55 protein-coding genes, 3 tRNA genes and 1 riboswitch (2 of these 59 running past the window's edge) are annotated in these 55338 nt (G+C 72.2%); of the genes, 35 read left to right on the forward strand and 23 right to left on the reverse strand.

Features of this window, described 5'->3' with window-relative positions; genetic code table 11:
• From ACF089_RS08450 to ACF089_RS08480, 7 genes are all read left to right on the forward strand, one after another.
• On the forward strand, positions 1–718 hold the 3' portion of the coding sequence (locus ACF089_RS08450; protein ID WP_392023630.1) for an ABC transporter substrate-binding protein. Its footprint begins 263 nt before the window's first position; the window shows 718 of its 981 coding nt (coding positions 264–981); its start codon lies off the left edge, out of view; the stop codon is at positions 716–718.
• Complete coding sequence (locus tag ACF089_RS08455) at positions 715–1794, forward strand: FecCD family ABC transporter permease (RefSeq protein ID WP_392023632.1); 1080 nt, start codon at positions 715–717, stop codon at positions 1792–1794. The genes ACF089_RS08450 and ACF089_RS08455 overlap by 4 nt, the downstream gene beginning before the upstream one ends.
• Positions 1791–2564: an ABC transporter ATP-binding protein gene (locus tag ACF089_RS08460; protein WP_392023635.1), complete on the forward strand. Its 774-nt coding sequence runs from the start codon at positions 1791–1793 to the stop codon at positions 2562–2564. Before ACF089_RS08455 ends, ACF089_RS08460 begins: the two co-directional genes overlap by 4 nt.
• A 69-nt stretch (positions 2565–2633) precedes the next feature.
• Positions 2634–2738 carry a putative leader peptide gene (locus ACF089_RS08465; protein ID WP_392023638.1) on the forward strand — a complete coding sequence of 35 codons (105 nt, stop codon included), beginning with the start codon at positions 2634–2636 and terminating at the stop codon, positions 2736–2738.
• A gap of 102 nt (positions 2739–2840) precedes the next feature.
• A complete protein-coding gene (locus tag ACF089_RS08470) occupies positions 2841–3119 on the forward strand; it encodes a MoaD/ThiS family protein (RefSeq protein ID WP_392023640.1) in 279 nt (92 codons plus the stop codon).
• Positions 3119–4069: a PLP-dependent cysteine synthase family protein gene (locus tag ACF089_RS08475; protein WP_392023643.1), complete on the forward strand. Its 951-nt coding sequence runs from the start codon at positions 3119–3121 to the stop codon at positions 4067–4069. Before ACF089_RS08470 ends, ACF089_RS08475 begins: the two co-directional genes overlap by 1 nt.
• Positions 4070–4474: 405 nt before the next feature.
• Positions 4475–5227: an MBL fold metallo-hydrolase gene (locus ACF089_RS08480; RefSeq protein ID WP_392023644.1), complete on the forward strand. Its 753-nt coding sequence runs from the start codon at positions 4475–4477 to the stop codon at positions 5225–5227.
• A gap of 95 nt (positions 5228–5322) precedes the next feature.
• Here ACF089_RS08480 and ACF089_RS08485 read toward each other — a convergent pair whose 3' ends face one another.
• Together ACF089_RS08485 and ACF089_RS08490 are read right to left on the reverse strand one after the other, a co-directional pair.
• Positions 5323–6588 (reverse strand): PTS transporter subunit EIIC, encoded by a 1266-nt coding sequence (locus tag ACF089_RS08485; protein WP_392023646.1) that lies wholly within the window; start codon positions 6586–6588, stop codon positions 5323–5325.
• Between the two features lie 354 nt (positions 6589–6942).
• A complete protein-coding gene (locus ACF089_RS08490; protein WP_392023649.1) occupies positions 6943–8238 on the reverse strand; it encodes a PTS transporter subunit EIIC in 1296 nt (431 codons plus the stop codon).
• A 222-nt stretch (positions 8239–8460) separates the two neighbouring features.
• Between ACF089_RS08490 and ACF089_RS08495 the strand changes: the two genes are divergently transcribed.
• The 4 genes from ACF089_RS08495 (at position 8461) to rdgB (ending at position 10778) form a co-directional block, all read left to right on the forward strand.
• A complete protein-coding gene (locus ACF089_RS08495; protein ID WP_392023652.1) occupies positions 8461–8754 on the forward strand; it encodes a glucose PTS transporter subunit EIIB in 294 nt (97 codons plus the stop codon).
• Positions 8755–8876: 122 nt separating this feature from the next.
• Positions 8877–9620, forward strand: a complete 744-nt coding sequence (gene rph / locus ACF089_RS08500; protein WP_392023656.1) for a ribonuclease PH — start codon at positions 8877–8879, stop codon at positions 9618–9620.
• Between the two features lie 114 nt (positions 9621–9734).
• Positions 9735–10118: a hypothetical protein gene (locus ACF089_RS08505; protein WP_392023659.1), complete on the forward strand. Its 384-nt coding sequence runs from the start codon at positions 9735–9737 to the stop codon at positions 10116–10118.
• Between the two features lie 57 nt (positions 10119–10175).
• A complete protein-coding gene (gene rdgB / locus ACF089_RS08510; protein ID WP_392023661.1) occupies positions 10176–10778 on the forward strand; it encodes an RdgB/HAM1 family non-canonical purine NTP pyrophosphatase in 603 nt (200 codons plus the stop codon).
• A gap of 55 nt (positions 10779–10833) precedes the next feature.
• Here rdgB and ACF089_RS08515 read toward each other — a convergent pair.
• The 4 genes from ACF089_RS08515 to bcp all read right to left on the reverse strand — a co-directional run bounded on the left by ACF089_RS08515 (position 10834) and on the right by bcp (position 12918).
• Positions 10834–10917, reverse strand: a tRNA-Leu gene (locus ACF089_RS08515).
• A 55-nt stretch (positions 10918–10972) separates the two neighbouring features.
• A complete protein-coding gene (locus ACF089_RS08520) occupies positions 10973–11620 on the reverse strand; it encodes an HNH endonuclease signature motif containing protein (RefSeq protein ID WP_392023664.1) in 648 nt (215 codons plus the stop codon).
• Positions 11617–12300, reverse strand: coding sequence for an HNH endonuclease signature motif containing protein (locus ACF089_RS08525; RefSeq protein ID WP_392023666.1), 684 nt, complete (start codon positions 12298–12300; stop codon positions 11617–11619). Before ACF089_RS08525 ends, ACF089_RS08520 begins: the two co-directional genes overlap by 4 nt.
• A gap of 150 nt (positions 12301–12450) precedes the next feature.
• On the reverse strand, positions 12451–12918 hold the full coding sequence (gene bcp, locus ACF089_RS08530; RefSeq protein ID WP_392023669.1) for a thioredoxin-dependent thiol peroxidase: 468 nt from the start codon (positions 12916–12918) through the stop codon (positions 12451–12453).
• Between the two features lie 156 nt (positions 12919–13074).
• Between bcp and ACF089_RS08535 the strand changes: the two genes are divergently transcribed.
• The 3 genes from ACF089_RS08535 (at position 13075) to ACF089_RS08545 (ending at position 14503) form a co-directional block, all read left to right on the forward strand.
• Positions 13075–13395, forward strand: a complete 321-nt coding sequence (locus tag ACF089_RS08535) for a DUF3618 domain-containing protein (protein WP_392023672.1) — start codon at positions 13075–13077, stop codon at positions 13393–13395.
• 181 nt (positions 13396–13576) lie between these two features.
• On the forward strand, positions 13577–13933 hold the full coding sequence (locus ACF089_RS08540; protein ID WP_392023675.1) for a GroES family chaperonin: 357 nt from the start codon (positions 13577–13579) through the stop codon (positions 13931–13933).
• Between the two features lie 141 nt (positions 13934–14074).
• A riboswitch (guanidine-III (ykkC-III) riboswitch) is annotated at positions 14075–14150 on the forward strand.
• A 32-nt stretch (positions 14151–14182) separates the two neighbouring features.
• Positions 14183–14503, forward strand: coding sequence for a DMT family transporter (locus tag ACF089_RS08545; RefSeq protein WP_392023677.1), 321 nt, complete (start codon positions 14183–14185; stop codon positions 14501–14503).
• Positions 14504–14577: 74 nt separating this feature from the next.
• Here ACF089_RS08545 and ACF089_RS08550 read toward each other — a convergent pair whose 3' ends face one another.
• Positions 14578–16968 carry a transglycosylase domain-containing protein gene (locus ACF089_RS08550; RefSeq protein ID WP_392023680.1) on the reverse strand — a complete coding sequence of 797 codons (2391 nt, stop codon included), beginning with the start codon at positions 16966–16968 and terminating at the stop codon, positions 14578–14580.
• Between the two features lie 150 nt (positions 16969–17118).
• Here ACF089_RS08550 and ACF089_RS08555 point away from each other — a divergent pair, with 150 nt between their 5' ends.
• The 5 genes from ACF089_RS08555 (at position 17119) to ACF089_RS08575 (ending at position 22467) form a co-directional block, all read left to right on the forward strand.
• The gene (locus tag ACF089_RS08555; protein ID WP_392023682.1) at positions 17119–17919 is read left to right on the forward strand and encodes an ABC transporter permease; all 801 of its coding nucleotides are present in this window, start codon (positions 17119–17121) and stop codon (positions 17917–17919) included.
• A gap of 172 nt (positions 17920–18091) precedes the next feature.
• Positions 18092–18904: an ABC transporter permease gene (locus ACF089_RS08560; RefSeq protein WP_392024734.1), complete on the forward strand. Its 813-nt coding sequence runs from the start codon at positions 18092–18094 to the stop codon at positions 18902–18904.
• A gap of 8 nt (positions 18905–18912) precedes the next feature.
• A complete protein-coding gene (locus tag ACF089_RS08565; protein ID WP_392024736.1) occupies positions 18913–20034 on the forward strand; it encodes an ATP-binding cassette domain-containing protein in 1122 nt (373 codons plus the stop codon).
• An 85-nt stretch (positions 20035–20119) separates the two neighbouring features.
• Positions 20120–20791: a DUF1707 domain-containing protein gene (locus ACF089_RS08570; RefSeq protein ID WP_392023684.1), complete on the forward strand. Its 672-nt coding sequence runs from the start codon at positions 20120–20122 to the stop codon at positions 20789–20791.
• Between the two features lie 323 nt (positions 20792–21114).
• On the forward strand, positions 21115–22467 hold the full coding sequence (locus ACF089_RS08575) for a DUF445 domain-containing protein (RefSeq protein ID WP_392023687.1): 1353 nt from the start codon (positions 21115–21117) through the stop codon (positions 22465–22467).
• A 221-nt stretch (positions 22468–22688) separates the two neighbouring features.
• Here the strand turns inward: ACF089_RS08575 and ACF089_RS08580 are convergent, their stop codons facing one another.
• The gene (locus tag ACF089_RS08580) at positions 22689–23750 is read right to left on the reverse strand and encodes a CHRD domain-containing protein (protein ID WP_392023690.1); all 1062 of its coding nucleotides are present in this window, start codon (positions 23748–23750) and stop codon (positions 22689–22691) included.
• A 170-nt stretch (positions 23751–23920) separates the two neighbouring features.
• Here ACF089_RS08580 and ACF089_RS08585 point away from each other — a divergent pair, with 170 nt between their 5' ends.
• The 3 genes from ACF089_RS08585 (at position 23921) to ACF089_RS08595 (ending at position 26885) form a co-directional block, all read left to right on the forward strand.
• Positions 23921–24412, forward strand: coding sequence for a hypothetical protein (locus tag ACF089_RS08585; protein WP_392023692.1), 492 nt, complete (start codon positions 23921–23923; stop codon positions 24410–24412).
• Between the two features lie 86 nt (positions 24413–24498).
• Positions 24499–25278 carry an SDR family NAD(P)-dependent oxidoreductase gene (locus ACF089_RS08590; protein ID WP_392023694.1) on the forward strand — a complete coding sequence of 260 codons (780 nt, stop codon included), beginning with the start codon at positions 24499–24501 and terminating at the stop codon, positions 25276–25278.
• Positions 25279–25742: 464 nt separating this feature from the next.
• Entirely contained in the window at positions 25743–26885 is a 1143-nt protein-coding gene (locus tag ACF089_RS08595) for an MrcB family domain-containing protein (RefSeq protein ID WP_392023697.1), read from the forward strand.
• An 88-nt stretch (positions 26886–26973) separates the two neighbouring features.
• Here ACF089_RS08595 and ACF089_RS08600 read toward each other — a convergent pair whose 3' ends face one another.
• Positions 26974–27990 (reverse strand): SEC-C domain-containing protein, encoded by a 1017-nt coding sequence (locus ACF089_RS08600; protein ID WP_392023700.1) that lies wholly within the window; start codon positions 27988–27990, stop codon positions 26974–26976.
• 284 nt (positions 27991–28274) lie between these two features.
• On the opposite strand from ACF089_RS08600, the gene ACF089_RS08605 reads away from it, so the two are divergent.
• Both ACF089_RS08605 and ACF089_RS08610 read left to right on the forward strand, forming a co-directional pair.
• On the forward strand, positions 28275–28595 hold the full coding sequence (locus tag ACF089_RS08605) for a DUF6412 domain-containing protein (protein ID WP_392023702.1): 321 nt from the start codon (positions 28275–28277) through the stop codon (positions 28593–28595).
• Between the two features lie 89 nt (positions 28596–28684).
• Positions 28685–29422: a YidC/Oxa1 family membrane protein insertase gene (locus ACF089_RS08610; RefSeq protein ID WP_392023705.1), complete on the forward strand. Its 738-nt coding sequence runs from the start codon at positions 28685–28687 to the stop codon at positions 29420–29422.
• A gap of 151 nt (positions 29423–29573) precedes the next feature.
• Here the strand turns inward: ACF089_RS08610 and ACF089_RS08615 are convergent, their stop codons facing one another.
• Positions 29574–30662 carry a Gfo/Idh/MocA family oxidoreductase gene (locus tag ACF089_RS08615; RefSeq protein ID WP_392023708.1) on the reverse strand — a complete coding sequence of 363 codons (1089 nt, stop codon included), beginning with the start codon at positions 30660–30662 and terminating at the stop codon, positions 29574–29576.
• 47 nt (positions 30663–30709) lie between these two features.
• On the opposite strand from ACF089_RS08615, the gene ACF089_RS08620 reads away from it, so the two are divergent.
• Positions 30710–31966 (forward strand): ROK family protein, encoded by a 1257-nt coding sequence (locus ACF089_RS08620; protein ID WP_392023711.1) that lies wholly within the window; start codon positions 30710–30712, stop codon positions 31964–31966.
• A 379-nt stretch (positions 31967–32345) separates the two neighbouring features.
• Here the strand turns inward: ACF089_RS08620 and ACF089_RS08625 are convergent, their stop codons facing one another.
• A complete protein-coding gene (locus tag ACF089_RS08625) occupies positions 32346–32921 on the reverse strand; it encodes a GNAT family N-acetyltransferase (RefSeq protein ID WP_392023713.1) in 576 nt (191 codons plus the stop codon).
• The gene (tsaD, locus tag ACF089_RS08630; protein WP_392023715.1) at positions 32921–33991 is read right to left on the reverse strand and encodes a tRNA (adenosine(37)-N6)-threonylcarbamoyltransferase complex transferase subunit TsaD; all 1071 of its coding nucleotides are present in this window, start codon (positions 33989–33991) and stop codon (positions 32921–32923) included. The genes ACF089_RS08625 and tsaD overlap by 1 nt, the downstream gene beginning before the upstream one ends.
• Positions 33992–34246: 255 nt before the next feature.
• Here tsaD and ACF089_RS08635 point away from each other — a divergent pair, with 255 nt between their 5' ends.
• The 6 genes from ACF089_RS08635 to ACF089_RS08660 all read left to right on the forward strand — a co-directional run bounded on the left by ACF089_RS08635 (position 34247) and on the right by ACF089_RS08660 (position 39217).
• Complete coding sequence (locus ACF089_RS08635) at positions 34247–35179, forward strand: hypothetical protein (protein ID WP_392023718.1); 933 nt, start codon at positions 34247–34249, stop codon at positions 35177–35179.
• A gap of 105 nt (positions 35180–35284) precedes the next feature.
• On the forward strand, positions 35285–36064 hold the full coding sequence (locus ACF089_RS08640) for an HAD-IIA family hydrolase (RefSeq protein ID WP_392023720.1): 780 nt from the start codon (positions 35285–35287) through the stop codon (positions 36062–36064).
• A gap of 177 nt (positions 36065–36241) precedes the next feature.
• The gene (locus ACF089_RS08645; protein ID WP_392023722.1) at positions 36242–36970 is read left to right on the forward strand and encodes a hypothetical protein; all 729 of its coding nucleotides are present in this window, start codon (positions 36242–36244) and stop codon (positions 36968–36970) included.
• A 1-nt stretch (position 36971) separates the two neighbouring features.
• Positions 36972–37637 carry a class F sortase gene (locus ACF089_RS08650; protein ID WP_392023724.1) on the forward strand — a complete coding sequence of 222 codons (666 nt, stop codon included), beginning with the start codon at positions 36972–36974 and terminating at the stop codon, positions 37635–37637.
• A gap of 179 nt (positions 37638–37816) precedes the next feature.
• A complete protein-coding gene (locus tag ACF089_RS08655) occupies positions 37817–38011 on the forward strand; it encodes a hypothetical protein (protein WP_392023726.1) in 195 nt (64 codons plus the stop codon).
• A gap of 204 nt (positions 38012–38215) precedes the next feature.
• Positions 38216–39217, forward strand: a complete 1002-nt coding sequence (locus ACF089_RS08660; protein WP_392023728.1) for a glycoside hydrolase family 6 protein — start codon at positions 38216–38218, stop codon at positions 39215–39217.
• 60 nt (positions 39218–39277) lie between these two features.
• Here ACF089_RS08660 and ACF089_RS08665 read toward each other — a convergent pair whose 3' ends face one another.
• The 3 genes from ACF089_RS08665 to ACF089_RS08675 form a co-directional block, all read right to left on the reverse strand.
• A complete protein-coding gene (locus tag ACF089_RS08665) occupies positions 39278–41230 on the reverse strand; it encodes a galactose oxidase-like domain-containing protein (RefSeq protein ID WP_392023730.1) in 1953 nt (650 codons plus the stop codon).
• Positions 41227–43158, reverse strand: coding sequence for a glycosyltransferase family 2 protein (locus tag ACF089_RS08670; RefSeq protein ID WP_392023732.1), 1932 nt, complete (start codon positions 43156–43158; stop codon positions 41227–41229). The genes ACF089_RS08665 and ACF089_RS08670 overlap by 4 nt, the downstream gene beginning before the upstream one ends.
• A gap of 462 nt (positions 43159–43620) precedes the next feature.
• Positions 43621–43694: transfer RNA gene (locus ACF089_RS08675), tRNA-Lys, on the reverse strand.
• Between the two features lie 188 nt (positions 43695–43882).
• Between ACF089_RS08675 and ACF089_RS08680 the strand changes: the two genes are divergently transcribed.
• The 3 genes from ACF089_RS08680 to ACF089_RS08690 all read left to right on the forward strand — a co-directional run bounded on the left by ACF089_RS08680 (position 43883) and on the right by ACF089_RS08690 (position 47665).
• A complete protein-coding gene (locus tag ACF089_RS08680) occupies positions 43883–45601 on the forward strand; it encodes a peptidoglycan-binding protein (RefSeq protein WP_392023735.1) in 1719 nt (572 codons plus the stop codon).
• Positions 45598–46755 (forward strand): SPFH domain-containing protein, encoded by a 1158-nt coding sequence (locus ACF089_RS08685; protein ID WP_392023738.1) that lies wholly within the window; start codon positions 45598–45600, stop codon positions 46753–46755. Before ACF089_RS08680 ends, ACF089_RS08685 begins: the two co-directional genes overlap by 4 nt.
• Before the next feature lie 349 nt (positions 46756–47104).
• The gene (locus ACF089_RS08690) at positions 47105–47665 is read left to right on the forward strand and encodes a MerR family transcriptional regulator (protein ID WP_392023741.1); all 561 of its coding nucleotides are present in this window, start codon (positions 47105–47107) and stop codon (positions 47663–47665) included.
• A 65-nt stretch (positions 47666–47730) separates the two neighbouring features.
• Here ACF089_RS08690 and ACF089_RS08695 read toward each other — a convergent pair whose 3' ends face one another.
• Entirely contained in the window at positions 47731–48936 is a 1206-nt protein-coding gene (locus ACF089_RS08695) for an MFS transporter (protein ID WP_392023744.1), read from the reverse strand.
• A gap of 400 nt (positions 48937–49336) precedes the next feature.
• Here ACF089_RS08695 and ACF089_RS08700 point away from each other — a divergent pair, with 400 nt between their 5' ends.
• On the forward strand, positions 49337–49924 hold the full coding sequence (locus ACF089_RS08700) for a lytic polysaccharide monooxygenase (RefSeq protein ID WP_392023746.1): 588 nt from the start codon (positions 49337–49339) through the stop codon (positions 49922–49924).
• 583 nt (positions 49925–50507) lie between these two features.
• Here ACF089_RS08700 and ACF089_RS08705 read toward each other — a convergent pair.
• The 7 genes from ACF089_RS08705 to ACF089_RS08735 all read right to left on the reverse strand — a co-directional run.
• Positions 50508–50581 (reverse strand) — tRNA-Lys (locus ACF089_RS08705).
• Positions 50582–50686: 105 nt separating this feature from the next.
• Complete coding sequence (locus ACF089_RS08710) at positions 50687–51445, reverse strand: IclR family transcriptional regulator (protein WP_392023750.1); 759 nt, start codon at positions 51443–51445, stop codon at positions 50687–50689.
• A gap of 155 nt (positions 51446–51600) precedes the next feature.
• The gene (gene ehuA / locus ACF089_RS08715; protein WP_392023752.1) at positions 51601–52398 is read right to left on the reverse strand and encodes an ectoine/hydroxyectoine ABC transporter ATP-binding protein EhuA; all 798 of its coding nucleotides are present in this window, start codon (positions 52396–52398) and stop codon (positions 51601–51603) included.
• Positions 52388–53038, reverse strand: a complete 651-nt coding sequence (ehuD, locus tag ACF089_RS08720; RefSeq protein WP_392023754.1) for an ectoine/hydroxyectoine ABC transporter permease subunit EhuD — start codon at positions 53036–53038, stop codon at positions 52388–52390. Before ehuD ends, ehuA begins: the two co-directional genes overlap by 11 nt.
• Positions 53038–53820, reverse strand: coding sequence for an ectoine/hydroxyectoine ABC transporter permease subunit EhuC (ehuC, locus tag ACF089_RS08725; RefSeq protein WP_392023756.1), 783 nt, complete (start codon positions 53818–53820; stop codon positions 53038–53040). Before ehuC ends, ehuD begins: the two co-directional genes overlap by 1 nt.
• A complete protein-coding gene (gene ehuB / locus ACF089_RS08730) occupies positions 53817–54740 on the reverse strand; it encodes an ectoine/hydroxyectoine ABC transporter substrate-binding protein EhuB (RefSeq protein ID WP_392023758.1) in 924 nt (307 codons plus the stop codon). Before ehuB ends, ehuC begins: the two co-directional genes overlap by 4 nt.
• 220 nt (positions 54741–54960) lie before the next feature.
• Positions 54961–55338, reverse strand: partial view of an amidase gene (locus tag ACF089_RS08735; RefSeq protein ID WP_392023759.1) — the end only. The gene runs 1035 nt beyond the window's last position; 378 of the gene's 1413 nt are visible here — the last part of the coding sequence; its start codon lies off the right edge, out of view; its stop codon occupies positions 54961–54963.

Here is a 55338-nt window from a genome sequence, read left to right on the forward strand (position 1 = left end):
CGACGACGAGGTCCTGCCGCGCTACAAGAAGACCTACGACGCCGTCCCCGTCCTCGCCGAGGAGTACCCCTCCAAGGAGAAGCTGCTCGCCGCCGACCCCGACTTCGTCTACGGCGGCTACGCCAGCGCCTTCGACCCCAAGGACGGGCGCACCCGGGACGAGCTGAAGAAGTCCGGCATCGACTCCCGGCTCAACATCGAATACTGCGCCGAGGGCCGCACCACCCTGGACGACGTCTACCGAGAGGTCGACGAGATCGGCCGCACCTTCGGCGTCGGCGACCGCGCCGAGAAGTGGGTCACGAAGGCCCGCGCCACCGTCGCCGCCGCCGAGAACGGACTGAAGGGCCGCGAGCCCCGGCCCGTCTTCGTCTACGACAGCGGCGACAAGACCGCCCAGACCGCGGGCGGCGCCGGCATCGGCAACGAGCTGATCACCCGCGCCGGCGGCCGCAACGTCTTCGCCGACGTCGACAAGGCCTTCGGCGACGCCACCTGGGAGCAGGTGGTGGCCCGCGCCCCCGAGATCGTCGTCATCCTCGACTACGGCTCCACCACCGTCGAACAGAAGAAGAAGCGCCTGCTCGACGACCCGGCCCTGCGCGACGTCCCCGCCGTCAAGAACAAGAAATTCGCGGTGCTGCCGCTCTCCGACGCGGTGCTCGGGGTGCGCGCTCCCGACGCCATCGCCAAGCTGGCGTCGCAGTTCGACCGGTGAAGCTCCTCCAGGCGCCGGCGAAGGCCCCCGCCGCGGCCGGGCCCGCACCGCGGCCGGGGCTCCGCTCCCGGCTGCGGTACGGGGCCGTCCTCACCGCGCTGACCGCCGCACTGGCCGCCGCCGTCATCGCGGGCCTCGGCCTCGGCTCCGTACGGATCCCGCCCGGACAGGTGATCGAGGCCCTCCTCCCCGGCGCGGAACCCAGCCCCTTCCGCACCATCGTCGTCGACGTACGGCTGCCCCGGGTCCTCCTCGGCGTCCTCGTCGGCTCCGGGCTCGCCGTCGTCGGCACGGTCCTCCAGGCCCTGGTGCGCAACCGGCTCGCCGACCCCTTCCTCCTCGGGATCTCCTCCGGCGCCTCCACCGGCGCGGTCGTCGTCCTCACCCTCGGCATCGGCGCCACCACCGCCGTCGCCATGCCCGTCGGCGCGTTCGCCGGAGCGCTCGGCGCGATGATCCTCGTCTACGGACTGGCCCGCCGCGGCGGCTCCATGACCGGCACCCGGCTGGTGCTCGCGGGGGTGACCGTCTCGTACATCCTCACCGCCCTCACCACCCTCGTCCTCGTCGCCTCCGCCCGGCCCGAGCACTTCCGCGAGGCGCTCTACTGGTCCCTCGGCGGCCTGGGCAGCGCCCGCTGGGACGTCCTCTGGGTGCCCGGCGCCGTCCTCGCCGTCTCCCTGCCGCTGCTGTTCGCCCTCGCCCGCCCGCTCGACCTGCTGCTCGTGGGCGAGGAGGGGGCCACCGTCCTCGGCCTGGACGTCTCCCGCTTCCGCGCCGCCGCCTTCGTCCTCGTCTCCCTGGTCACCGCCGTCCTCGTCTCCGCCAGCGGAGCCGTCGGCTTCATCGGCCTGATGGTGCCGCACGCCGCCCGGCTGCTGGTCGGCGCGACCCACCGGGCCCTGCTGCCGGTCGCCGCGCTCGGCGGCGCGGTCGCCCTCGTCGTCGCCGACCTCGCGGCCCGCACCGTCGCCTCCCCCCAGGACATCCCCGTCGGCGTCCTCACCGCCCTCATCGGCGGCCCCCTCTTCCTCTGGCTGATGCGCTCCCGCACCGCACAAGGAGCCGCCCTGTGAGCGCGTCCCTCACCCTGACCGGCATCACCTACGAGACCGCCGGCCGCACCCTGCTGCACGGCGTCGACCTCGACGCCCGCCCCGGCGAGACCGTCGGCCTCGTCGGACCGAACGGCAGCGGCAAGACCACCCTCCTGCGCTGCGTCTACGGCACCCTGCGCCCCGCCGCCGGACGCGTCCTGCTCGACGGCGACGATCTGACCGCCCTCGGCCCCAAGGCCCGCGCCCGGCGGGTCGCCAGCGTCCCCCAGGACAGCCCCGGCGAATTCGAACTCACCGTCCGCGAGATCGTCGCCATGGGCCGCGCCCCGCACAAACGCTTCTGGGAACAGGACAGCGCGAGCGACGCCGACGCCGTCGACGACGCCCTCGACCGGCTGAGCATCACCTGCCTCGCCGACCGGGCCTTCCCCTCCCTCTCCGGCGGGGAGCGCCAGCGGGCGCTCGTCGCCCGGGCCCTGGTCCAGCGGCCCGCGCTGCTGGTCCTGGACGAGCCCACCAACCATCTCGACATCCGCTACCAGCTGGAGATCCTCGGCCTCATCCGCGCCCTGGGCACCACCAGCGTGCTGGCCCTGCACGACCTCAACCTCGCCGCGTACTACTGCGACCGCATCCATGTGCTGAAGGCCGGACGCGTGGTCGCCTCCGGCACGCCCCACGAGGTGCTGACCTCCGAACTGCTCGCCGAGGTCTACGAGGTCGCGGCCGAGATAGCGGTCCATCCGGTGACCGGAGCCCCTGCCATCACCTACCTCCCTCCCGCATAGTGAACGGAATTCGTCCGGCATACGAGACCGTATTCCAGAACCCGGACCGGGAATCGATACGATGACCGCATGGTTCTCCACGACATGAGCGATACGACGCGAGGCGGCTCCGTGCTGCTCGTAGCGCGGCTCCATGTCGACCTGTGCCGCCTTGCCAGCGCGATGTGTCCCTGAGCACCGAAAGCCCCACCGCTTTCCCGGCTGCCGAGCCTCTCGACCGCGGCCCGCCGCGCACCCGCTCCTCGCCCTTCCGTCCTGACGACTGGAGTCCACGCCATGGCCATCGACGTCCGCATCCCGACCATCCTCCGGACCTACACCGACGGCGCGAAGGCCGTCCCCGGAAGCGGCGACACCATCGCCGATCTCCTCACCGACCTGGAGACCCGCCACCAGGGCATCCGGGAGCGCATCGTCGACGGCGACCAGCTCCGCCGCTTCGTCAACGTCTACCTGAACGACGAGGACGTCCGCTTCCTGGACGGCATCTCCACGAAGCTCTCCGACGGCGACACCGTCACCATCCTCCCGGCGGTCGCCGGCGGCATGTACTGATGCGTTACGACTCCCCGCTCGCCGCGGTCGGCAACACCCCCCTGGTCCGCCTCCCGAGGCTGTCCCCCTCGGACGAGGTCCGCGTCTGGGCCAAGCTGGAGGACCGCAACCCGACCGGCTCGATCAAGGACCGCCCGGCCCTCCACATGGTCGAACAGGCGGAGAAGGACGGCCGGCTGACGCCCGGCTGCACGATCCTGGAGCCGACCTCCGGCAACACCGGCATCTCGCTGGCCATGGCGGCCAAGCTCAAGGGCTACCGCATGGTCTGCGTCATGCCGGAGAACACCAGCGAGGAGCGCAGGCAGCTGCTGGCGATGTGGGGCGCGGAGATCATCCCCTCCCCGGCGGCGGGCGGCTCGAACACCGCGGTCCGCGTCGCGAAGGAGCTGGCCGCGGAGAACCCGTCGTGGGTCATGCTCTACCAGTACGGCAACCCGGACAACGCGGGCGCGCACTACGCCACCACCGGCCCGGAGATCCTCGACGACCTCCCGTCCATCACCCACTTCGTGGCCGGCCTCGGCACCACCGGCACCCTCATGGGCGTGGGCCGCTACCTCCGCGAACACGTCCCCGGAGTCCGCATCGTGGCCGCCGAGCCGCGCTACGACGACCTGGTGTACGGCCTGCGGAACCTGGACGAGGGCTTCGTGCCGGAGCTGTACGACGCCTCCGTGCTGACCACCCGCTTCTCGGTGGGGTCGGCGGACGCGGTCGCGCGCACGCGGGAGCTGCTCCAGCAGGAGGGGATCTTCGCGGGGGTGTCGACGGGGGCGGCGCTGCACGCGGCGATAGGGGTGGGGAAGAAGGCGGTGGCCGCCGGGGAGACGGCGGACATCGTCTTCGTCGTGGCCGACGGGGGCTGGAAGTACCTCTCCACCGGGGTGTACACCGCGCCCACCACCGAGGCCGCGATCGACCTCCTCCAGGGCCAGCTCTGGGCCTGACCCTTCCCTCCGCCCCGGGGGCCCCGGGCCCCCGCGCGCCTCAATCGCCGGCGGGGCTGAGCCTGCCCGACCCTGTGGCGCGAGTTCCAGCCCGTCCGGCGTTTGAGGACGGCCCCGGTTCCGTGGGTGCGGGCCGTTGTCGGGGGCCGGCCCCCGAGCCCCCGCGCCTGAATCGCCGGCGGGGCTTGGTGGACGCCTCCGGGCCGCCCGCAGGGCACACCCGCAGGGGCACGGCCCGGGGGGTTCTCTTTTGTGTGGCGGCCGAATCGGTGACAGCGCAGGTGAGTTCGCCCACAACGCCCCACCCCGGAGGAGCGGCACCTCGTTTTGCGCTTTACGCTCAACGGACCGCACGACCCAGACCCACCCCCAGCCCTCCTCCCCGTCAACGGAGGTCCAAGCTCAATGAAGCTCACCGTCGTCGGCTGCTCGGGGTCGTTCCCGTCCGCGGAATCGGCCTGTTCGAGCTACCTCGTAGAGGCCGACGGCTTCCGGCTGCTCCTCGACATGGGCAATGGCGCCCTGGGCGAGCTGCAGCGCCACATCGGTCTCTACGACCTCGATGCCATCTTCCTCAGCCATCTCCACGCCGACCACTGCATCGACATGTGCGGGTACTTCGTGGCCCGCTACTACCGCCATGAGGGCGGCCGCTGCGACGCCCTCCCGGTCTACGGGCCCGAGGGCACCGAGCAGCGCCTCATCACCGCGTACGCGGACACCCCGTCCCCCTCCGCCATGAGCGAGGTCTTCGACTTCCACACCCTGAAGCCGGGGAGTTTCGACATCGGCCCGTTCTCCGTGCGCACGGAGCGGGTCGCCCACCCCGTCGAGTCGTACGGCATCCGGGTCGAGCACGGCGGCCGGTCGCTGGCGTACTCGGGCGACACGGGCGTGTGCGAGGCGCTCCACGAGCTGGCGAATGGGGTGGATCTCTTTCTCTGCGAGGCGTCCTTCACGTACGGGAAGGAGAGCGTCCCGGATCTTCACCTCAATGGCCGAGAGGCGGGCGCCCACGCGGAGCGCGCGGGGGCGGGCCGGCTGGTGCTGACCCATGTGCCGCCGTGGACCGACGGACAGCGCAATCTGGCGGACGCCCGCGAGGTCTACGGCGGCCCCGCCGAGATCGCGGCCCCGGGGGTGACGTACACGGTGTAGCGCGCGCCCGCGCCTCGCCCGCGTACCCGCCGGGACAGCGCGACGGCCCCGGTTCCGAGAGGGAACCGGGGCCGTCGCGCTGAGCGGCGTACGCCTTACTTGGCCTCGGCCTTCAGCAGCTCGGCGAGTTCCTCGTCGGACTCGCGCCCGGGGGTCGGCAGATTGAACTTGGTGATCGCGAACCGGAAGACCACGTAGTACACGGCCGCGAAGCACACTCCGACCAGCGCCAGCCCCCACGGGTTGGACGCGATCCCGAGGTTCAGCAGGAAGTCCACCGCTCCGGCCGAGAAGCCGAAGCCGTCCTTCATGCCGAGGGCCCAGGTCAGCGCCAGCGACACCCCGGTGAGCACCGCGTGGATCGCGTACAGCACCGGCGCGATGAACATGAAGGTGAACTCGATGGGCTCGGTGACTCCGGTGACGAAGGAGGTCAGCGCCAGCGAGAGCATCATTCCGCCGACGACCTTGCGGCGCTCGGGGCGGGCGCAGTGGACGATCGCGAGACAGGCGGCGGGCAGCGCGAACATCATGATCGGGAAGAAGCCGGTCATGAACTGCCCGGCGGTCGGGTCGCCCGCGAGGAATCGGGCGATGTCGCCGCTCTTGCCCTCGTAGGAGCCGGCCTGGAGCCAGGGGAACGAGTTCAGCAGGTGGTGCATGCCGACGGGGATCAGCGCGCGGTTGGCGACGCCGAAGATGCCCGCGCCGACCGCGCCGGAGCCGACGAGCCATTCGCCGAAGTTGTGGAGTCCGGTGCCGAGGACCGGCCAGATGAAGCCGAAGGCGATGCCGATGACGAGGCCCGCGAAGGCGGAGAGGATGGGGACGAGCCGTCGTCCGCCGAAGAATCCGGCCCAGTCGGGCAGCTTGGTGCGGTAGAAGCGCTGGTAGAGCAGGGCGACGACGATGCCCATCACGACTCCGCCGAGGACTTTCGCGTCCACGGGGGCTTCCTGCATCACTATCTTGCCGTCGACGACTTCGGCGACCTTCGGCAGATTCTTGTCGGTGAAGGTGCCGAGGACGCTCTTGAAGACGAGGTATCCGGTGACGGCGGCGAGCGCGGTGGAGCCGTCCGACTTCTTCGCGAAGCCGATCGCGATGCCGACGGCGAAGAGCAGCGGCATATTGTCGAGAAGCGCGTTGCCGCCCGCGTGCATATAACCGGCGATCTTGGTGATGAAGGCCGGGAAGGACTCGCGTCCGAGCATGTCGTCGTTGCCGAGGCGGACCAGGAGCGCGGCGGCGGGCAGCACGGCCACCGGCAGCATCAGGCTGCGGCCGATGCGCTGCATGACGGCCATCACGCCCGCGCCCTTCTTCTTCTGCGCCGCGGGGGCGGCGCCGGCGGTGGTCATCACATTCCTCCAGGGGGACAAGGCGCCGCCTGGGGGCTGATGCGGGGGAAGGCGGCGTCTCAGGGGGGACCGCGGCACGCGCCGCGTGGTCTACACCACTGAGTGGTGTAGACCTTTGTAGCACGTGAAAGATAGATAAGGAACCTTCGTAATGGGACTGATTCCGCAACAATCCTGCGAATGTATCGGCAGGTGATCACGGGACCCCCGGCGCCCCCGCGTACGGCGATGAGCCGCCCTCCGTCGCCCCGCCTTCCCCCGCGATCTCCCCGTACACGCGGAAAGGGGTTCGCCCGGCCCGCACCGCGGCCTGGACGAACCCCTTGAATTCCCCGGAAACCCCTGGATCAGGGGTTATTTGACGTTGTCCTGCTCCAGCTCCTTCTCGATCTCCTCGGGCTCCCGCCCGGGCACCGGAAGATTGAACTTGGTGATCGCGAACCGGAAGATCGCGTAATAGACCACCGCGAAACAGAGCCCGATCGGAATGATCAGCCAGGGTTTCGTCGCCAGGCTCCAGTTGATCACGTAGTCGATCAGCCCGGCCGAGAAGCTGAACCCGTCCTTGACGCCGAGCGCCCAGCTCACCGCCATCGACACACCCGTGAGCACCGCGTGGATCGCGTAGAGCGCCGGGGCGACGAAGAGGAAGGAGTACTCGATCGGCTCGGTGATGCCCGTCACGAACGAGGTCAGACCGACCGACAGCATCAGCCCGCCGATCTCCTTCCGGCGGTGCGGATGGGCGCAGTGGGTGATCGCCAGACAGGCCGCGGGCAGCGCGAACATCATGATCGGGAAGAAGCCCGTGGTGAACTGTCCCGCGTTCGGGTCCCCGGCCAGGAACATCGTGATGTCACCGTGGACCACCGTGCCGTCCGGCTTGGTGTAGCTGCCGAGCTGGAACCAGATCGGCACATTGAGGAACTGGTGCAGCCCGATCACCAGCAGCGCCCGGTTGGTGACCCCGAAGATGCCCGATCCCCACGCGCCGAGGCTGACCAGCCAGTCGCTGAAGCTCTCCAGCGCGGAGCCGATCGGCGGCCAGATCCACAGACACAGGGCGGCGAAGGCGATCGCCACGAACGCCATGATGATCGGCACCAGCCGCCGGCCGTTGAAGAAGCCCAGCCAGTCGACCAGCTTGGTGCGGTGGTAGCGCTGCCAGAAGTACGCCGCCAGCAGACCCATCACGATGCCGCCGAAGACCCCGGGATTCTGATACGTGAAGGGCGTGACCGACCCGTCCGCGCCCTGGCAGCCGGTGACCACCACCTCGCCGCCGACCTCGCAGTCCTTGGGGAACTGCAGCAGGACGTTGTAGTAGACGAGGAAGCCGACGACCGCCGCCAGCGCGGTCGACCCGTCGGACTTCTTCGCCATGCCGATCGCCACGCCGACGCAGAACAGCAGCGGCAGTCCGATGTTGGCGTCGAGCAGCGCGCCGCCCGCCCCCGCCATGACCTTGGCCACGTCGTTCCAGCCCAGACCGTCCGCGCCGAAGACGTCGGGCTGGCCCAGCCGGTTCAGGATCCCCGCCGCGGGCAGCACGGCGATGGGGAGCTGGAGGCTCCGCCCCATCTTCTGGAGCCCCTGGAACAATTTGCTCCACACGGACGGCTGTGGTGCGGTGGCACTCGCTGAGGTCATCGGCGTCCTCCCGGAACAGGCCAGGTTTGGCAGGTGTTCTGGACTGGTGTAGACCAGTTGCGGTACGGCTCCTGGCCCGGCCGAGATCTCGGCCGGGCCGGGACCGGCGCCGTGCCGTGGCGGCGGCAGGGAACGCCGGTGATCGTCATCATTCGGTAGTTCACGGATACCCGCCCGTGAAGATGGGCCAACCGTGCGTTACCGTGACAAAGCGGACCGCTGGTGGGCCGACGCAGCTCCGAGCGCCCGACACGGGCGCCGCTTGAAACGCAGGGAGAGAACATGGCCAGCAAGGCAGAGAAGATCGTCGCCGGCCTCGGCGGAGTCGACAACATCGAGGAGATCGAGGGCTGCATCACCCGCCTCCGCACCGAAGTCGCCGACCCCGACCTCGTCGACGAGGCCGCCCTCAAGGCCGCCGGCGCCCACGGCGTCGTCAAGATGGGCACCGCGATCCAGGTCGTCATCGGCACCGACGCCGACCCGATCGCCGCCGAGATCGAAGACATGATGTGACCCGCCCCACCGGCTGACTCACCCCGCGCACCGCCCCCGCCGGGCCGGCCGCGGCAGCCGCCCGCCAGGGCCCCGCTCCCGATGGAGAGGGGCCCTTGTGCGCAGCCGATAGGCTCGCACCCATGTCTCGAATCGACGGCCGCACCCCCGAACAGCTCCGTCCCGTCACCATCCAGCGCGGATGGAGCAAGCACGCCGAGGGCTCCGTCCTCATCTCCTTCGGCGACACCAAAGTCTTCTGCACCGCCTCCGTCACCGAAGGCGTGCCGCGCTGGCGCAAGGGCAGCGGCGAAGGCTGGGTCACCGCCGAATACTCGATGCTCCCCCGCGCCACCAACACCCGCGGCGACCGCGAATCCGTCCGCGGCAAGATCGGCGGCCGCACCCACGAGATCAGCCGCCTCATCGGCCGCTCGCTGCGCGCCGTCATCGACTACAAGGCCCTCGGCGAGAACACCATCGTCCTGGACTGCGATGTGCTCCAGGCCGACGGCGGCACCCGCACCGCCGCCATCACCGGCGCCTATGTCGCCCTCGCCGACGCCGTCGCCTGGGCCCAGGAGCGCAAGCTGGTACGGGCCGGACGCCGGCCGCTCACCGACACCGTCGCCGCCGTCTCCGTCGGCATCGTGGACGGCGTGCCCCTCCTCGACCTCTGCTACGAGGAGGACGTCCGCGCCGACACCGACATGAACGTCGTCTGCACCGGCGACGGCCGCTTCGTCGAGGTCCAGGGCACCGCCGAGGCCGAGCCCTTCGACCGCGCGGAGCTGAACGCCCTGCTCGACCTCGCGGCCGGCGGCTGCGTCGACCTCGCCGCGATCCAGCGCGACGCCCTGGCGCGCACCGAGGCCGCAACCGAATAGCCGACGTCAAGGTCGGGTAAAGAAGCAACCAAAAACGCCCCCAGGGGCGTCGTTAGGGTCACGGACGCGCGGACGAAACCGCGCGTCCGGCCACATCCGGGAGGGACAAGTTCCATGGCCTCGCGCCGCCGTATCGCTCTTTCGCTCGCCACCGCCGCTCTGATCCTGCCGATCACCGTCGGATGCAGCGCCATCGACAAGGCCCTCGACTGCGTCGACACCGCCAAGGCCGTGACCACCAGCGTCGACCAGCTCACCCAGGCCGTCGGCAGCGCCGCCGAGGACCCCACCAAGGCGCGTGAGGCCCTCGACTCCATCGACAAGGAACTGACCGAGCTGGGCGACAAGACGGACAACGCGGATGTGAAGAAGGCCTCCGACGACCTCAACACCGCCGTCGACAACGTCCGCAAGTCCATCGAGGGCGGCGACACCACCCCCGACATCTCCCCGGTCACCGACGCCGCGGCCGAGATGGGCAAGGTCTGCAGCCCCTGACCCTGCCCGAGGCGGCCCCCGGACGAAACCCGGTCCGGGGGCCCCGATAATCGGGGCATGACCCGTATCGTCCTCGCCACCCGCAACGCCGGGAAGATCACCGAACTCAGGGCCATCCTCGCCGACGCGGAGCTTCCGTACGAGCTCGTCGGCACGGACGCCTATCCCGAGATCCCCGACGTCAAGGAAACCGGCGTCACCTTCGCCGAGAACGCCCTGCTCAAGGCGCACGCCCTGGCCCGGGCCACCGGACTGCCCGCCGTCGCCGACGACTCCGGCCTCTGCGTGGACGTCCTCGGCGGCGCACCCGGGATCTTCTCCGCCCGCTGGGCCGGCGCCCACGGCGACGACGCCGCCAATCTCGCGCTGCTCCTCGCCCAGCTCTCCGACATCGCCCCCGAGCACCGCGCGGCCCACTTCTTCTGCGCCGCCGCCCTCGCCCTCCCCGACGGCTCCGAACGCGTCGTCGAGGGCCGTATGCCCGGCACCCTCCGCACCGCCCCCGCCGGCTCCGGCGGCTTCGGCTACGACCCCGTCCTCCAGCCCGACGGCGAGACCCGCACCGCCGCGGAGCTGACCCCGGCGGAGAAGAACGCGATCAGCCACCGGGGGAAGGCGTTCAGGGCGCTGGTGCCGGTGGTGCGGGAGCTGGTGGGCTGAGCCGGGAGACCGCGGATGTGCCGAAGGGCACCCCTGAGGGGTGCCCTTGAGGCAGTGCGGCCGATGGGATTCGAACCCACATGGGCAAAAAGCCCAGAGGCACCTAAAACCTCCGCTTATACCATTCAGCAACGGCCGCCGGCCGCTTGCCATCGTAGCGGCAAGCGGCTGGTGCGGCGTTGTGGATGCTGCCGTTATGTGCGGCGATCGCCCCCTCGGCACCAGGTGCTGGTAATGGCGTGGCAGTTGGGGCAGAGGAGCCTGAGATTCTCCGGGCGGTTGTCCGTCCAGTCGCCGTTGACGTGGTCGACTTCGAGGGTCATGGGTCTCCCGTGCCAGGCCGGTCCCGTGCCGCATCCCGCACAGCGCTCGGGGACGCCGGTGGCGCGCAGGGCCCGGCGCAGCACCTGGGCCTGGACGCGGCGGCCCGTGTCGCGCTTCACCAGGACGTCTGACGGGCGCCGGGCCGACGCCGGACCCGGCTTGCCCCGCCGGTGCGCCTGGCCGAGGAAGTGCGATGTGTCGATGCCTTCCTCGGCGATCCACCGCAGCAGCAGCACGCGCTGCCGGCCGCTGCCCGCCCTGCCCAGTCGCCGGAGGGCGGCCGCGATCGAGATCGAGTCGGCCACGGCCCGACGCAGTTCGGCCGCCGAGGGGCGGGGACGTCTGCCGTCCGCAGCGAAATGGGAGATGTCAATGCCGTAGTGGGCGAACCGTCGCCGCAGATAGCGGCCGAGCTGTTCGTACCGCGGCGTTCCGAGGAACGCGATGACCTCGTCGATGCTCTGGCAGCGCCGGGCCGCGTCGGACAGCAGTTCGCGGGTGTATTCGCCCCGGCTCATGGTTGTTCACCCGTGAGGCCCCGGGCCGGGCGCGGGCTTCCTCTTCTGTTGCGTCCGCGATAGGTGTCGGTCGTGGCGTGGCAGTTGGGGCAGAGAAGCCGCAGATTCGCTCGCCGGTTGTCGCTCCAGTCCCCGTTGATGTGGTCGACCTCGAGCGGAAGGGTGTGTCCCTGCCACAGGGGTTCGACCCCGCAGAGGGCGCACCGGTCGTCGCCCCCGAGATCGAGCAGCGCCCGCTTGAGCAGTCGGCTCGGTCTGCGCCGGGGGTGCTCCGAGCGATCCTTCACGAGCAGCTCCGCCGCCGGGAGGCGACGCCGGTTGTTCTTCGTCCGTTCCGTGCGCGCCGGCGGCCGGAAGTGCGAGGTGTCGATCCCGTACGCCTTGATGCGGCGGCTGATGTGGGTGTGCTGTCCGCCGACCGCCTCGATGCCCAGGCGGCGCAGCACCTCGCAGACGCTCGCCGAGGCGGCGACGGCCGGTGCGAGGACCGCTTTGGTCCAGCGGGAGCCTTCGCGTTCGAAGTGGGCGGTCGGGGTGCCCATCCGGCGCATGCGTTCGGCTATGTACCGCCGGGCCCCGCTCTTCGGGTCGGCTCCCAGCCGGCTCACCGCCTCGGAGAGCGTCCGCGAGGAGGCGGCGGCCTCGGCCAGTCGTTCCCGGGTGTACGGGCTTCCGCGCACGATCGTTCGTCCTCCGTCCCAGTCGCGCGTTCGCGACTCGAATGGGTCAACGAACCGGGATCCGGACGGTTACGTCCGGAATGCGGAACGGCCTGCCTCACTTCGGGGGAAGCGGGACAGGCCGTGCGCGGACGGGAGGGACCGGGAGGGTCAGATGCCCAGATCCTTGATGATCTTGGCGACATGGCCGGTGGCCTTGACGTTGTAGAGGGCCCGCTCCACGGTCCCGTCCTCGTTGACGACGACGGTGGAGCGGATCACTCCGGTGACCGTCTTCCCGTAGAGCTTCTTCTCGCCGAAGGCGCCGTACGCCGTCAGCGTCTCCTTCGAGGGATCGCCGACCAGGGTGACCTCGAGGCTCTCCTGCTCACGGAACTTGGCCAGCTTCTCCGGCTTGTCGGGGGAGACGCCGATGACGTCGTAGCTGGCGTCCGCGAGCAGCTGGAGGTTGTCGGTGAAGTCGCAGGCCTGCTTGGTGCAGCCGGGGGTGAGGGCGGCCGGGTAGAAGTAGACGATGACCTTCCGGCCCCGGTAGGAGGCGAGCGACACCTCCTTGCCGTCCGCGTCGGGCAGGGTGAATGCGGGGGCGGTGTCGCCGGGCTGGAGTCGCTCGCTCATGGTTCTCCTCGTGGGGCCGGGCCGGATCGCGCCGGCGGGACAAGCCGTGCGGGTGTACGCCGCCGAGCGTAATAGGGGTGCCGTGGGGTGCGTGCGCGCCCGAGCTGACAGACTGTCGATGAGGAAGTACCGGATCACGACCACGGAGGCAGCGCGGTGTCGGACGCGAGGACCCCTGCGCAGATCGAGGCGGACATCGTCCGCCGGCGCGAGCAGCTTGCCGAGACGCTCGATGAGATCGGGGTGCGGGTGCATCCCAAGACCGTCATCGGCGACGCGAGGGCGAAGGTCGCCGAGACGGTGGACCACACCACGGGCCGTGCCTTCGCCGCGGTGAACCGCACGGTGACGGGTGTGCGGTCGAGGTTCGTCTCCGAGGACGGCACGCCCCGTCTGGAGCGGGTGGTTCCGGTGGCCCTGGTGGTCGTCGGGCTGGTGGGGCTGCTCGCCGTCTCCTCCCGCCGCGGCAGGTCCTGAGCGACCGCCGGGTCCGGCCCGGCCGGGCCCCGGGCCGGTCCTGAACGGGCCGTGCGCACCGGGCCCGCGCGCCGCGCGCCGTACGGACACCGGCCGTCCGTGCCCGCCGCGCGCCGTACGGACACCGGGCCGTCCCACCCCGAGCACCGATGGAACGCCCGGGGGCGGGTAAGTTCGACGCGTGAGCGCCAACAGTCATGAGCAGAGCACCCAGCACGACAAGCTCCCCATCCGGATGCTGCACGACCGTGTGCTGGTGCGGACCGACATCCCGGAGGGCGAGCGGCGTTCCAGCGGGGGCATCGTCATCCCGGCGACCGCCGCTGTGGGCCGCCGGCTGGCCTGGGCCGAGGTCGTCGCCGTGGGTCAGAACGTGCGGACCGTGGAGCCGGGCGACCGGGTGCTGTACGACCCCGAGGACCGTGCCGAGGTCGAGGTGCGCGGGGTGGCGTACGTCCTGATGCGCGAGCGCGATCTGCACGCGGTGGCCGCCGACCGCTTCCAGGGCTCCGAGGACTCCACGGGCCTCTATCTCTGAGGCTCCGGGCTCCGCCCCGCCGGAGCCCGGAAGACCGGAGCCCGGAAGACCGGAGCCCGGAGCCCGGAGGCCCGGAGGCCCGGAACCCGGCCGTCCCCGGGCCCTGCCCGGACCACCCCCTGGTGATCGCCCTCACCACCCCCGCCCCCCGTTTTTGCTACGGTGGGGACACCCCGACGAGACGCGCCGTACCGGGCTTCCGTAAAGACGACGCACCCTGTCGAAGCAGTGCGTCTCGGAGGTGCCGTCATGGCCTGGGTTCTGTTGATCGTCGCCGGTGTGCTGGAAATCGGCTGGTCGATCGGTATGAAGTTCACCGACGGGTTCACCAAGCTGTGGCCCAGTGTGTTCACCGGCGCCGGGATCGTCGCGAGCATGGTCCTGCTGGCGCAGGCCGCCAAGACGCTGCCGATCGGCACCGCGTACGGCGTCTGGGTCGGCATCGGAGCCGCCGGTGCGGCGATCGTCGGCATGGTGGCGCTGAACGAGCCGGTGACGGCGGCGCGGATCTTCTTCGTCTCGCTGCTGCTGGTCGCGGTGGTCGGCCTCAAGGCCACCTCCGGTCACTGACCGGCCCGGCTCCCGCCGCCCCCCCCTGTGCTCCCGCGGTGTTCCGCTGACGGCCCGCACCGGCCGTCAGCGGTTCATCGTGGGGTGGTGACCTGCGGCGACACCTCGGTGCTCAGCGGCGCGGCCGGCCCGTCCAGGACGCCGCCGCCGATTCCGCCGCCCACGGTCCCTGCCCCGCCGACGCCCCCGTCCGGCGGGCCGCCGTCGGGGAAGCCCTCGCCCGGATCCGCGCCGTCGCCGCCTCCGGAGGGCGGACCCGGATCCGTGCCGTCGCCGCCCGTCGCCGCCCCGCCGTCCGCGGGCGGCGGGCTGCCCGCCGGGTCCGGTCCGGGCGGCGGGGACGGGGGCGGCGGGCTCGGCGCGGTGCTCGGCAGCCCCGGGGCGGTCCGCGAGGCCGGGCCGCCGGGGCTCTCGGACCGGGCGGACGACGGCTCCTCCCGTGCGCCGGGCGCCGCCGCCCACAGTTCGAACTCCTCGATCTCCTCGCCCTCCAGGGCCGCGCCGGTGTACTGGCCCCAGATCCGGGCGGGCGCCCCGCCGCCGTTGATCCGCGGCAGCCCCAGCGCCCCGTACAGCGGCTTCTGAGCCCCGCTCGACGGGTCCTGCCCCATCACCGCGACCACGGTCGCCAGCTCCGGGGTGTATCCGGCGAACCAGGCCGCCCGGTCCTCCTCCGCGGTGCCCGTCTTGCCCGCCGAGGGCCGCCCGGCCGACTGCGCCGCCGTGCCGGTGCCGCCGTCGACGACGCTCTGGAGCACGGCCGTCGTGGTGTCGGCGGCCTCCCGGCTGATGGCCCGGCGGCTCTTGCGGCCGGGCAGCGGCACCTCCTCGCCGTCCTTGGTGACCTTGGCGACGATCGTGTACGTACCGTGCCTGCCGTGGTCGGCGAGGGTCGCGTACGCCTCCGTCATGTCCAGCACGCTCGCCGTGGCGGGGCCGAGCGCGATCGACGGGGAGGCGGTCAGATCGGGGGTGCTCGCCGGGATCCCGAGATCGATCGCGGTCTGCCGGACCCGCGCGGGGCCCACGTCCATGGCCATCTGCGCGTACACCGAGTTCACCGACTTGTCGGTGGCCTGGGTGACGGTGATCGGTCCGTAGGAGTGCCCGTCCTCGTTCTCGGGGGAGTACGGCCGGCCGCTCCAGCCCTGGACGGTGCGCCGGTCGGCGCCGTCGTAGACGGTGTCGGGGGTGATCGGTCGGCCGTCCTGGGTACGGGAGCGGTGCTCGATCGCGGCGGCGAGGACGAAGGGTTTGAAGGCGGAGCCGACCTGGTAGTCGCGGCGGGTGGCGTTGTTGACGTACTGCCGCGTGTAGTCGACGCCGCCGTACAGGGCGACGACCCGCCCGGTCGCCGGGTCGATGGACGCGCCGCCGACCCGGACATTGCGGTCGGCCCTGCGCTCGGGGTCCAGCTGGGACGTCACCTGGTCGTCCACCGCGCGGACGAGCGCGTTCTGCTTGGCGCGCTCCAGGGTGGTGGTGATCCGGTAGCCGCCCGCCGCGAGGGTGTTCTCGTCCAGGATCCGATGGCTGGTCAGATAGTCCTCGACGGCCTGGACCACATAGCCGCGCTGTCCGGAGAGCCCGCTCGCCGGCCGGGCCCGCAGCGGCTCCGGGAAGGTCAGGGCGGCCCGTTCGGCCGGGTCGAGCCACTCCTCCTTGACCATGCCGTCGAGCGTGTAGTTCCACCGGGCGACCGCCGCCGCCCGGTTCTCGGGGTGGGTGGCGATGTCGAAGGCGCTGGGCGCGTTGAGCAGGGAGGCGAGGTACGCGCCCTCGGCGGTGTCGAGGTCCGCCGCGCCCTTGCCGTAGTAGGCCTGGGCGGCGGCCTGGACCCCGTAGGCGTTCCGGCCGAAGTAGCTGGTGTTGAGATAGCCCTGGAGGATCTCGCTCTTGCTCTGCTCACGGCTGAGCTTGACCGAGATGAAGAACTCCTTCCACTTCCGGGAGAGGGTCTGCTCCTGGCCGAGGTAGTAGTTCTTGACGTACTGCTGGGTGATGGTGGAGCCGGACTGCTTGCCCTTGCCGGTGAGCGTGTTCCAGGCGGCGCGGACCATCGCCTGGGGATCCACCGCCCGTTCGGAGTAGAAGTCCCGGTCCTCCGCGGCCAGCACCGCCCGCTGGACGGTCAGGGGGACCTCCGACAGCGGCACGTTCTCCCGGTTGATCTCGCCGTCGCGGGCGATCTGGCCGCCGTCCTCGTACAGATAGACATTGGACTGGGCGGTGGCCGTGGCGTTGGCCGGCGGGATGTGGACCAGGGCGTAGCCAGCGATGAATCCGCCGACCAGCAGCAGTGCGAGCAGCAGGACGGCGGCGAGCGTCATCCGCCAGGTGGGGACGAGCCGGCGCCATCCGGTGCGCCGGGGCCGCCGCCGGGCCGCTCGCTCCGGCTCGGGACCGGGAGTGGCCGCGGTCGCGTCCCTGGCGGACCAGCGCGGTTGCTGTGGCTCCTCGCTCATGGGCCCATAGTGCACTTTTCCCATGGATATCCCCCGGACCTTCACCCTTTAAATACCTCGCGGGGTCTTCGGCCGCGCCACTAGGCTCGGGCGCTTTGGCGCGGAGGGGACTCGCGCGCCTTGGCGCGGAGGAGAGGGGAGGGCGGGCTCATGCGGCTCTACGGGGTCGTCGCGGCCGGAGGCTTCCGGCGCTTCGCGACCTACCGGGTGGCGACGGCGGCGGGGATCTTCACCAACACCGTCTTCGGTTTCATCATGGCGTACACCTATATCGCCCTCTGGGACGAGCGTCCCCGGCTCGGCGGCTACGACGTCTCCCAGGCGCTCACCTATGTCTGGCTCGGCCAGGCGCTGCTGATGGCCTGCGCCACGATGGGCGGCGGCTTCGAGGACGAGCTGATCGAACGGATCCGCACCGGCGACATCGCCGTCGACCTCTACCGCCCCGCCGATCTCCAGCTGTTCTGGCTGGCGGCCGATCTGGGCCGGGCGGCCTTCCATCTGCTGGGCCGGGGGGTGGTCCCGATGGCCCTCGGGGCGCTCGCCTTCGATCTGGCGCTGCCCGGGTCGGTGCTGACCTGGGCGGCGTTCCTGGTGTCGGTGGTGCTCGGGGTGGTGGTGAGCTTCGCGATCCGCTTCGTGGTGGCGCTGTCGGCGTTCTGGCTGATGGACGGCTCCGGGGTGATGCAGATCAGCTGGCTGACCGGGATGTTCTTCTCGGGGATGCTGCTGCCGCTCAATATCTTCCCCGGGGCGCTGGGCGAGGTGGCGCGGGTGCTGCCCTGGTCGTCGCTGCTCCAGGTGCCGGCGGATGTGCTGCTCGGCACGTACTCCGGCTGGGGGGTGGCGGGGGCCTTCGCCTTCCAGGCGGGATGGGCGGCGGCGCTGCTCGCGGCGGGCCGGCTGCTCCAGACGGTCGCGACGCGCAGGGTGGTGGTGCAGGGTGGCTGAGACGACGACGGCGGACGGGGCGCTTCCGGGGGAGCCGGGGCCGGGCGGCTCGGAGGGCGGGGGCGCCCGTGGGCGGCCGGTCCCCGCCCCCGCGTCCGGTCCCGACGCCGTACCCGCCTCCGGCTCCGGCTCCCACCTCGACTACGACTACGACTACGACTCCGACTCAGCCGTGGGCGCTCTGACGAACGGGCTGCGCGCCTATGCCCTGATCGCCGCGATGTGGATCCGCTCCACGATGACGTACCGCGCGTCCTTCGTGATGACGACCCTCGCGAGCTTCGCGGCGACCGGACTCGACTTCGCGGCGATTCTGCTGATGTTCTCGCACGTCGACGCGCTCGGCGGCTACACCCTCGGCGAGATCGCCTTCCTCTACGGCGCGGCCGGCACCGCCTTCGGACTGACCGATCTCACCATGGGCTCGGTCGACCGGCTCGGCCGCCGGGTGCGCGACGGCACGCTGGACACCCTCCTCGTACGCCCCGTACCGGTGCTGGCGCAGATCGCGGCCGACCGGTTCGCGCTGCGCCGGCTGGGCCGGGTCACCCAGGGCGCGCTGGTGCTCGGGTACGGGCTGCTCACCGTGGACGTCGACTGGACGCCGCTGAAGGTCCTGATGGTGCCGATGATGCTGCTGAGCGGTTCGGCGATCTTCGCGGCGGTGTTCGTGGCGGGAGCCGCGTTCCAGTTCTGGGCGCAGGACGCGGCGGAGGTGCAGAACTCCTTCACCTACGGCGGGACCACACTGCTCCAGTACCCGCCGACCGTCTTCGCCGAGGATCTGGTGCGCGGGGTGACCTTCATCGTCCCGCTGGCCTTCGTCAACTGGCTGCCCGCGCTCCATGTGCTGGGCCGGCCCTATCCGCTCGACCTGCCCGAGTGGCTGGCGTTCCTGCCGCCGGCGGTCGCCGTCGGCTGCTGCTGGCTCGCCTCGCTGGCCTGGCGCGCCGGCCTTCGTTCCTACCGCAGTACGGGGAGTTGAGCACCGAAATGATCGAACTGGACGGGGTCGAGAAGGTCTTCGAGGTACGCCGCCGTGCCGGTCTGCTGCGCCGCGAGAAGCGCGAGGTGCGCGCGGTGGACGGGATCAGCTTCCGGGTGGCGCGCGGCGAGATGGTCGGTTACATCGGCCCCAACGGAGCCGGGAAGTCCACCACCATCAAGATGCTGACCGGCATCCTGACGCCCAGCGGCGGCCGGCTGCGGGTCGCGGGCATCGATCCGGCGCGGGAGCGCACCCGGCTGGCGCGCCGGATCGGGGTGGTGTTCGGGCAGCGGACCACGCTCTGGTGGGATCTGCCGCTGAAGGACTCGTACCGGCTGATGCACCGGATGTACCGGATCCCGGACCGGCGGTTCCGGGAGAATCTGGACCGGTGCGTCGAACTGCTGGATCTGGCGGAGCTGCTGGACGTGCCCGTACGGCAGCTCTCGCTCGGGCAGCGGATGCGCGGGGACATCGCGGCGGCGCTGCTGCACGATCCGGACGTGCTCTATCTGGACGAGCCGACGATCGGCCTCGATGTGATCTCCAAGGCGAAGGTGCGCGGGTTTCTGCGGGAGCTGAACACGGAGAGCGGGACGACGGTGCTGCTCACGACGCACGATCTGACCGACATCGAGCAGCTCTGCCGCCGGGTGATGGTGATCGACCACGGGCGGCTGATGTACGACGGCTCGCTGGACGGGCTGCACCGGGCGGGGGAGAGCGAGCGGACGCTGGTGGTGGATCTGGCCCGGGAGCTTCCGCCGGTGGTGACGGAGCTGGCGCGGACGGTGAGGGTCGAGGGGCCGCGCCAGTGGCTGGCCTTCCCGGCGTCGCAGTCGGCCGCGCCGCTGGTGGCGGCGGTCGCGGAGCGGTATCCGGTGGTGGATCTGTCGGTGCGGGAGCCGGACATCGAGGCGGTGATCGCGAAGATGTACGCGGAGCGGCCGGCGGCCGGCCCCGCACCTGGTCCCGAGCCCGGTCCCGCATCTGGTCCCGAGCCCGGTCCCGAGCCCGGTCCCGAGCCCGGTCCCGAGCCCGGTCCTGAGCCCGGTCCGAGGGAGCCGACCCTTCCGGAATCTGATCCTCCGTCGGAGGCGGCGGCCCGGAAGGGGGTTGGGGGCTGAAGGGGGAGGGCCGGGGGCCGGCTGGGGTCGGTCCGGGGTGCCGGGCGGTGTGATCCCCGACCGCCCCCTGACTATCCTGGCAGGCATGAGCGAACTCCCCGAGATGCGAGCCTCCGACACCGACCGTGAGCGTATTGCCGAACGGCTGCGAGAGGCGGTGGCGGAGGGTCGGCTCACGATGGAGGAGTTCGAGGAGCGCCTCGACGTCGCCTACCGGGCGCGTACCCAGAGCGAGTTGCTCCCCCTGGTACGAGACCTCCCGGCCGAGGGAGTCGTACCGGGCGCGGATTCGTCGCGGCTGACCGGCTCCACCCGCTGGCGGGTCGGCGCGCGGGCCGCCTCGCGCAAGGGCTTCGCCTTCTGGGGCGGCTTCTCGCGCAAGGGGACGTGGACGGTGCCGAAGCTGTTCACCGGCATCGCCGTGATGGGCGGCGGGGAGCTGGATCTGCGCGACGCCCAGTTCGAGGACGGCGATGTCGAGATCCGCTGCTACGCCATCATGGGCGGGATCGACATCGTCGTCCCGCCGGATCTGAACGTCGAGGTCACCGGTACGGGATTCCTCGGCGACTTCGGCGAGCGCGGGGAGCCCACCGCCGACCCGTCCGCGCCCCGGGTCCGGATCACCGGACTGGCGCTGATGGGCGGCGTGGACGTGGAGCGCAAAATGCGCAAGTCGGATAAGCACCGGCTGAGGGCGGAGCGCGAGCGGTCCCGGCTGGACAAGGGCGACGACCGCCGCAAGGAACTGGGCTGACCTCACGGCGTGACCGGACGGCCCGGCCCGGGCAGGGGCCGTGAGCAACCGGCCCGGGATCTTCGCGGGCGGTCCGCCCGCCCGTACGCCCGGCCCGGGACCTTCCGGTACGGTCCACCCCGCCCGTACGCCCGGCCCCGGGGCTTCCGGTACGGCCCGCCCCGCCCGTACGCCCGCCGTTGCCGCCCGATACGGACCCGTACCGCCTGGTCACGGCCCCCTCGCCCGGGCCGCGCCGTCCTCGCCCGGGAACTCACGGTGCGCGCCGGGAGTCCCTGAGGCAGGGACAATGCGTACGGGGTCCGCGTGAACGGGTGGAGTGGATGAATCGCACAGCAGACAAGGGACCGGGCAAGGACCCGGGCAGGGATCCGGGCGCGGAAGGGGGCAAGGGCCGCCGCGCCGGACTCCCCTCCTTCGCGTACACGGAGGCGGACGCCGAGAAACAGCGCGGCGTCCGGCGGATGAAGCTGATGGCGACCGGGCTGCTGCTCTTCGTCGCCGTGGTCTTCGCGCTCGCCACCTGGGCGAAGAACGCCGGCGCCGGCCCCTGGGCGGGATATGTGGCCGCCGCGGCCGAGGCGGGCATGGTCGGCGCGCTCGCCGACTGGTTCGCGGTGACCGCGCTCTTCCGCCATCCGCTGGGCATCCCGATCCCGCACACCGCGATCATCCCCAACAAGAAGGACCAGCTGGGAGAGTCGCTCGGCTCCTTCGTCGGGGAGAACTTCCTCTCCGAGGACGTGGTGCGCGCCCGGCTGCGGTCGGTCGGCATCGGCAGCCGGCTGGGGGCCTGGCTCTCCGAGCCCGACCACGCCGACCGGGTCACCGCCGAGCTGTCCACCGCGCTGCGCGGCGCGCTCACCGTGCTGCGGGACTCGGACGTCCAGGCGGTGGTGGGCGAGGCGATCACCCGGCGGGCCGAGAGCGTCGAGATCGCCCCCGGCGTCGGCAAGACCCTGGAGAAGGTCGTCGCCGACGGGGCGCACCACCGCGCCGTGGATCTGATCGCCGCCCGCGCCCATGACTGGCTGGTCACCCACGGGGACTCGGTGATGGGCGCGGTCGAGGGCGGCGCGCCCGGCTGGACGCCGCGTTTCGTGGACCGGAAGGTCGGCGACCGGGTCTATCGGGAGCTGCTGCGCTTCGTCACCGAGATGCGGGACATGCCGGAGCATCCGGCGCGTGGCGCGATCGACCGTTTTCTGCATGACTTCGCCTCCGACCTGCAGTCCGACACCGACACCCGGGCCCGGGTGGAACGGCTGAAATCGGATCTGGTCTCCCGCGCCGAGGTGCAGGATGTGATCGCTTCGGCGTGGTCCTCCGTACGGGCCATGATCATTTCCGCGGCGGAGGACGACCGCAGCGAGCTGAGGCTGCGCGCCCGTGCCTCGCTGCTCTCGCTCGGGGCCAAGCTGGCGACCGACGAGCGGCTCCAGTCGAAGGTCGACGGCTGGGTGGAGGACGCGGCGGTCTATGTGGTCACCACCTACCGGGGCGAGATCACCTCGCTGATCTCGGAGACGGTGGCGGGCTGGGACGCCGAGCACACCTCGCGGAAGATCGAGGCGCACATCGGCCGCGATCTCCAGTTCATCCGGATCAACGGCACGGTGGTCGGTGCGCTGGCCGGGCTGCTCATCTATACGGTGGCGCACGGTCTGGGGGGCTGAGCGGGGGCGGCCGGCGGCTGATGGGTGGCGGTCGGTCCGGCCGGTCGGGCGGTCGGTCCGCCGGGTCGTCGATCCGCAGGGGCAGTCGTTCCGCCGGGCCGCCGGGCCGCCGGGCCGCCGGGCCGTCCGGCGGTTGTTCCGCGAGGGCTGACGGCGTGCGGCCGGGCCCGGGGCTTCGGTATGAGCCCCGGGCCCGGCCGCGTACCGTGCCGGACCGGCGGTCAGTCGAAGAGCTGCCCGCGCACCGCGCCGTCGGGGAACTCGGGGGTGTGGATGTTGGAGTAGTGGTCCTCCGGCTCGGTGCGGACGCGCTTGACGGCGTCGCGCGGCTGGCCGGTCAGCGCGCCGGAGACGGCGAAGACGCCGTCGGGCACGGGCCGGTTGAAGAGGTTGAGGACGACGGCGCCGTTCTTGCCGTACGCGCCCTGGTGGATATGGCCGAGGGACGGGCTCTGGATGTTGAGCCAGGCCATCGAGTAGCCGACGGTGGTGCCCTTCGGGTTGAGGAAGGTGACCGCGTGGCCGTCGGGGTCGCCGACCTTGGAGGCGTCGTCCTTCGGGACCTCCTGCGCGCCGTCCGAGAAGGCGCGCAGCTTGCCGCCGCGGATGACGTCGAGGGGGTTGGCGTCCTCCGAGTCGCCCTTGAGGGGCCGGAGCTGGCCGCGGACGGCTCCGCCGGGGAATTCGGCGCTGTGCAGATTGACGTAGTACCCGGCGGGGTCGGTACGGATCCGCTCGGCGAGCGCGGCGTCGGTGACGGCGACCCGGCCGGCCGCCGCGTCCACGGAGTCGGGCATGGCGCTGCCGAAGAGCGACACCTTGAGGGGGCCGTTCTGCCCGGCCGCCCCCTGGTGGATGTGCCCGAGGCTGGGGACGAGGCCCTTCCAGCGGAGCGTGAAGGTGATCCGGTCGCCCCGTACGGTGATGAGCGCCGTCGCCCTGCCGTCGGGGTCGTCGACGGCGGGTCCGCCGGGGACGGGCACCTCGTTGGCTCCCAGGAGCCGCGCGGTGTAGACGGCGGTGGGGCCGCTCGCCGCCGCGGTGAGGGGGGCGGGGTGCGGGGCGTCGGCGGCGTGGTGGTCGAGGGGCCCGACCGGGCCGGGGTCCTGCGGTAAGGCGTGGCCGGCGGCGTGGCCGCCGTGGTCGGTGCGGTGATCCGAGTGACCCGCGTGGGTGCCTGCGGGGTGGCCCCCGGGGCGCTCGGCCTGGGCCGCGGCGGGCGCGACGCCCGCGGCGCCGAGCAGCACGGCGCTCGCCGCCACGGAAAGGAATCGCTTCTGCATGTTCCGGTCCTTCCTCGGAAGCCGGCGGGTCCGAGCCGGCGCTGTGACGTACGAGCCGGGTGGGGCCGTACGGTTCCGGGGAGAATTTTCCCCGACTGGTCTGAACCGTAGGCGATTTGGAGTCGTTCTCCCTGGCAGACCGCACCGTCCGGAGACCGGGGGAACCGACCGTGTCCACAAGCCGATTCACCGCATTCGCCACCGCCGTCTCGGCGGCCCTGCTGGCCCTGACCGCCTGCACGGGGCCGGACAAGATCTTCGACGAGGAGCCCGTGCCGACGCAGACCACCGAGGCCCGGGCCCCGGCGGCCGCGGTGAAGGTGGCCGACTCGTCGCTCGGGCGGATCCTGGTCGACGGCACCGGCCGTACCCTCTACGGATTCACCAAGGACCGGCGCGGCAGCAGCACCTGCGACGCGGACTGCATCGCGGTCTGGCCCGCCCTCACCTCCACCGAGCGCATCGCCGCCGGCCCCGGAACCGAGCCCGCGCTGCTGACCGGGACCAAGGTGGGGGAGGGGGCCGAGCAGGCGGTCTACGGCGACTGGCCGCTGTACTACTACGTGGGCGACGCCACCCCGGGCGACATGAACGGGCAGGGGCTGGAGGGGGCCTGGTTCGTGGTGGGCGCGGACGGCAGGCTCATCAAGAAGCCGGCCTGAGCGCGGGGGCCCGGACCGCGCGGGGGCGGGCTCGGCTCGCGGCCCGCGAGCGGCGGGGCGGTGTACGTCCTGGTTAGGGTGCCGGTATGGCTCCGCGGACGTATCTCGACGAACTGTTCTCCCTGGACGGCCGGGTCGCGCTGGTGACCGGCGGCAGCTCCGGGATCGGCCGGGCGATCGCCGGGGCCCTGGCCCGTGCGGGGGCGGGCGTCGTGGTCGTCGCCCGCGGGGAGAGCGCCCTGGACGCGACCGTCGGCGAGCTGACCGCCGCCGGCTGCCGCGCCGCCCGGGTGAGCGCGGACCTGAGCACTCGCGCCGGGGTCCGCGCGGCGGCCGAGGAGGCGACCGCCGCCTTCGGCGAGCCCGACATCCTCGTCAACTGCGCCGGGATCAACCTCAGGCCCCCGATGAACGAACTGAGCGAGGCGGTCTGGGACGCCACGATGGCGGTGAACCTGGAGGCCCCCTATCTGCTGGGGCAGCGCTTCGGCCCCGCGATGGCGGAGCGCGGCTTCGGCCGCATCATCCACGTCACGTCCCAGCAGGCGCACCGCGCGTTCGCCGCGAGCGGGGCGTACGGAGTCTCCAAGGGCGCGCTCGAATCCCTGGCGCGCTCCCAGGCGGAGGCCTGGTCACCGTACGGCGTCACCGCCAACACCCTCGTCCCCGGCTTCGTCCCCACCCCGCTCAACACCCGCCTCGCCTCCGACCCCGCCCAGCTCACCGCCCTCGCCTCCCGCACCCTCACCGGCCGCAACGGCCTCCCCACCGACTTCGCCGGCGCGTCCGTCTTCCTCGCGAGCCCCGCCTCCGCCTACGTGACGGGGCAGTCCCTCTTCATCGACGGCGGCTTCTCCAGGCACTGACCCCGCCCTTGCCTCACTGCCGGTCGCCGCGACGGATCAGGCCCTGGCGTACCCGGATAAGGCGATCCGTTGGTCTCAGGAACTTCGTTGTCCTGTATCGCGGCGTCACCGGGTTCTACCGTGGTGCTCCACTGCGGTTTTGCCGTCGCGGCCGTATGAGCATTTCCTCCAGCGAAGCGTTTCACGATCTGAACTCTGACGACCTCTTCGTCGATTGAGCACGGTATGCGGCGGCTGTGGTCGCGGAGGGCCCGACGTCGGAGATGATCGAGCGTCTAACGCAATGGCTTTGCGAGCATGGGGGCGATGTCGGCGCGATTCTGACCGGTCGCCGGTTGGCTGCGCTGAAGCGCTCGAGGGTCGTCACTCGAGACTCTGACCGGGGCTGCTTCGATCCGGAGGCTGATGCGCCGAAGAGCTCGATCGATCTTGAATGGATCCAGTGTCTGTCCTAGCGTCACTCCATGGACATCAGAGAGTTGATCCAGCGCGTGGAATCCTGCTACGACCAGAGTGCCGGCACTGGCCATGATGTACCTGGGCAGCAGCTGCTGCGAAGCATTGAGACGCAGGTGCGACTGCCTCTGCCTGATGGGTACGTGGCCAAGGGGCGGGGCGGTCACGGGACGGCTGCCGCGACTCCGTGGATCGGCCTATTCGACCCTGAGATCACTGATGACCCCAAGCAGGGGCTGTACTTGGCGTACATCTTCGGGGCAGACCTGACTTCCGTGACTCTCACCCTTCAGCTCGGAATCACGCGGCTTCAGGACAAGCTGGGCCGTGGCGAGACCTTGCGTGAGCATCTCGCGCGCAAGGTGGCGGATATTCGTGGACAGCTATTGGAGAAGGGGCTCGAGAGCTGGGCTCATCGACCTCGATTCGGCGATAGGGGCCTGAGGCCCCGAGCCTACGAGGCGAGCAGCGTGGCCGCGCGGCGCTATGAGATCTCCGATCTCCCGTCTGAGAGTGAGCTTCGAGAGGATCTCGCGTACGCTTCCGGGCTGCTGCAGCAAGCTGCGTCGGTTGAACGTCGTTGGCACATCGAGGAGGGGGAGAGCTTGCTCAGTGCCAACTATGAGGGCGGCGGTCATGGTCTTACCGATCCGCTTGGCACGTTCCGTCCGAAGGACAGCCACGATTACATCGTCAACATCGCCGCGAAGCAGCAGATGAAGACCCGTCGCCACGAGTCCTTGATCGCGCGATTCGGTCCCTATATCGCTACGCGTGGCTATGTTCCGACCACGGATCTGATTCATCCTCAGGATCTTGTTCTGGGCCAGCATGGACAGCAGCCGGGCGACGGCCCTCAGTGGCTTGTCGAGGCCAAGGTCGTGAGATCGGGCAACGCGACCGTCGCGGTACGTGAGGCGGTTGGGCAGCTCAAGGAGTACAGCTACTTCCTCTATCGAGAGCGAGGACGTGAAGCCCCCAACCTTCTGGCGCTGTTCACGGAGAACATAGGCGTCTACTCCCGATACCTGGAAGACCACGGCATAGCGTCGATCTGGCAAGCCGGCGACGGATGGCAGGGGTCATCCCAGGCCGTTGAATGGGAGATGGTCACGCAGACGGATGCCTCGGCCGCGGACGCGTCGGACTAGCGTCAGGAGCCGCCGTCACGACCGGCCCCTCTGACTCTGCCGGTCGCGCGCGGCTCCCCACCAGCTCCTGGATTGCCTCAGCCGGCCCTCAACTGGCCAGGCGGTCCGTGCCGTGGCACTCCCGGTACGCCGTCCCCGATCCGCACCAGCAGGGAGCCGTTCTCGGGGGCGGCCAGGGGAGGGCGCGGCCGCGGGCGGCGAGGGTGGTGGTGAATTGGGGGAGGAGGTCGGCGTTGGCGGGGGAGGACTGTTCGGAGGCGGCGAAGGCCTCGTAGGAGGGGACGGTCGAGGTGACGATGCCGAGGTTGGCCGTGCCGGTGGAGGCGAGGTCGCGGAGGGAGGCCTCGATGTCGGTGAGGTGGGCCGAGTGGGTCGGGTACTCGGACTCCAGCTCGGGGTAGGCGGCGAGGAGTTCGGTCAGCTCGGGCTCCGGCCAGTGGAGGACGGCCACGGGGAAGGGGCGGGAGAGGGCCGATCGGTAGGAGCCCAGTTCGGAGCGGAGCCGGGCGATTTCGGCGCGCAGCTCCGCCGGATTGTCCGAGCCGAGGGCCCACAGGCGCTTGGGGTCGTGGAGTTCGTCGAGGGAGATCGAGGCCCGGGAGGTGTGGCCCCGGTCGGCGAGGGCGTCCCACTCGTCGTGGGCGCGGCCCAGCAGCCGGCGGACGCGGTGGCGGCCGGTCAGCAGGGACTGGATCTCGTACGGGACGTCGTCGCCCGGGGTGAGGAGGAGGGTGATCGCCGCGGTGAAGCAGTCGTGGGAGGCCTCCAGCTCGTCGTGGGCCTCCAGGGTCTCGGCGACGATCTCCCAGGGCGCCGGGTCCGCCGGGGCCGCCGCCCGGACGCCCGCGATCAGCGCGCGGGCCTCCGCCTCGTGGCCGTACTCCCACAGGTTCGCCGCCTGGAGGGCCTTCACCAGCAGGGGGCGTTCCGGGCCGGTGGAGACGAGTCGGTCGTAGAGGGCGGAGGCGCGTTCGCGGTCGCCGGCCAGTTCGAGATGGGCCGCGGCCTGGAGGAGCAGGGGCTCGTCGTCCTCCGGGTACCGCTCCGCGGTGCGCAGCAGGCGATCGGCTTCGGCGATGTGGTCGGCAGGCGTGTCGGGGCGCATGACGACCACGGTACTGCGGCCGACTCGCCGAGTGGGCGGCCCTCCCGATCCGCCGGCCGCGGCCCCCTCCCGGCCGGGGGACAAGGTCCTGACCCGAGCCCGTCCGGCCGGGAGGCGAGGTCCCGATCGGAGCGGGTCCCGGCCCGGGCGGGAGGTCCCGACCGAGCGCTGTCCCGGCCCGGGCGGGACGGGTCGACCGGCCCGACGAGACGTTGTCCACAGGCCCGTCACCCCCGCACCCCGATCCTGTATAACGGGAGTACCGGACAGCGAGGGGAGGGGACATGGAGTTCAGAGCGCTCACGCGCCCGCTTCGGCCCGCCGTCCTCGCGCTGATCCTCGTGATCGAGATCCTCCTTCTCGACGGCGGAGGTCTCTCCGCCGCTCTCGCGCTCGCCGCGACCGCCACGGCCGTCGCCGGGGCCGCCCTCGTGGTCAGCGCCGTCATCAGCGCGCGCTGCGCCCCCGCCGTGCCGCGCACCCGGGTCCGCACCGCGATACGCGACCGCGAGATACGCACCGCCTTCCTGCCCCAGCGCGATCCCGACGCCAGAGGACGCACTCGCCCCCGAGCGCCCGGGCGAGTCCTTCCGACGGCCGCGTAGGGGAGCCTTCCAGCAGTTCTTCACGCGGGACCGTCATGCCGCCATGTCTCCACATCCCGGCACGACGAGACCCCTCGGAGGGCTCACCCATGTCCGTTTTCGCCCGTCTGGTCGAGCAGCTCGCCGATCTGCTCCAACCGCTCTTCCTCGGCTCGGCCACCGCCGCCGCGATCGTCCTGTTCACCGCGTTCGTACGGCTCGCCGTGCACCCCCTCTCCCGGGCCGCCGCGCGCGGGCAGAAGGCCAACGCGCGGCTCGCGCCCCAGGTGGCGGCCCTGCGCAAGAAGCACCGCAAGAACCCCGAGCGGCAGCAGCAGGCGCTCATGGAGCTGTACGCGAAGGAGAAGGCGTCGCCGCTCTCCGGCTGTCTGCCGAGCCTGCTGCAGGTGCCGGCGTTCTTCCTCCTCTACCACCTCTTCTCCAGCACCAGCATCGGCGGCGAGCCCAACGGGCTGCTCGGCCACCGGCTCTTCGCCGCCCCGCTCGGCGACCGCTGGACCGACGCGCTCGCCGACGGCGGAGTCTTCGGCGGGGCCGGGGCGGTCTATCTCTGCCTCTTCGCCGTCGTCACCGCAGTCGCCGTCTTCAACTACCGCCGCACCAAGCTCCAGATGGCCGCCGGCCCCGTTCCCGAGGACGCCCCGCCCGGCATGGGCGCGATGACCAGGCTGATGCCGCTGCTCTCCTTCGGCACCCTGATCACCGTCGCCGTCGTACCGCTCGCCGCCGCGCTCTACATCGTCACCAGCACCACCTGGTCCGCGGTCGAACGCGCCATCCTCTACCGCGACATGCCGCTCGCCGGGGCGATGACGAACCCCCTCTGAGCCGCCATGGGGTGACATGGCATGGGCCGCTGGGGGTCGTCCATGAGCGGCCGTGCGCGCGCCTCGGCCCGGCGCCGCCGCCGTAAGACCGGCGGCGGGCCCCCGGCCGGGAACGGCCCCCGGCCCGGGGCCCGCGCCCGCCCCCACCGCCTCAGAGCGTGACCGCGATCCCCTCCCGGGCCGAGCGGCGGGCCGCCTCCAGAACGTCCAGGGCGGCGGCGGCCTGCGCCGCCGTCACCGGTGGGGCCGTCCCCTCGCGGAGGGCGGCCGCGATCGCCGCGTAGTACGCCGGATAGTCGCCCGGCACCGTCTCCACCGGGCGGCCGCCGCCGGTCAGCGGCGACTCGCCGGCCCCGACGCGCCCCCAGGACGACTCGCCCTCCGCACCCCACCCCGACGCCCCCGGCGAGGGGCGCTCGCCCGCGCGCAGGGCGGCCTCCTGCGGATCGAGCCCGTACGTCACGAACCCCGCCGAACTGCCGAGCACCCGGAACCTCGGACCGAGCTGCGCCGCCGTCGCGCTCATGTACAGATGGGAGCGGACGCCGTTCGCGTGCGTGAGCGCGATGAAGGTGTCGTCGTCGGCCTCCGCCCCCGGGCGGCGGGTGTCCGACTCCGCGTACACGCGGACGGCCGGCCCGAACAGCGTCAGCGCCTGGTCCACGACATGGCTGCCCAGGTCGTACAGCAGACCGCCGATCTCCTCCGGGTCCCCCGACTCCCGCCAGCCCCCCTTGGGCTGGGGCCGCCACCGTTCGAACCGGGACTCAAAGCGCTGTACGTCGCCGAGTTCGCCGCTCTCGATCACCCGGGTGAGGGTGAGGAAGTCATTGTCCCAGCGGCGGTTCTGGAAGACCGAGAGCAGCAGACCGCGCCGCTCCGCGAGCGCCGCGAGGGCGCGGGCCTCGGCCGCCGCGGCGGCCAGCGGTTTGTCCACGACCACCGCGAGGCCCGCCTCCAGGGCGGCGGTGGCGAGCGGCACATGGGTCTTGTTCGGCGAGGCGATCACCACGAGATCCAGCTCCCCGGCGCGCGCCCACAGCTCCTCGGGCGCGGCGGCCAGCCGCACCCCCGGATGCTCGGTACGGGCCTGCTCACGGCGGTCCGGATTCGCGGTGACGACCGTGTCGAGCACCAGACCCGGCTCCGCGGCGATCAGCGGCGCGTGGAAGACGGAGCCCGCGAGGCCGTAGCCGACGAGCCCGACGCGGAGGGCGTCGCCGGTACCAGTACCAGTCATGAGGCCACTTAAGCAACGCTGTTGCCATAGTGCAAGCGACACCGACAATGGGGGGTGTGAGGGTGAGAGCGGGGCGTACGGGGAGCGGTACGGGAGTGAATCTGGCCGCGCTGCGCGGGTTCAACGCGGCGCTGGTGCTGGATCTGCTGCGCGCGGCGGGGGAGGGCGGCATCAGCCGGCTGGAGCTGGCCGCGCGGACCGGGCTCACTCCGCAGGCCGTCAGCAAGATCACCGCGCGGCTGCGGGCGGAGGGGCTGGCCGCGGAGGCCGGCCGCCGGGCCTCGACCGGCGGCAAACCCCGTACCGTCTGGCGGCTCGTCCCCTCCGCCGCGCACGCGGTGGGGGTGCGGCTGGGCCGCGACGAGCTGACGGCCGTACTGCTCGATCTCGCGGGCGACCAGGTCGCGGCGCGCGTCGCACCGCTGGACCCGGGCGCGGAGCCGGAGCGGGTGGCGGGTGCGGTGGCGCACGAGGTGCGCTCGCTGCTCGGGTCCCTGCCGACGGCCGCCGCACGCGAAACCGGGAACGCGACCGGGCGGGGAGACGGACCAGGGTGGGGAGGCGGGCCCGGGGCGGAGGGTACGTCTGGGGCGGTGGGTGCGGCCGGGGCGGTGGGCGCAACTGGGCCGGAAGGCGGGTCCGGGCCCGAGGGCGGGCGGCGGCCGTCCCGTCCCGGGGACCGCCCCGCGCTGCTCGGCGTCGGAGTGGCCGTGCCGGGGCCGTTCGATCACGCCTCGGGCGTCCCCGGCCGGGCCGCCGGGGACGCCGACGGGGACGGCCACCCTCTGCGGTCCGCCCTCTCCGCCCGGCTCGGCGGGCTCCCCGTCGTCCTCGACAACGACACCAACGCCGCCGCGCTCGCGCTCCGCCGGGAGCAGCCGGGCTCCTTCGCCTATCTGCACCTCGGCACCGGGCTCGGGGCCGCGCTGGTGCTCGGGGGCGGGCTCCACCGGGGGACGCGGACCCGGGCCGGGGAGTTCGGGCACCAGGTGATCCAGCTCGACGGGCCGCTGTGCCGGTGCGGGCGGCGGGGCTGTGTGGAGTCCCTCTGTCTGGACGCCGCGCGCCGGGGCGACACCGCGCGCTCCGCGCACATCCTCGGCGTCGGCGCGGCCAATCTGGCGGGCCTGTTCGACATCGACCGGGTGCTGCTCGGCGGCCGGCTCGTGCGGGCCGAGCCCGCCGTCCACATCTGTGCGGTACGGGCGGCCTGCGGCATCCCGGTCGCCCTCGCGGGCGGCGGCCCGCACCTGATCGCGCACGGCGCCGCGCATCTGATCCTGGCCCCCGTCTTCGGCGACTGACCCGCGCACGGCCGGCGAGGCCCGCTGCCTCGGCCGGTGGAGCTGTCTGCCTTCGGCCGGCGAGGCCCGCTACCTCGGCCGGTGGAGCCGGCTGCCTTCGGCCGGTGGAGCCCGCTGCCTCGGCCGGTGGAGCCGGTTGCCTTCGGCCGGCGAGGCCCGCTACCCCGGCCGGTGGAGCTTTTTGCCTTCGGCCGGTGGAGCCCGCTGCCTCGGCCGGTGGAGCCGGAGAGCCCCCCGCCCCCGTCCGATGCGCCGCGCCCTCACCCGAAGCCCCCGCCCCGAGCCCCTGCGCCGAGCCCCGCACCCGAAGTCCCGCCCCCGATCCGAAGTCCCGCCCCGCACCCGAAGCCCCCGCGAGCCCCGCGAGCCCCCCACCCCCTCAGACCTCCCCCACCACCCCACCGTCCCGCCCCGGATGACGCGGCCCGAGGAACACCGCCGCCCCGCCCCCCTCGGGCGCCGGATGGGTCACCTGGACCCAGCCCAGTCGGCGGTAGAACGCCAGGGCGCTCCCGGCGCGCGCCGAGGTGAGCAGCCAGCAGCGGCCGTCCGCGGCCGGTTCGGTGACCGCCGCCAGGAGCGCCGCGCCCAGCCCGCCGCCGCGCGCGGCCGGTTCGAGCGCCAGCTCGTCGACCTCCAGCGCGCCGCACAGCCACTGGGCCGTGCGCCGGGGCCCGAGGGCCGCGCCGACCTGCGGATAGCAGCGCCCGCCGGGGAAGGTCTCCGGGGTGCGCCACGCGGTGGCGAAGCCGACGGGCTCCCCCGCGTCCAGCGCGAGCGCGGCCGTGAAACCGGGCCGTTCGGCGTCCTGGGCCAGCCGCTCCAGGAACCGGTCGGCGGCCTGTTCGTCCTCGGCCCAGGGCGGGGCCGTGAACGTCCGCGCGTAGACCCGCCGTATCCCCTCGCGGTGCGCGAGAACGCCCCCGTCCGGCACCCGCCGGACCTCCGTCCCCATCAGGCGGCCCGGGCGGCGGTGCGGGCGAGGGGATGCAGGGCGGCGTACTCCAGCGGCGCCGACGGGTCGATCGACACCTCCGGCGGGGCGGGCTCGGCGCCCGCCCGCACCAGCAGATCGCCGACGGCGGCGATCATCGCGCCGTTGTCCGTGCACAGCCCCGGCCGGGGGACCCGCAGGGTGATCCCGGCCGCCGCGCAGCGCCGTTCGGCCAGCGACCGGACCCGGGAGTTCGCGGCCACGCCGCCGACCACGACCAGCGTGCCCACCCCGAACTCCGCGCAGGCCGCGACCGCCTTGCGGGTGAGGACGTCGGCCACGGCCTCCTGCAGCGAGGCCGCTCCGTCGGCGACCGGCAGCTCCTCGCCCCGGAGCCGGTGCCCCTCAGCCCAGCGGGCGGCGGCCGTCTTCACCCCGGAGAACGAGAAGGCGTACGGGTCGTCCCCGGGCCCGGTCAGCGCCCGGGGGAAGCGCACAGCGCGCGGATCGCCGTCCCGGGCGGCCCGGTCGACGGCGGGACCGCCCGGATACGGCAGCCCGAAGACACGGGCGACCTTGTCGAAGCACTCGCCGGCGGCGTCGTCCAGCGTGTCGCCCAGATGGGTGATCGGGTCGCGCGCGAGATCGCGTACCAGCAGCAGCGAGGTGTGTCCGCCGGAGACGATCAGCACGACGCACGGATCGGGCAGCGGCCCGTGCTCCAGGGTGTCCGCGGCCACATGACCGGCGAGGTGGTGCACCCCGTGGAGCGGTACGCCCAGGGCGTACGCCAGGGTCTTCGCCCCCGCCAGGCCCACCTGGAGAGCCCCCGAGAGCCCCGGCCCGGTGGTCACCGCGACCGCCCCGATGTCCTTCCAGCCGAGCCCGGCCTCGTCCAGGGCCCGCCGCACCACCGGGGTGAAGGAGTGGAGGTGCGCCCGGGCGGCGATCTCGGGGACCACCCCGCCGAAGCGCGCGTGCTCGTCCATGCTCGACGCCACCGCGTGGCCCAGCAGCCGGCCCTCCCGCACCAGTCCGGCCCCGGTCTCGTCGCACGACGACTCGATGCCCAGCACCACCGCAGCGCCCACCGCGCATCACTCCTCTTGCTCATGATTGGTTATTGCCAATGACTCGCAATAAGGATAGGCGGCGACGGCGAACCGGGGACCGTCCGCGGAGCCCGACGGGCGACGGCCGGAAATACGCTGATGGGGCGGAGTTGCACGGCTGTTCGGGGCTGTACGGGCCGTCGCGCGCGGTCGGCGGCGGCGGGCGGGGAAGGGGCCTCCGGAAGGGCTCTCACCCGGCCCCGCCAGCACGACGAGCAAAGGCACCCCACTCCCATGCGACTGCGCACTGCCCTCGCCGTCGGCGCCCTCGCAGCCGCCGTCGCCCTACCCGCGCCGGACGCCGCCGCCGTCGACCGTCCCCCGGACGCCATCGCCGTCGACCGTCCCCCGGGCGCCGCCGCCGTCGACCGTCCCCCGGACGCCATCGCCGTCGACCGTCCCCCGGACGCCGCCGCCGTCGACCGTCCCCCGGACGCCATCGCCGTCGACCGTCCCCCGGGCGCCGCCGCCGTCGACCGTCCCCCGGGCGTCGCCGCCGTTGACCGCCCTCCGGACGCCGCCGTCGCCGCCGACACCCGGCAACCGCGTTGCGGCACCCCCGCGGACAAGGACTTCCCCGTCGACACCCGGGTCCTCGGCGGCCCCTCCGTCCATCACCCCGGCGGCGGCTTCGAGCACTGGTCCGTCGAGATCTCCAACACCACCGGCAAGCCCTGCCGCAACATCCATCCGGTGATCGTCTTCACCGCCCGCGACCGAGGGCTGACCCCGGACCGGCTGATGCTGGAGTTCCACGACCCCGCCGCCGGCCGCTGGCTCCCCGCCGATCTGGAGCGGACCAGCGGGGAGGAGGTGGTCGCGGTCCTGGACGAGGACGGGCACGGCGGATTCACCGTGCCGGGGAAGGCCTCCGTCACCGTGCGGGTCCGGCTCGCGCTCACCGCCGACACCCCGCCCAACCAGGTCACGGTCAACGCCGCGATCGTGCAGCGGCGGGGCGACGACGGCGACTGGCTCGGCCAGTCCGGCGACTACCGGTTCGCCGTGCTGGACGACAACGGCTACGGCGCGAGCGTCACCCGCGACGAACTCGCCACCACCGGCTCCGGCTCCCTCATCCGGCTCGGCGCGGCCCTCGGTACGGTCCTGCTCGGCGGCGGCGCGTTCGCGCTGGTGGCCCGGCGGTTGCGCGCGCCCGGACGCTGATCGCGCGACCCCATTAGGCTGTCGGTGTCGGGGTGACACAGGGCCGTGCCTCCGGCGTTCGCATTCTTCGCATTTTGTACGCCGCGCACGGCAGGAGTCCCGTTGATGGCAGAGCGCAAGCCGATCGAATCCTGGCTCACCGACATGGACGGTGTCCTGATCCACGAAGGCGTGCCGATCCCGGGCGCCGACGCCTTCATCAGGAAGCTCCGGGACACCGGCAAGCCGTTCCTGGTGCTGACCAACAACTCCATCTACACCGCCCGGGACCTGCACGCCCGGCTGGCCCGGATGGGGCTCGACGTCCCCGTCGAGAACATCTGGACCTCGGCCCTCGCCACCGCCCAGTTCCTGGACGACCAGCGGCCGGGCGGTACGGCCTATGTCATCGGCGAGGCCGGTCTGACCACCGCGCTGCACGACATCGGTTACGTCCTCACCGACCACGACCCGGACTACGTGGTGCTCGGCGAGACCCGGACGTACAGCTTCGAGGCCCTCACCAAGGCGATCCGGCTGATCAACGGCGGAGCCCGGTTCATCTGCACCAATCCCGACGAGACCGGGCCTTCCACCGAGGGGCCGCTGCCCGCCACCGGGTCGGTCGCCGCGCTGATCACCAAGGCCACCGGCAAGGACCCGTACTTCGCGGGCAAGCCGAACCCGCTGATGATGCGCACCGGGCTCAACGCGATCGGCGCGCACTCCGAGACCAGCGCGATGATCGGCGACCGGATGGACACCGACGTCCTGGCCGGTCTGGAGGCGGGGATGGAGACCTTCCTCGTGCTGACCGGGGTCACGACCCCGCCCGACATCGACCGCTATCCGTTCCGTCCGTCCACCGTCGTGGACTCGATCGCCGATCTGGTCGAGCGCATCTGAGGCATCCGGGTCGATCAGCCGGGATCCGGCCCCGGTCCCGGCTCTGATCCCGTCCGCCGTTCACCCTCGCCTCCTGGCGTTCGCGCAGGTCAGGCGAGGGAGACAGGTGAACGGCGGAGCCTGCGGATGCGAAAACGCGCCACACGCGTGAATCTTTTCCGTACAGGGAGGTTCACGATGCGTTCAAGGTCGATTGCACTGCGTACCGCAGGAGTGGCCGCGGTGCTGGTCATGGCCCCCGCGGCCGCCGGGGCCCATGCACAGGACTCCGTCACCGTCACCGCGTACCCGGCCGAGGCCCGGGCCGGGGGTGAGGTCGAGATCCGGGTGCAGGGCTGCGAGGGCGCCGCCGGGGCCGCCGAGTCCAGGGCCTTCGTCTCGGACGCCCGGCTCGGCACGGGCTCCGGCCCGGGCGACCACGCGGGCTCGGACCAGGACTCCGACTCCGGCTCGCACCAGGACTCCGGCTCGCACCAAGACTCCGACTCCGGCTCGGGCTCCGGCGACCGGGAGAGCCGGGAGAGCCGTGACGGCGGCGACCGGGACTCCGGGCGCGCCGGTCACGGCTCCCGCACCCTCTCCGGCACCGCCTCCCTCAAGCACCGGCTGACCCCCGGCGCCTACGGCGTCACCGTCGTCTGCGGCGGACGCACCCACCACGCCGCCGGGAGCCTGCGCGTCACCGGACACCGCCCCGGCCCCGGCGAGCCCTCGCCCACCGCCCCCGTCCGGGCCGGCGGCGGCGGTACGGCCGCCCTCGCCGCCGGACAGCAGCCCGCCGAGGAGGAGGCCGAGGGAGCGGGACCCGGCACCCCGCACACCGTCGTCGGGCTGATCCTCGCCGGGGTCGCGGCCCTCGCCGTCGCCTTCCGCTCCTCGCGCCGCCGCCGTACGGGCCCCCGCTGAGATGTCCGCCGACGAACGCCCGCCGGGCTCCGGCCGGCTCTTCACCGGAGTCGCCTGGGCGGTGCTGCTGCTCGGACTCTGGCTCTGGGGCCGGGACATCACCGGCGGCCCCGGCACCAGCTCGGCCCCCACCACCGGCGACGTCGCCGCCGTCGGCCGCCCCCTCGGGGTGCCGCTGCCGCCCGCGCACCGCCCGCTGAAACCGGCCAGGCCGCACCGGGTGGAGATCCCGTCCATAGGCGTCGCCGCCTCCGTCGTACCGCGCGGACTCGACGCCGCCGGCGCGATCGACCCGCCGCCGTACGCGGAGCCCCGCACGGTCGGCTGGTACGGAGGCGGTACGCAGCCGGGCGCGCCCGGGGCCTCCCTGCTGGTCGGCCATGTGGACACCGAGACCAAGCCCGCCGTCTTCTACGGGCTGAGCGCCGCGCGCCCCGGCGAGAAGGTCAGGGTGACCAGGGCGGACGGTTCGGTGGCCGAGTTCACCATCGACGACGTCCAGGTCTTCGGCCGGGAGCGCTTCGACGCGCGGAAGGCGTACGGCCCGCGCCGGGACGGCCGGGCCGAGCTGCGGCTGATCACCTGCGGCGGCCGATTCGACCGGGCGACGGGCGGTTACACGGCCAATGTCGTCGTCTCCGCCTATCTCACCGGGGTCCGCCGCTGACGCCTGTCGCCCGGTTCCCGCCGGGTTCGCCGGCTCCTGCCCCGCCCCCCTCCCGCCCGGTTCGGGCCGGTTCCCGCTGGTTTCAAGCGCTCTCGCCCCGCCCCCGGCGCGGCGAGCGGCTCCCCGTACGGTGGCGGTGACGATCACTCACGACTCCACCCCCAGGGAGCCCCCGCACTGTGAAGGTCCTGCTCTGGCTGCTGCTCCTGGCGGCCCTCCTCTTCAACCTCGTCTCCGGACTCCTCTGGGACGGCTCGGTCCAGGCCCTGTTGAGCGTCGGCTCCGGTCTGATCTGTCTGACGGTGGCCGGATTTCTCTGGCGTATCCGTGTCCGCGAGCGCGGCGGCGCACCGCGTTCCGAGGCCGTGTCGTGAGATGAGACGGCCGTGCGGCCCGGTCCCGCGATCCGTGACGGCGTCTGGCCAGCCGGGTCGGGGCCGGTCGGCGGATCCGGCCGGGATCGGGGAGGGATGGGCCTCGTACCCCGCTGACCTGGTATGCCAGGATGGATCAACCGGTCTTGGCGGGGGCTCAGGGCTCCGAGGGGGCCGTGGACCAGCACGGCCGAGGGGGAGTGGATGTACCGAAGTCGCACCGGGCGCGCCATGGCGGGAGTCGTGGGGGCGGCGGCGCTGCTGCTCACCGGCTGTTCGTCGGGCGACGACGGGAACCAGCCATCGAAGGCGAGTCAGCAGCCCCGGGAGACCGATCCGTACTGGGTCAATCCGGAGGGCAACGCGGCCCGGCAGGCGGCCTCCTACCGGGAGGACGGCGACGACGAGAAGGCCGCGCTGATCGAGGAGATAGCCGCCCAGCCGGTCGCCGAGTGGATCGGCACGGAGAACGTCGAGGCCGAGACCCGGCGGATCACCGAGTCGGCCGCGAAGGCCGACCGGGACGCGCTGCTTGTCCTCTACAACATTCCGCACCGCGACTGCGGCCAGTTCTCCAGGGGCGGGGCCGCCGACGCCGCCGCGTACCGCGACTTCGTCGACCGGGCGGCCGAGGGCATCGGCGACCGGCGGGCCACCGTGATCCTGGAGCCGGACGCGGTGCTGCACCTGGTGGACAGCTGCACCCCGCGGGAGTTCCACGAGGAGCGCTATCAGCTGCTGCGGGGCGCGGTCGACCGGTTGAAGAAGCAGCCGAACGCCAAGGTCTACCTGGACGCGGGGAACGCCGGCTGGTCGAACCCGGACGTGCTCCAGGAGCCGCTGCGCCGGGCCGGGATCGACAAGGCGGACGGCTTCTCGGTGAATGTGTCCAACTTCTATCCGACCGCCGAGAGCGCGGAGTTCGGCCGGAAGCTCTCCGAGAAGGTCGGCGGCAAGCCGTTCGTCATCGACACCAGCCGTAACGGCAACGGTTCGTACACCGGCGGCGACCCCAAGGAGAACTGGTGCAATCCGCCCGGGCGGGCGCTCGGCGAGACGCCGACCGTCGAGACCGGGGATCCGCTGGTGGACGCCTATCTGTGGATCAAGCGGCCGGGCGAGTCGGACGGGGAGTGCAAGGGCGGGCCCAAGGCGGGCGACTGGTGGCCCGAGTACGCCCTCGGGCTGGCCCGCGGCACCGAGTAGGTCCGTGAAGGCCGGCCCGGGAACGCCCCGGACCGGCCCCGGCGGCTGCGAGTTCCCCGGTTACGGGACCTCGATCCACACCGCCTCGGACGGCGTACCCCGGTCGTCCGTCACAAAGAACATGTACCGCCCGGACGGCACCAGCGCGCGGTTCTCGGGCACGGTGATCTCGACGCCGTCCGCCGTCTTCGTCATCTCCAGCGCGATGGTGCGCTGGTCGACGTCGGTGACATGGGTGACGGCGCTGGGCTTCATCAGCTTCGCGGACGCCAGCGGCTTCTCGCTCGCGACCTTGAAGCTCCCCGACCCGCCCCGCTCGATGGTCCGCGGGCCGTCGCCGACCTCGGGCCGGGTGTCCCGGTAGAGGTAGGGCGGTGTGTAGATCTCGATCCGCTGCTCGAAGACGCCCGGCTTGGTGTTGGCCTTGTCCGCGTAGAGCGAGTCCGAGCCGAAGATCATCACCCGGCCGTCCGGCAGCAGCAGCGAGCCCGAGTGGTAGTTGCGGCCGACTCTGGGGTCGGCGACCCGGGTGTACTCGCCCGACTTCGGGTCGTACGTCCTGGCCTGGAGCACATTGGAGCCGCTGCGGCCCCGGTAGTCCTCGGAGCCGCCGGTGACCAGGACGGAGTCGTCGGGCAGCAGCGAGGCGCTCGGATAGCGGGTGCCCTTCTCCAGGCTCGCGCCGTCCTCGAAGCGGGGGCTGTCCTCCTTGAGGTCCACCAGCCGTGACTTCTCGCTGGAGTTCTCGGACTCGCCGACCCCGCCGCCGCCGATCACCATGAACCGCTGGTCCTGGGCGGGCGGCAGCATCACCGTCGCGGAGGTCTCCATCTGGTCGGCGTCGCTCAGCCCGGGGATCTTGTCGAAGCGATTGGTGTCCAGATCCCAGACGCCCGGGTCACGGCCGACGTCGGCGGGCCCGTATCCGGCGTTGGAGCCGGAGTAGAAGAGCTTGCCGTTGTCCATCAGGAAGATCGCCGGATAGGTGGGGAACTTCCGGATCTTGCCGGTGTACTCCCACTTCTTGGTCTTCGGGTCGTAGATCTCGTCCTTGCCGGGCACGATCGCGCCGATCTCGTCCAGACCGGAGAGCGAGAGCACCTTCCCGTCCTCCAGCGTGGTCAGCGTGGGGTACCAGCGGGCCTCGTTCATCGGGTCGACGGGTATGTACTTCTCGGCGACCGGGTCGAACTCGTAGGAGTCCTTGATGCCCTGGAAGTCCTTCTTGTCCAGGGCGAGCTTCTGGGCGATCGCGTACACGTTGCGGGTGTCGCCGCCCTGGAGGCCGTGCACCCGGTAGTTGTCCTCGGTGCCGGTCTCGTACTTCGTGCCGGTCTTCTCCGCCTCGACGTAGATCCGGCCGAGTCCGGCCTCGGTCCGCAGGAACCGCCCGGTCTTCTTGTCGAAGATCTTCTTCGCCTTCTCCACCAGGACGGGGTCCTGGGAGACGAAGGTCTTGCCGTTCTTCTTGCCGGTGAACTTGGTGCCGGCCGGGAGGGTCTTGGGCGCGTCGGGGTCCTCGTTGTGGACGATCATCAGACCGCCGGCCTTGGTGACATCGCCCTGGAGCTTCTCGTACCGCTTGGTGCCGCCCGCGACCAGCAGCTTTCCGTCGGGCAGCTGGGTGTGTCCGGCGCAGAACATGTCGGCGGGCGTGGGGATGTGCTTGAACTCGTCCGTCTTCGGGTCCCACAGCACCGACTCGAACTTCTTCGCGTCGAAGTTCTTCTGGTTGTTGCCGGAGCCGGCGATCAGCAGCACCTTGCCGGTGTGCAGCAGCGCCGCGTGAATGGCGTTGACGCGGAACTCGGCGGGGACGTCGAGGAAGTCCCACTTGCCGTTGGCGGCCTTGTACTCCGGCTGGTTGATCTTGTAGTCGTGGTACTTCGCCGTGCCGAAGCGCCAGAGCGCCGGCCCGTTCATCCCGGCCACCGCGACGACCACCGCCGTGCCTATCGCCATCCGGCGGGCGCGCCTCTTGCGGTGGTTGGTCCGGACGGGCTTCCTGCTCATTTCTTACGTCCCCCAAGGGCGATCTGCATGGTCTGTTCGGATTCGCCGGACGCGCCGGGCCGCTGCCGCGGCACGGACCGGGCGGCGGTCTTCCGGGGCGTGCCGCTCCCGCGCCTTCTGCGGCGCCTGCGCTTCTTCTTCTCCTCGTGGAGGGAGTGCCGCCAGACGAGGATCGGCGCGGCGGTGATCAGCATGGCCAGACAGGCCCAGGTGATCATCGCCGGATGGTCGTGACCGAACACGAAGGACGATCCGAGGGAGCCGCCGAAGACGAGGATGAAGAAGAGGTGGATGCGGAAGGTGCCGAACAGCGTGTCCGGGCTGGACGAGTCGCCCTTCGGGGTCACCACGAAGGAGCTTTTGCGGCGCAGTACGGCGTCCATCAGCGAGCGGGCGTAGATCGGGGCGGAGAGCGCCGACATCATCATGCCCGCGAGGCCGCCGGAGCCCTCGGGCTCGTGCGGGGAGACGTTGTGGCGGCGGTTCCAGATGTAGAGGCCGATCTGGAGCGCCGAGGCGTTGCCGTACAGCATCATCCAGATCAGCGGGTCGATCTGCACACCGGACGCGCCCATGCCCAGGAACAGCGCGCAGCTGAGCGCGGCGAGGATCCAGTTGAGGGCGGACATCGGGTAGAAGATGATCATCATGCTGTAGTTGAAGAGCTTGCCGGGCGGGAGGGAGCCGTAGCCCCTCCAGTACTGCTTGAGGATCGTCTCGTAGGTGCCCCGGGACCAGCGCAGCTGCTGGGTGAAGAAGTCGGTCCAGGCGGTCGGGCCCTCGCCGACGGCCAGGACGTCCGGGGTGTAGACCGAGCGCCAGCGGTTGCCGGAGGCGGGGTTCTCGGCCCGGTGCATCTCGAAGCCGGTGGCCATGTCCTCGGTGATCGAGTCGTACAGACCGCCGATCTGCTTGAGCGCCGTGATGCGCACCGCGTTGGAGGTGCCGACGAACATGGGCGCGCCGTAGCGGTTGCCCGCGCGCTGGATCAGGGCGTGGAAGAGGAACTGCTGGGACTCGGCGGCCTTGGTGACGAAGGAGTCGTAGTTGCCGTAGACCTGGGGGCCGATGACGAAGCCGACGTCCGGGTCGCGGAAGTAGCCGAGCATCCGCTCCAGATAGTTGGGCAGCGGGATGTGGTCGGTGTCGACGGAGGCGAAGTAGTCGTAGTCGTCGCCGTGCGCCTGGAGCCAGGCGTTGTAGTTGCCGTGCTTGGTCTTGGCGCGGTGCGGGCCCTTGGGCTGGTTCCACTTCGCGACGCCCTTGCGGGAGAAGTGGTGGACGCCGAGCCGGGCGCAGACCTCCTTGACCTCGGGGTCGTCGCCCTCGTCGAGCAGCCAGACGTGCATCGGGCCCCGGTGGCGGATCCGTACGGCCGCCTCCAGGGTCTTCGTCACCATCTCCAGGGGCTCCTTGCCCGGGACGAAGGAGGTGAGGAAGGCGACCCTGGTGCCGCCCTCGGGGACCACGGGGACCGGGTCGCGGGCCACCAGCGTGGCGTGCGCGTTGGAGAGCACGTTCATCGTGCGGAACAGCTCGATCAGACCGATCGAGACCAGCATGACGATGTCGAGGACGAGCAGGGTGTCGTTCTTGAGGTTGGGGTCGCGCTCGGTCCAGTGCGAGGGCTGCATCAGCCAGACGAAGAGTCCGAGGGAGACCAGGGGCGCGGCTCCGAGCAGCAGGGCCGCGCGTATCCGGTGCGGCTCCTGGGAGAGCAGGGAGCGGTACTGGACGGTGTACGGCTTCGCCGGGTCGGGCTGCGTGAGGGGGCCGGCCAGTCGGCTGTAGTGCTCGTAGTCGTACCTGGGCTGCGCCTTGCGGGGGCGCGGCTGCCGCGCTCCGGAGCGCAGCTCCGCGGGCACTCTGAGCTGAGTCGTCGGGGAAGGGTCGGTGGACCCCCCGGCGCCGTTCGGCGTCGACGTCATTGGTCATCCCCCCGCACGCGGCCGGGCCGCGTGTGATGTGGTGGTTGGCGCGTCAGACCGTGGGCCCCCTCGACCTCTTGGCCTGAACATGTAGGTAGCGAGCGACTGTCGGCACAGACGGCGAACAGTCACTCGCCGGTTGCATGATGCCTGGTGTCCCAGGGAGCCGCGCAGGGGACCCCCACCCCTCGCGCGCGACGGAATCATGCGCTCCATGCGCCCTCAACTGCGCTGGAACACCTGCTCGGTCGGGGCGACCGATCCAGGATAGAGTCTCCGACCCGCCGGATGAGCGCAAGGGTCAAAGAGCCTGGAAACGGTCATTTGTACGATTCACAAGAGCCTTGTGAAATTGCCGCAGGCAGGTGTGGGTGGCTGGAAATCGCCCGCAGGGGAGGTCGCGGCGCGCCGGGCGCACGACAGAAGCCCCCTCGCCGATGGCGAGAGGGCTTCCGTTGCGCGTGCGCCGCCAGGGACTCGAACCCCGGACCCGCTGATTAAGAGTCAGCTGCTCTAACCAACTGAGCTAGCGGCGCCTGCTGACCTGGAGAACTCTACCGGACCTCGGGAGGTGCTCCGGACCATTGCCCCGCCGTTCCGGCCTGTCGGATGGTCGGTTTTTCCCTGGAGTCCCGCACAATAGGGTGAATCTGGACAATCGGGGTGCATGGTGAGGGCTCCGAGAGCAGTGCGCCGATGACCTCAGGAGTGCGGAGGGACGACGATGACCGTGCCGGTGTTCGAGGAGTACGAGCCGGCCGCCGACTGCGGCTGCCCGGGGTGCGCCCGATGGCGGCGGGAGACGGCCGCCGGGGGCCGCCCGGCGGCCCACGCCTGCCGCCGGGCGCTGGTGCTCTTCACCGCCGCGGGGGTGGTGCTCGGCGCGGGCGCGGGACCCGCCCGCGCGCTGGAGCGGCCCGGACCGCCCGCCCGGACCGTCGCCGACGCCGGACCCGAGCACGAACAGGGCGCCAGCGGCCCCCTGCACGGCCGCCCGCTCCCCGGCCCGTCCGCCGAACCGGCCCCCGCCCCCGCGCGCCAGACCACCCGGGCCGAGATCATCGCCCGCGCCAGGGGCTGGCTCGCCGCCAAGGTGCCGTACAGCATGCAGGCGTACTGGACCGACGGATACCGCCAGGACTGCTCGGGATTCGTCTCCATGGCGTGGGACCTCGCCCGCAACGAGTGGACGGGGAGCCTCGCCCAGTACGGCGTCCGCGTCGAGCGCTCGGAGCTGCGCCCCGGCGACATCCTGCTCTTCCACAATCCGGCCGACCCGACGTACGACTCGCACGTCACGATCTTCGGCGGCTGGAACGACGACGCGCGCACCACCTATCTCGCCTATGAGCAGGCCAAGCCGCACACCCGCAGACAGTCCACGCCCATGGCGTACTGGAACAACTCCGACCGCTATGTCGCCTACCGGTACGCCGGGCTGACCGACCCCGTGACCGTCGCCTCCGGGTCGGAGGCCGCCGACGCCTATCCGGGCGAGTCCGCCTTCGGCCCCGGCGCGAACAACGCGCATGTCACCCGGCTCGGCGAGCTGCTCGTCGCACGCGGTGGACAGCGGTTCTACGAGGACGGCCCGGGCCCGGTCTGGGGCGAGGCCGACCGCCGGGCGACCGAGGCGTTCCAGCTGGCCCAGGGCTGGAGCGGGTCCGACGCCGACGGCGAGCCCGGCCCCGAGACCTGGCGACTGCTGGTGACGGGGCAGGGGCGGGACATTCCCCCGGAGGGGGCGAGCCTCCCGGAACCGGCGGGTACGGCCGTCCCGGCGGGCGGGGCGAGCGCTCCCGCTTCCGCCGGTACGGCCGTACCCGCGGGAACGGCGGGTACGGGATCTCCGGCCGTCCCCCTCGTCCCGGCGGGTGCGGCGGATCCGGCCGGGTCCGCCGGGACGGCCGTACCGGCGGGGACGGACTCCCCCGAGGGCGCGGCGAGTACATCCGTACCCGCCGGTCCGGCGGGCGCGGGGCGGCCCGCGGCGGGCAGCGCCTCCGCCACCGCCGGAGGGCCGGGCTCCCCCGTGGCGGACGCGGCGGCTCCGCCGTACCCGGGGCGCGGGCACTTCCGCCCCGGCGGGTCCGGCGAGCCGGTCGCCCAGCTCGGCCGCCGGCTGGTGGAGCGCGGATTCGGACGGCACTACACCGCGGGCCCGGGGCCCGTCTGGGGCGAGGCGGACCGGCGGAACGTGGCGGAGTTCCAGCGCGCCCAGGGCTGGCGCGGGGCCGAGGCCGACGGCTATCCGGGCCCCGAGACCTGGCGGCGGCTCTTCGCCGACGGCCCCGCCGGCCCCGCCCGCGCGGCGGCCCCGGCCGCCCCGACGGCCGCCGGAGCCTCCGGCGGCCCCGCCGGACGAACCCTTCCACCGCCCCCGGACGCCGTGACGGCGCGGCCCGGCACCGAGATCCCCCAGCGGAGGCGAGAGCAGCCATGAACACCACGACGTCGGGCCCGGAGGGCGGTGACGCTCCGGCCGAGGCGCCGAGGCGCACCCCGGTCATCGCCCAGGAGGCGACCACCGAGATCCCCGTACACCTCCTCTTCCGCGACACCGACGCCCCGCCGGTGGCGCTCCGGCCCGCCGTGGTCGGCCGCCGCCAGGGCACCGGGGAGCAGCCGAGGGTCGGCCGGCGGCCCGTGCGCGCCCCGGCCCCCGCCGCCCCCCGGCGGCCCTCCCCGCCGCTCGATCCGGGGCTGGCGGAGCGGCCCGGCGCGGTGCTGCCCGGCTGGACGGGGCTGGCCGCCGGGGCGTGCGCGCTCGCCGGGACGGCCACGGTGCTCTGGGGCGCGGGAGCCCTCCCGGCGACGGCGGCCCGGCTGCTCGGGCTGACCGCCCACCCCTTCCACGGCATCGGTCCTGCCCTGGGGGGCCTGCTCGCCCTGGGGGTGCTGCTGGCGCTCTTCGCGCTCGGCGGCATCGGGCGGGGTCAGGCCGGCCATGTCTGGGTGCTCACCCAGTTCGGCGAGTACCGGGGCAGCGTGCGGCGCACCGGAATGCTGTGGATGAGCCCGCTGCTGCTGCGCCGCCGGGTCGATGTGCGGCTGCGGCACTGGCGCAGCGATCCGATGCCCGCGGTGGACGCGGACGGCACCGCGCTGCGGGTGGTGGTCCTGGTGGTGTGGCGGGTGCGGGACACGGCCCGGGCGGTGCTCGGCGTGGAGGATCACGAGGAGTACTTGAGCGAGCAGGTGGAGTCGGCGATGGCGCGGGTGCTCTCACAGCTCCCGGCGGACGCCTTCCACGAGGACGCGCCGACGCTGCGCGACGCGGAGGCGGTGGGGGACGCGCTGACCCGGATGCTCTCCGCCGAGTGCGCGCCGGTGGGCGTGGAGATCTTCTCGGCGCAGCCGGTGGGGATCGAGTACGCGCCGGAGGTGGCGGCGGCGATGCAGCGCCGCCGGATCGCGGCGATCGACGCGCGGCACCGGGACAGCGTGCTGACGTCGGTGGTGGACGCGGTGGACGACACGGTGACCCGGCTGACCGAGCGGGGGCTGGTCGAGCTGGACGACTACGAGCGCAAGGCCCTGGTCAAGGATCTGACGGTGGCGTTCTACGCGAGCCGTTCGGGCGGCCGGGAGGAGTGAGCGGCGGTACGGGCCGCCCTCCGCGACGGACGCGGAGGGCGGTCTTCCCGTGGGGGAGCCGGTCGTCGGCGGCGGTCCGGGGGCGCCGACGCTCGGGACCGTGACGCCGTCCTTCCGCACGCCGCATGATGAAACATCGGGAGTTGTACGGGCCTGTCCGGACACATGGTCCGACGGGGCGAGGAGAAAGGTAACGGCGGCTTCGAGGCGGGCACAAGAGGTCTACACCAATAGACCGGCGGCGGCCGGGAACCGGGGGAACGGCGTCCGTGCGCGGAATCCGCCGGGGCGTCCGGGCCTTGAAGAGGGTGTCGGCCCGCTGGGGAGCCCTCGGACATCGGAGACGGGAATGCGCATCGGAGAGTTCGCCGCACGGGTCGGCACGAGCCCGCGCTCACTGCGCCACTACGAGGAGCGGGGGCTGCTGTCGCCCGCCCGCGACGCCCGGGGATACCGGGAGTACGACGAGGCCGCGCTGGTCCGCGCGCGCAATGTACGGCAACTCCTCGACGCCGGGCTGACCGTGGAGGATGTGCTCCAGTACGGCGCGGCCGGCTGTCTGGACCGGCCGCTGGACGCCGGCGCGCGCTGTGCCGGCGAACTCGACACGGCCCGGCGGCGGCTGGAGTCGCTGGACGAGCGGATCGAACGGCTCCGCGCGCTGCGCGAGCGGGTGGCCCGGCACGGCGAGCACCTGACGGCGTCCCTGCCCCCGGCTTCGGACCGGGACCATCGGGACCACCGGGACCACCAGGACCACCAGGACCACCGGGACCACCGGGACCACCAGGACCACCGGGACCACCGGGATCCGAACCTGTACCGGGATCCCGACCCGGACCCGGACCCGGACCTGGCCCGTGACCGGGACCTGTACCGGGCCCCGGGCCCGGCCCCGGCGGCCGAGTAGCCCCCGTGCGGGGCCCGGCACCGAGGCCGCCCGGCCTCCGGGCCCGGCCGTCCCGCCTCCGCGGGTCAGCCGCCCGAGGGGAAGCGCCGTACCGAGGCGATCATCACGATGAGCGCCGCCAGACCGACCGCGGTCGCCGCGACCGTGACCCCGGTCCCTCCGTACCGGGCCGTCGCGGCCCCGCCCAGGGAGCCGGCCAGGGCGATCCCCGCGTACAGCCCGCTGGTGTTGAGGGCGACGGCCTCGGCGCCCGCGTCGCCGGCCAGCCGCAGGGCGCGGGCGTTCATGGGCGGATTGAAGCCCCAGGCGGCGAAGCCCCATCCGGCCAGGACCAGGGCCACCAGCCACACGGGCGCGCCGCCCCGGCCGGTGAGGGCGATCAGGGCCAGCGCGCCGGTGGCCGCGAACAGGCCCGCGAAGGCGGCGATCAGGGTCCGGTCCGCGCCCCAGCGGTCGGTGAGCCGGCCGCCCGCGACTGCGCCCGCCGCCCCGGACACCCCCACCACCGCGATGAACAGCGCCAGCACCGCCCCGCCCCGGCCGGTCAGCTCCTCGGTGACGGGGGCGATGTAGGTGTACGTCATGAGCCCGCTCGCCGCGCCGATCACGGTGCCCGCCACACAGACCAGGACCGCCGGGCGGCCGAGCGCCCGCAGCTGGGCGCGGACCCCGAGTTCCGGCGCGCCCGGCAGCGGGGGCAGCGCCCGGGCGCAGGCGGCGGCCACCGCCAGGGCGAGCAGGGCCACGGCCGTGAAGGCGGAGCGCCAGCCGAAGGCCGCGCCCAGCAGGGTGCCGGCGGGGACGCCGGCGAAGAGCGACACGGTCAGTCCGGCGGCCACCGCGCCCATCGCGCATCCGACCCGCTCGGGCGCGGCGACCCGGCCCGCCATCGCGAACACCGCCGGGGTGATCGCCGCCGCCACCAGCGCGGTCACCACCCGCAGCGCGGTCAGCGACGGGTAGCCGGGAGCGAGCGCCGTGGCCAGGTTGGCCAGGGCGAACACCGAGAGCCCGCCCACGATCAGGGTCTTGCGGGGCAGCCGGGCGGTGGCCACCGCGAGCGGCGGGGCGGCCAGCGCGTAGGTGAGCGAGAAGACGGTCACCAGCTGGCCGGCGGCGGCCTCGCTCACCCCCAGATCGGCGGAGACGGCGGGCAGCACCCCGGCGACGACGAAGTCGTCGGTGCCGATCACGAAGGTGGCCAGCATCAGACAGACCAGCCATGCCCGGCCCTGTGGACGGGACGACGACGAGAGCGTTGTGGAGAGCATGCCGGGACGGTAGGGGCCTGACACCGGCGTGAAGGTCAAGTCCGCGCCCTCGGAGGGGCGTTACGGCCAGGGCGGACTTCGGCTGGTTCCCGGCGTACGGAAGCTTGCCTTCCGGGTAAGTGGAGGGAGCGCCGGGGCCCTGCGGAGGGCGGTCGGAGCGGGCTGGGGCAAAGGGTGCGCCGGTATGCAGGATTGGCCGCGTGGTTAAGGGGAAGCGAAGGCCGGGTCAAGGGAAGGTTGGCTATTGGTCTGGACATGGTGAACTTCCGTCAATACATTGTTCCTTGGTCTAGACCTGAAGGGGCGCGAGAAGGAGCGCTCCCACATCCGTACCGCATCACCCCCACGCACGCGTGCAAGCACGGCTCACTGAACTCCCCCACGTTCCCTGGAGCGAAGCATGCGCAAGAAGACAACCGCCGCCGCTGTCGGCCTTCTCGTGACGGGCGCGACTGTGCTCGCCACCGGCAGTGCCAACAGCCATGGCTACACCGAGTCCCCGATCAGCCGTCAGAAGCTCTGTGCCAATGGCACGGTGTCCAACTGCGGCAGTATCCAGTGGGAGCCGCAGAGCGTCGAGGGCCTGAAGGGCTTCCCGGCCGCCGGCCCCGCCGACGGGCAGATCTGCGCGGGTGGCAATGGAGGCTTCGCGCCGCTCGACAACCCGCGCGGCGGCAACTGGCCGGCCACCCAGGTCAGCTCGGGTTCGAGCCACACGTTCAGCTGGCGCTTCACGGCCCGGCACGCCACCTCGGACTTCAAGTACTACATCACCAAGGCCGGCTGGAACCCCAGCGAGCCGCTGACCCGTGCGGCTCTCGAGTCGCAGCCCTTCCTGACGGTGCCCTACGGCGGCAAGCAGCCTCCGCAGACGCTCTCGCACGCCGGCAACCTGCCGTCGCGCTCGGGCAAGCACGTCATCCTGGCGGTGTGGACCGTCGCTGACACGCCCAACGCGTTCTACGCGTGCTCCGACGTGAAGTTCTGACGAGCGGACGGCTGACACACGGCGTCACGGAGCCGCGGACACACCCACCGCGGATCCGCTGACGACGGCCCATGGGGTGATCGCCGGATGGGGCTGAGGGACCGGAGCCGGGTCCTCAGCCCCACTCGGGCGGCCCGATGGGCGGCCGTACGGGCCTGTGCGCCCCGTGGACCTGGTGCCACGGGGGCACGGCAGCACACCGGAGCGCCGGTCACCGGTGCTCCACGGCGTTCTTCCGTTCGGCGGGGCGGCCTCCACCGGGGCCGCACCGCCGGACGGCGGTTCTTCCCGCGGGATCCTTCTCCCGGGGCGGACCGGACGGTCGGAGCGGTGATCCGCTCGGATCGGAGCGGTGATCCGCTCGCAGGGCCGGCGCGCGGCGGCGGTTCGGTCCCTGCGGGCGTTTCCGCATGTCCGGCCCCAGGCATGGAAGGCCGGACGCGCCAGGACGCCGGTCGGCCGGGAAGCCCCGCGAGGCCCGGAGACGCCCCGGCCCGAAGGTCCGGGATGCCCAGGAGCCCCGGAAGCCCCGGAAAACACCTCGGGCGTCCCGGTGGAACCGGAACGCCCGAAGTGATCAATGTGCGCCGCCAGGGACTCGAACCCCGGACCCGCTGATTAAGAGTCAGCTGCTCTAACCAACTGAGCTAGCGGCGCTTGACGACATAAATAGTACCCGGTCTCCGGGGATGCTGGTGACCACAGCCGTCACACCCGCCCCACCAGGGCCTTCGCGGGCCGCCGGGCCCGGGGCGAGCGGCTTCAGAGCACCAGCGACAGCACCACCGGAGCGGCCTTCCGGTTCAGCTTCTCCGCCGCGGCCCGGAGCCGGTGGGCGTGCTCGATCGGCAGCGAGAGCGCCAGGCACCCCACCGCCGCCCCGGCCGTCAGCGGGACCGCCGCGCAGACCGTGCCCACCGCGTACTCCTGAAGATCGAGCATGGGAACGGTGGGCGGCTGGCTGTCCAGCTTGGAGAAGAGCAGCTTCTCGCTGGTGATCGTCCGCGAGGTGAACCGGGTGATCTTGTGCCGGGCCAGATGATCGCGGCGGCCGTTCCGGTCGAGCTGGGTCAGCAGACACTTCCCGAGCGCGCTGGCGTGCGCCGCGTAACGGAAGTCCACGTACTCGTAGACCTTGGGCGTGCGCGGGCCGTCCGCGTACTGCGTGATCCGGACCTCGCCGTCGACATACCGGCTGAGGTAGACCGCCGCGCCCACCGAATCGCGGATCTCGGCCAGGGTGTCCTGGAGCTTGGTCTCCAGCGCCTGCTCCCGGCTCGCGCCGGAGCCCAGCAGCACCAGCGAGTCGCCGATCACATACGCGCCGCCGGCCACCCGCTCCACATAGCCCTCGCGGAGCAGCATCTCCAGCAGCGGCGCCAGATGCGCGGCGGGCAGCCCGCACTCGCGGCCGATCTGCGTGTCGGGAACGCCGCCGGAGTGCCGGGAGACCGTCTCCAGAACGCGCAGGACGTACCGCACCGAGTGGAACGGCGCGGTCGGCTCCGGCTTCAGCGCCACGGTCTCCCCCTAGCAGGTCGTCGCCGACGGCATCCGTACCACGATAGCGGCCGGAAGCCTTCGAAGGGGGAGCTGTTGGCGAGAATACGGGCTGGTCCGCGCTCGATCCGGCGGCCCGCCCGCCGGGCATATGCCCGGGACATCGCCCGGCGGGCTCAGAGCACCGCGCTCAGGAACTCCCGGGTCCGGTCCTGCTCCGGATCGCTGAACATCTTCTCCGGGTGGCCGAATTCGATGACCTTCCCCTGGTCGAACATCATCACGCAGTCGGAGACGTCCCGGGCGAAGTTCATCTCGTGCGTCACACAGAGCATGGTGATGTCGGTGGTGTGCGCGATGTCCCGCAGCAGATCGAGAACGCCCACCACCAGCTCCGGGTCGAGCGCCGAGGTGACCTCGTCCAGCAGCAGCACCTTGGGGCGCATCGCCAGCGCCCGGGCGATCGCCACCCGCTGCTGCTGCCCGCCGGAGAGCTTGCTCGGATACGAGTCGCGGCGGTCCTTGAGCCCCACCATGTCCAGCAGCTCCAGGGCCCGTTCGTCCGCCTCGTCCCGGGACATCCCCAGCACATGGACCGGGGCCTCGGTGATGTTCCGCAGCACGCTCATGTTCGGGAAGAGATTGAACTGCTGGAAGACCATCCCGATGTTCTTGCGCACCTCCCGGACGTGTTTCTCGCCGGCCGGCACGAGCTTTCCGTTTCTCTCCTCGTGGCACAGCAGGCGGCCGTCGACGGTGATGGTGCCCTCGTCCGGTTTCAGCAGGGTCATCAACAGCCGCAGAATCGTGGTCTTTCCCGATCCCGAGGGCCCGATCAGCGTCACATGCTTCCGGGGATAGACCGTGAAGTCGAGGGAGTCCAGCACGGTGTTCTCGCCGAATCGCTTGGTCACTCCGTCGAAACGGATCAGCTCGTCGGGGGTGGCGGGGACGGTTTCGATGTCAGCGGACAAGGCGACGCTCCAGTGCTCGCATGAGAAGGGATGCCGGATAGGAGATGAGAATGAAGGCGATGCCGACGACAGTGAACGCCTCGACCGTCAGGAAGGTCTCGGACGAGAACTGCCGTGCCTCACCGAGCATTTCCATCACCCCGATGACGAAGAGCATCGGAGTGTCCTTCAGCATCGCGATGACGTAGTTCCCGAGCGCCGGGGTCACCCGGCGGATCGCCTGGGGCAGGATCACCGCGCCCCAGGTCCGGGCGCGCGGCAGGCTCAGCGCGGTCGCCGCCTCCCACTGGCCCTGCGGAACGCCGTCGATCCCCGCGCGATACACCTCGGCGGTGTACGTCGAGTAGTGCAGACCGAGCCCCAGCACACCGGTCACCATCGCCGAGAGGGTGACGCCCCACTCGGGCAGCACGTAGTAGAGGAAGAAGAGCTGCACCAGCAGCGGGGTGTTGCGGACGAACTCGGTGATCACCGCCACCGGCCAGCGCACCACGGCGGGGCCCGACCGCTGCGCGATCGCCCACACCAGACCGAGGGCGAACGCCAGCAGCGCGCCCAGCACCAGGGCCTGCGCCGTGACCAGCAGGCCGTCCCAGAAGCGCGGCATGAACGCGTCCACCGCGGACCAGTCCCAGGCCATCAGCGCTCACCGCCCGCGGGAGCCGGCGTCCTGGCCCCGGAGGCCCCGGAGGCCGTGCCGGCTCCGGAAGCCCCGCCGGCCCCGGCCGGCTTGCGGCGCAGGGAGAACGAGGGACCGGGCGGCGGCTGTTTCCCCACCCCGGCCTTCGCCTGCCGCTCCAGCGCCCGCATCCCGCGCGTCAGCACGAAGGCGAGCACGAAGTACATCACCAGGATCACCGTGTACACGGGGGCGCTCTGGCCGGTGGCGTTGCGCACCAGCGAGGCGCCGAAGGCTATGTCGGAGACGCCCATCACGGAGACCAGCGCCGTGCCCTTCAACAGCTCGACCAGCAGATTGTTGAAGGGCGGGATCATCTCCGGCCAGGCCTGCGGGAGGATGACCTTCCGCAGCTGCTGGGCGGGGGTGAAGCTCAGGGCGATGCCCGCCTCGCGCTGCCCGGCCGCCACCGCGGCGACCGCGCCCCGCACCACCTCGGAGCCGTACGCCCCGTAGGTCAGGCCCAGCGACAGCACGGCGGCCCACATCGGCACCAGCTGCCAGCCGAAGCCCAGCGGCAGCACGAAGAAGATCCAGAACATCAGGATCAGCGCCGAGGTGCCCCGGAAGATCTCGAAGTAGGCCCCGGCGGCGAAGCGCACGATCCAGAGCCGGTGGTCGCGGGCGAGACCGGTGACGAAGGCGACGACCACACCGAGGGCCGCGCTGTAGACGGTCAGCTGGACGGTCGTCCAGACGCCCTTCAGGAGGAGTTCCCACAGACCCGGACTGATTTCGCTCATGCGCGGCACTTCTCCTCGGCGGTGATGGTGGTCATCTGGTCCTCCGTGAAGCCGAAGGGCCGCATGATGTCCAGCAGTTCACCGCTCTTCTTCAGCTTGTGCAGCTCACGATTGAAGGCGTCGCGCAGCGTGGTCTCCGGGCTGCGGAACGCGAAGCCGCCGACGTCGACGACCGGCTTTCCGTCGAGATACGGGGTGACCTCGTCGGTCACCTCCGCCCGGGTGCTGTCGGTCTCCCGCACCACATTGCGCGCGGTCACGGCGGTGCCGACGAACACATCGATCCGGCCCTGTTCCACCGCGAGCAGACCCGCCAGCTGATCGGGCAGGGTCGTGATCTTCCCGACCCCGGCCTCCTTCGCGTAGTCGATCTCGGCATAGCCGACGCCGGTCGCCATTCTCGCGCCCGACTTCGCGACGTCCCGGTAGCTGCGCAGCCCCTTGGGATTTCCCTTCGGCACGATGAAGGCGCTGAGCATCTGATATTCGGGGTCGGCGAATATCACCTGCTCGCAGCGGACCGGGTTGATGTACATCCCGGCCGCCACCACATCGAACTGGAGCGAGTTGAGACCGGTGATCAGCGAGCCGAACTCGGTCGGGAAGGGCTGGACGTCCGGCACGCCCAGCTCCCGGAAGATCCGCCGGGCGATCGCCGGTGCGGAGCCGGTCATCTTCCCGTCCTTGCCGATGTAGCTGTAGGGCTGTTCACCCGCCAGCCCCAGCCGTACGGTCCCCGAGGCCCGCAGCTGCTCCAGCAGCCGGCCGCCGTCCCCGGCGTCCGCCGTCGCCACCCTGCTGCAAGCGCTGGTCGCGCCGACGGCGCCGATCGCGCCCAGGGCCGCGGCCGCCGACAGCAGCGAGCGCCGCCGCAGGGCCGGTCCGGTGGTCTGTCCTGTTCTCTCCCGTGGTCGAGCCATGCTCGCGCGGCTACCCCGATGCCCCGGGGATATGCGGGCGGATTCCGGCCCCCGGCCTCCCGGGGGAGCCGGCGGCGGCCGTTCGGCCCAGGGCGCGCCCGGGTCTGACCGGGCCCGCCCCGGCGCGTCGACGCCCGGTCCCGGGGGGAGCGCGGGCCGGCCCGGGCCCCGGCGCGGAAGGCGCGCCGGGGCCCGGGGACCAGAGGTCTGGACCCGGGGATCAGACGCCGGGCGGCGCCGGTATCGCCGCCGCCTCTGAGGCGTACAGCGCGTGCGCCGCCCTCAGCACCAGCGCGTCCGCGTGCCGGGCCGCGCTCAGCTGCACCCCGATCGGCAGCCCGTCCGCGTCCACCCCGCAGGGCACGCTCGCCGCGGGCTGCCCGGTCATGTTGAAGGGGTACGTGAACGGCGTCCACCCCGTCCAGCGCCGGTGCCCCGACCCCGCCGGGACCTCCGCCCCCGCCTCGAACGCGGTGATCGGCACCGTGGGAGTGATCAGCAGGTCGTACGAGGTGTGGAAGCGGCCCATGCGCCGCCCCAGCTCCGCCCGCGCGTCCACGGCGGCCAGATACTCCACCGCGCCGATCCGGGCCCCCGC

Origin of the sequence: Streptomyces sp. NPDC014894 (genome assembly GCF_043080985.1) — a bacterium.
Taxonomy (GTDB): Bacteria; Actinomycetota; Actinomycetes; order Streptomycetales; family Streptomycetaceae; genus Streptomyces.

Bases quoted from the DNA above. Each gene is read 5' to 3' on its own strand.
- ACF089_RS08690 (WP_392023741.1), top strand. From the start codon at position 47,105: ATGCGCATCGGAGAGTTCGCCGCACGGGTCGGCACGAGCCCGCGCTCA.
- ehuD (WP_392023754.1), bottom strand. From the start codon at position 53,038: ATGGCCTGGGACTGGTCCGCGGTGGACGCGTTCATGCCGCGCTTCTGG.
- rdgB (WP_392023661.1), top strand. From the start codon at position 10,176: ATGACCCGTATCGTCCTCGCCACCCGCAACGCCGGGAAGATCACCGAA.
- ACF089_RS08555 (WP_392023682.1), top strand. From the start codon at position 17,119: ATGCGGCTCTACGGGGTCGTCGCGGCCGGAGGCTTCCGGCGCTTCGCG.
- ACF089_RS08475 (WP_392023643.1), top strand. From the start codon at position 3,119: ATGCGTTACGACTCCCCGCTCGCCGCGGTCGGCAACACCCCCCTGGTC.
- ACF089_RS08635 (WP_392023718.1), top strand. From the start codon at position 34,247: ATGCGACTGCGCACTGCCCTCGCCGTCGGCGCCCTCGCAGCCGCCGTC.
- ACF089_RS08625 (WP_392023713.1), bottom strand. From the start codon at position 32,921: ATGGGGACGGAGGTCCGGCGGGTGCCGGACGGGGGCGTTCTCGCGCAC.
- ACF089_RS08595 (WP_392023697.1), top strand. From the start codon at position 25,743: ATGGACATCAGAGAGTTGATCCAGCGCGTGGAATCCTGCTACGACCAG.
- ACF089_RS08660 (WP_392023728.1), top strand. From the start codon at position 38,216: ATGTACCGAAGTCGCACCGGGCGCGCCATGGCGGGAGTCGTGGGGGCG.
- ACF089_RS08490 (WP_392023649.1), bottom strand. From the start codon at position 8,238: ATGACCTCAGCGAGTGCCACCGCACCACAGCCGTCCGTGTGGAGCAAA.
- ACF089_RS08695 (WP_392023744.1), bottom strand. From the start codon at position 48,936: ATGCTCTCCACAACGCTCTCGTCGTCGTCCCGTCCACAGGGCCGGGCA.
- ACF089_RS08550 (WP_392023680.1), bottom strand. From the start codon at position 16,968: ATGAGCGAGGAGCCACAGCAACCGCGCTGGTCCGCCAGGGACGCGACC.
- ACF089_RS08605 (WP_392023702.1), top strand. From the start codon at position 28,275: ATGGAGTTCAGAGCGCTCACGCGCCCGCTTCGGCCCGCCGTCCTCGCG.
- ACF089_RS08680 (WP_392023735.1), top strand. From the start codon at position 43,883: ATGACCGTGCCGGTGTTCGAGGAGTACGAGCCGGCCGCCGACTGCGGC.
- ehuC (WP_392023756.1), bottom strand. From the start codon at position 53,820: ATGAGCGAAATCAGTCCGGGTCTGTGGGAACTCCTCCTGAAGGGCGTC.
- ACF089_RS08570 (WP_392023684.1), top strand. From the start codon at position 20,120: ATGAGCGAACTCCCCGAGATGCGAGCCTCCGACACCGACCGTGAGCGT.
- ACF089_RS08505 (WP_392023659.1), top strand. From the start codon at position 9,735: ATGGCCTCGCGCCGCCGTATCGCTCTTTCGCTCGCCACCGCCGCTCTG.
- ACF089_RS08590 (WP_392023694.1), top strand. From the start codon at position 24,499: ATGGCTCCGCGGACGTATCTCGACGAACTGTTCTCCCTGGACGGCCGG.
- ACF089_RS08470 (WP_392023640.1), top strand. From the start codon at position 2,841: ATGGCCATCGACGTCCGCATCCCGACCATCCTCCGGACCTACACCGAC.
- ACF089_RS08485 (WP_392023646.1), bottom strand. From the start codon at position 6,588: ATGACCACCGCCGGCGCCGCCCCCGCGGCGCAGAAGAAGAAGGGCGCG.
- ACF089_RS08480 (WP_392023644.1), top strand. From the start codon at position 4,475: ATGAAGCTCACCGTCGTCGGCTGCTCGGGGTCGTTCCCGTCCGCGGAA.
- ACF089_RS08520 (WP_392023664.1), bottom strand. From the start codon at position 11,620: ATGAGCCGGGGCGAATACACCCGCGAACTGCTGTCCGACGCGGCCCGG.
- ACF089_RS08620 (WP_392023711.1), top strand. From the start codon at position 30,710: ATGGGGGGTGTGAGGGTGAGAGCGGGGCGTACGGGGAGCGGTACGGGA.
- ACF089_RS08615 (WP_392023708.1), bottom strand. From the start codon at position 30,662: ATGACTGGTACTGGTACCGGCGACGCCCTCCGCGTCGGGCTCGTCGGC.
- ACF089_RS08685 (WP_392023738.1), top strand. From the start codon at position 45,598: ATGAACACCACGACGTCGGGCCCGGAGGGCGGTGACGCTCCGGCCGAG.
- ACF089_RS08545 (WP_392023677.1), top strand. From the start codon at position 14,183: ATGGCCTGGGTTCTGTTGATCGTCGCCGGTGTGCTGGAAATCGGCTGG.
- ACF089_RS08565 (WP_392024736.1), top strand. From the start codon at position 18,913: ATGATCGAACTGGACGGGGTCGAGAAGGTCTTCGAGGTACGCCGCCGT.
- ACF089_RS08465 (WP_392023638.1), top strand. From the start codon at position 2,634: ATGGTTCTCCACGACATGAGCGATACGACGCGAGGCGGCTCCGTGCTG.
- ACF089_RS08575 (WP_392023687.1), top strand. From the start codon at position 21,115: ATGAATCGCACAGCAGACAAGGGACCGGGCAAGGACCCGGGCAGGGAT.
- ACF089_RS08610 (WP_392023705.1), top strand. From the start codon at position 28,685: ATGTCCGTTTTCGCCCGTCTGGTCGAGCAGCTCGCCGATCTGCTCCAA.
- bcp (WP_392023669.1), bottom strand. From the start codon at position 12,918: ATGAGCGAGCGACTCCAGCCCGGCGACACCGCCCCCGCATTCACCCTG.
- ehuB (WP_392023758.1), bottom strand. From the start codon at position 54,740: ATGGCTCGACCACGGGAGAGAACAGGACAGACCACCGGACCGGCCCTG.
- ACF089_RS08600 (WP_392023700.1), bottom strand. From the start codon at position 27,990: ATGCGCCCCGACACGCCTGCCGACCACATCGCCGAAGCCGATCGCCTG.
- ACF089_RS08645 (WP_392023722.1), top strand. From the start codon at position 36,242: ATGCGTTCAAGGTCGATTGCACTGCGTACCGCAGGAGTGGCCGCGGTG.
- rph (WP_392023656.1), top strand. From the start codon at position 8,877: ATGTCTCGAATCGACGGCCGCACCCCCGAACAGCTCCGTCCCGTCACC.
- ACF089_RS08640 (WP_392023720.1), top strand. From the start codon at position 35,285: ATGGCAGAGCGCAAGCCGATCGAATCCTGGCTCACCGACATGGACGGT.
- ACF089_RS08650 (WP_392023724.1), top strand. From the start codon at position 36,972: ATGTCCGCCGACGAACGCCCGCCGGGCTCCGGCCGGCTCTTCACCGGA.
- ACF089_RS08665 (WP_392023730.1), bottom strand. From the start codon at position 41,230: ATGAGCAGGAAGCCCGTCCGGACCAACCACCGCAAGAGGCGCGCCCGC.
- ACF089_RS08700 (WP_392023746.1), top strand. From the start codon at position 49,337: ATGCGCAAGAAGACAACCGCCGCCGCTGTCGGCCTTCTCGTGACGGGC.
- ACF089_RS08670 (WP_392023732.1), bottom strand. From the start codon at position 43,158: ATGACGTCGACGCCGAACGGCGCCGGGGGGTCCACCGACCCTTCCCCG.
- ACF089_RS08580 (WP_392023690.1), bottom strand. From the start codon at position 23,750: ATGCAGAAGCGATTCCTTTCCGTGGCGGCGAGCGCCGTGCTGCTCGGC.